The sequence below is a fragment of the Mycobacterium sp. 360MFTsu5.1 genome (assembly GCF_000383495.1).
GTDB classification, from domain to species: Bacteria; Actinomycetota; Actinomycetes; order Mycobacteriales; family Mycobacteriaceae; genus Mycobacterium; species Mycobacterium mucogenicum_B.
In genome coordinates, this window is the sequence record NZ_KB911466.1 from 395,237 (window position 1) to 452,907 (window position 57,671).

The window sequence follows — 57,671 nt, forward strand, 5'->3', positions numbered from 1 at the left end:
GCTCGCGCGGTTCCTGCCCGCCGATGTGCGGGTGCGCCAGATCGTCCGGGCCGCACCGGGTTTCGACGCCCGGTTCTCGGCGCTGCGGCGGCACTACGAATACCGGTTGTCGTTGGCGCCGTATGGCGTTGAGCCGCAACAGGCCCGGTTCATCACACCGTGGCCGCGGCCGCTGGATCTGGACGCCATGACGGCCGCCTCGCAGGAGTTGTTGGGGCTGCAGGATTTTGCCGCGTTCTGCCGCTTTCGTGAGGGCGCGACGACCATCCGGGATCTGCAGCGGCTGGACTGGCAGCGCTCGGGTGATCTGGTCACCGCCCACGTGGCGGCTGACGCCTTCTGCTGGAACATGGTGCGGTCGCTGGTCGGCGCGTTGCTCGCCGTGGGGGAGGGCCGTCGCGAACCCGGTTGGATCGCAGGCCTTTTGGCGGCCGACAGCCGGTCCAGCGAGTACGCCGCCGCCCCGGCGCGGGGCCTGACGCTGGTGTCGGTGGACTACCCGCCCGACGATCAGCTGGCGTCCCGGATCGCCGTCACCCGGGATCTGCGTACCCTCGATTAGCTCACGGTGCCGGCGGTGGGGGCGGGGCCAGGCGGGCGGCGACGAAATCGGCGGCCTGATTGACCATGCCGGACCCGATGTAGCCGTCCTGCAGGTGGTTCTGCCAGTCGCCCTGTAGTTGGGCGATGGTCTGCGGCAGTCCGTCCATGCAGACGGGATCGGCGCCGTTGCACTGGTCGATGGTGCGATCCAGGTAGATCGGGCTGATGTTGGAGCCGCCCATCCGGTGGGTGACGTTGCCGAACAGCGCCACCGCGGCGACATGGGAGTCCATCCCCGGCGGCAGCGGCCTGTTGAATCCCCAGCCCGGGTTGTCGGAGGTCAATGCCACGGCCGCCGATGCGGCGCCCAGCGAGTACCCGCCGATCACCAGCCGGGTGTCGGGGCACCGCCCCGCCATGTCCTGGATGCGCGAGCTGATGTCGTTGGCGCCCTGGGCGATTTCGACGTTGGCGGGATAGTTCACCGCGTAGACCCCGACATTCAGCGGTGTCTTGGCGCGCAGCGCGTCGACGAATGCGCCGCCCACGCGGCCGACGCCCGGTCGCTCGTTGCGGCCGCGCGCGAAGATCACCTCGACCTGCGGGCACGGGTCTGCCGCTGCGGCACCGATGACATCTGCGGGGGCTGCGACCGTCGCCGCCACCACCCCGGTGGCAACCGATGCTGCCGCGCCGGCCAGGGCGACGGCAGACCGGACGGACGTCATGACGGAGCGGGGGGTCATGGCTGGAGTCTAGCGGCGGATCACAGACGCGCAGCCACGAACTTCGCGGCCTGGTTCACCATGCCGGACTTGATGTAGCCCGGCGCGAGGTGATCCTGCCATTCCGAACGCCATTTGTAGGGGCTGCTCGGATTACAGACCGGGTCGTCGGAATGGCAGAGGTCGATGGTCCGATTCTGGTACGTCGGGCTCAGCGCGGAGATGGGCAGGGCCCAGTTGGAGCCATTGCCGAAGAGCGCCACGGCCGCGATGTGCTGATCGGCGCCACGGGGCAGGGGACTGTTGAAGGTGAACGCCGCAATGGGCACGGCGATAACCAGATCGGTGGCGGCGGCGCCCAATGAGTAACCGCCGAGCACGATTTTGGTCGATGGGCAGTTGCGGGCGAGCCATTGCACGCGCCGGCTCATGTCGTTGGCGGCTATGTCGACCTGGGTGTCCGCCGGGTAATTCACCGGGTACAGACCGATATTCGGGCCGCGGAGCTGGCGCAGCGCGGTGACGAAGGCGGCGCCAACCTGTCCGGGGCCGGGCGGCTCCATCCTGCCGCGGGCGAACACGACCTCTGCGGGAGCGCACGTGGCAGCGGCATTCGCCACCCCAATGTCAGTCAGTAGCACCGACATTGGGGCGGCGCCGACAGTCAGAGCGGTGATCAGCACACAGAGCGTCCGGCGGCCAATCACAAATCCGATGGTATCCCGACGAATTGACGGTCTCGTCGAGAAATGATGCCAGCCTTACAACAATCCGGCGACGAAGCCGGCGGCTTCGTTGGTCGGGCCGCCGGCATAGGTCTTGTGCGCGGGCACACTCTGACCGTCGGTCTGGCAGATCGGATCCCCCGCATTGCACAGGTCGATGACCTTGCCGCCCCACACCGGGCTCGCCGTCAACGGCAGACCCAACTTGGCGGACGGATTGCCGAACACCGCGATCGCCGCGACGTGGCCCGCGGCCTCCGGGGGCAGCGGGTTGTTGAAACCGATGCCCGGAACCGGGATGGCGCCGATGACGTCCATCACCGCGGCGCCCTGCGAATAGCCGCCGAGCACCTGCCGGGTGTTCGGGCAGTTCTCGGCCATCCACTGGATGTGGGCGCTGGCGTCGTTGGCACCGTCAGCGGCGGCCAGGAAGTCGTACGACGCCGGGTAGACGACGGCGTAGGCGCCGACCGAGCGCCCACCGACCTTGTTGCGCAACTGATTCACGAACGCCCCGCCGACCCGGCCCAGGCCGGGGTCTTCGGACGTGCCGCGGGCGAACGTCACCTCGATGTCGGGGCAGTTGGCAGCGGCGGCGGTGCCGACGGCACCCAATGAAGGCGGCGTCAGCACTGTGATGCCGGCCATGACTACGGTGGTTGCGGTGCCGGCGAAGGCCCGGCGCAGTGCACTGATGATCACACCGAATCCTAACCGCGAGGCCGGATGTGGTTCGGGTGACAGACGCTCAAGGGCTGGTCAGACGCGGGATGCGATGAACTGCGCGGCCTGCCCGATGTACTCGGACGACTCATAACGCGAGTGCGCGAACGGGTTTCGGCCGCGCGAGCAGATCGGGTCGCCCCACAGGCACAGATCGACCGAGCGGTTCGAGAACAGGCCCATGGAGTCCAGCGGATGACTGAATTTGGCTGAGGGGTTACCGAATACGGCGGCCGCCGCGACGCGGCTCGCGAGGTCGGCGGGCAGCGGCGGTGCCGAGCCGACATCGCCGACCCGGTCGCCGAGCGGCGGAACGCCGGCCAGCATGTCTACCACCGCGGCGCCCTGCGAGTACCCACCGAGCACGATCTTGGTGCTGGGGCACTGCTGCGCCATCAAGGCGATGCGGTTCTGCGCGTCCGTCGCGCCGTCCTGTGCGGTGAGGAAGTCGTAGGACGCCGGGTACTCGACGGCGTAGCCGGTGACGGTGCGGTTGCCGACCAGGGGCTGCAGCGCGTCGACCAGGACCGAGCCGACGCGGCCCATGCCGGGGTCGTCGTGCGTGCCGCGGGCGAAGATCACCTCGATGTTCGGGCAGGGGTCCGCCTGGGCGGGTGCCGACGGCAGCAGCGCGGTTCCGGAGATGACGGTGGCGGCGATTGCGGCCACTCGGACCGACATGCTGAGCAAGGTCACGCGGGCCATCTTCACATATGGGGCTCAGCTACGGCCAATTGTTTGACCTGCTGGCAAACCCTCCGGACTGTCGGGCCAATCGTCATGCCAGGTCGCTTCGCCGCGGTCGCCCTGGCGGGCAAGCGCCAGGCCGGCCAGCACCACCGCGCCACCCAGCAATTGGATGCCGGTGATGGCCTCACCCAGCAGTGCCCAGGCCGCCAGGACGGCGAACATCACCTCGGACAGGCCGACCAGTGAGGCGAACCGGGGCTGCAGGCGGGCGATGCCCATGATGCCGAAGGTGTAGGCCAGCGCGGTCGGCACGATGGCCAGGGCGATGACGGGGACCAGCCAGGACGTCGACAGGCCGGCCAGCGTGGTGGGGTGGCTGGTGAAGGTGAGCGGCATGACGCCCGACACACCCAGCAGTGCCACCGCCGCGGCGCCGACGATCAGGCCGCCGGTGGCCAGGGTGACGGAGTGCAGGCCGGTGCCGTCCGCGCTGGCCTTGTCCGACATGACGAAGTAGCAGGCGGCGCAGACCGCGGCGCCCATGCCCCACGCGATGCCGGCCAGGCTGATCTGGGCTGCGGTGTGGCTGCCAGGCCCGACCAGGCCGAGCACCAGCGTGATGCCGGCGATGGCGATCGCGACGCCGGCGAGCGTGAGGGTGCTGGGCCGGCGCCGGGTCGTGGCCCACACCCAGCCGACGACCAGCAGGGGCGCGGCGTACTCGAGCAGTAGCGCCACGCCGACCGGCAGGTACGTGACGGCGTTGAAGTAGCACAGCTGGGCGCCCGCGATCGGGATGGCGCCGTAGGCGATGACCGTCCCTTTGTGGCTCAGGGCTTCGCGTACCCAGCCCCGGCGCAGGATGGTCGCGACGACGGCCATGATGAGCGCGCCGCCGGTCAGTCGGGCGACCACCGCGGCGGTGGGGCTCCAGCCCGCTTCGATCAGGGACTTGCCCAGGCCGCCCGCCATCCCGAAGGTGAAGGCGGATGCGACGGCGAAGATCATGCCGGTCCGGAAGTGGCCGGCCGCGGTGCCGTTCGACAAAGTCACGGGCCACCTCCGATGATGTAATGAGTGAAGTTGGGATTGGTCATGACGCTACGGAGGGCGGGTGTAACGAGTCAAATGAATTTCAGTCATGACACGGAGCTCACGCTGCGCGCGGCGTGTGTGTTGATCAACAGCGACCGGGTCGACGGTGACCAACTGGCCGATCTGGCGGCCCTCGACGGGTATCTGAACGACTTCGGCTGGACGGGCCGGCGCGACCGGGACACCGCGGAGCTGGCCGCGGTGCAGGCCCTGCGCGAACGGCTCGGGTTGCTGTGGGCCGCGGCGGACGACGAGGAGGCGGTGGTCGGCCAGGTCAACGCCCTGCTCAGTGACACCCGCGCCAACCCCTGGCTGACGCGACACCCCGAGATGCCGGAATGGCACCTGCACCTGGCGGCCGACCAGGACCCGCTCGCCCAGCGCATGGGCGCCGAGATGGCGATGGCCCTGGCCGACCTGATCCGCGCCGGTGAACTGCGCCGGCTCAAGACGTGTGCGGCGTCGGACTGCACCGCGGTGCTGATCGACATGTCGCGCAACCGATCCCGCATCTTCTGCGACACCGGGAACTGCGGGAACCGCCAGCACGTCGCGGCGTACCGCGAACGCCGCGCCCGCGAGAACTGACATTCGGCGTCCGACGCGCCCGCGCCGGTTGCCGCAATGCATCGCGTGACAGGCCTGCGTCTCCTACCGTGATGTCCGACAGCGGATGCAGCGTTTGAGCGGAAGGACGGGCCATTGGCCGAATTCGTGGCGGCCATCGACCAGGGCACCACCAGCACCCGGGCGATGATCTTCGATCACTCAGGTCGCGAGGTCGGACGCCACCAGCTCGAGCACGAGCAGATCCTGCCGCGGGCCGGGTGGGTCGAGCACAATCCCGTCGAGATCTGGGAGCGCACCGGCTCGGTGCTGCAGACCGCGCTGAACAAGACCCGGCTGTCGGCGTCCGATCTGGTCGCGCTCGGTATCACCAACCAGCGTGAGACGACCATGGTGTGGAACAAGCACACCGGCCGCCCGTACTACCACGCGATCGTGTGGCAGGACACCCGCACCGACCGCATCGCCTCGGCCCTGGAACGCGACGGCCACGGCGACGTCATCCGCCGCAAGGCCGGCCTGCCGCCGGCGACCTACTTCTCCGGCGGCAAGATCCAATGGATCCTCGAGAACGTCGACGGCGTGCGGGAGGCCGCCGAACGCGGTGACGCGATCTTCGGCACGTGCGACACCTGGGTGCTGTGGAACCTGACCGGCGGCACGCGCGGCGGCGTGCACGTCACCGACGTCACCAACGCCAGCCGCACCATGCTGATGAACCTCGAGACCCTCGACTGGGACGACGAACTGTTGTCGTTCTTCGGGATTCCACGCCAGATGTTGCCGACCATCGCGTCGTCGTCGGTGTCGGAGCCCTACGGGCTGACCGCGGCCGACGGCCCGCTCGGTGCGCCGGTACCCGTCACCGGCATCCTCGGCGACCAGCAGGCCGCCATGGTCGGGCAGGTGTGTCTGTCGGCGGGCGAAGCCAAGAACACCTATGGCACAGGCAATTTCCTGCTGCTCAACACCGGCGAGAAGATCGTGCGCTCCGAGCACGGGCTGCTCACGACGGTGTGTTACCGGTTCGGTGACGCGAAACCTGTTTACGCCCTTGAGGGTTCGATTGCCGTCACCGGATCGGCCGTGCAGTGGCTGCGAGATCAGTTGGGCATCATCGCGGGGGCCTCCGACAGCGAGACGCTCGCCCGCCAGGTCGAGGACAACGGCGGCGTCTACTTCGTGCCGGCGTTCTCGGGACTCTTTGCGCCGTACTGGCGTTCGGACGCCCGCGGCGCGATCGTCGGCCTGTCGCGGTTCAACACCAACGCCCACATCGCCCGGGCCACACTCGAAGCCATCTGCTACCAGAGCCGCGACGTCGTCGACGCCATGGCCGCGGACTCCGGCGTCCACCTCGAGGTACTCAAGGTCGACGGCGGCATCACCGCCAACGAACTGTGCATGCAGATCCAGGCCGACGTGCTGGGCGTCGAAGTGGTGAAACCCGTTGTCGCCGAGACCACTGCGCTCGGCGCGGCCTACGCCGCCGGGCTCGGTGTCGGCTTCTGGTCGAACCCCGACGAGCTGCGCGCCAACTGGCAGGAGCACAAGCGCTGGGCGCCGTCGTGGGACGACGGCCAGCGCTCCACCGGGTACGCCGGCTGGCAGAAGGCCGTCGGCCGCACCCTGGACTGGGTCGACGTCTCCTAGGGATTTGTGCACGGTTTTCCGCGGTTGGCGCGGAAAATCGTGCACAAATCCCTGGCGAGAATTGGTGTCGGGGCATGCGTCTGCCCGCGGTTAGGCTGCTAGCCGGGGGATGGACATGGCTCGGGGGCAGGGCGCGCAACTGGAGGCCAGCGGCCGGCGCTTTCAGACGCGGCGGCTGATCCACGCACTGGTGCGTGGCGACGCGGTGATGGTCGACGAACCGGTTCGCGCGCAATCGATTTCGTACGCGGCGGGCTGGCTCGCCGGGCTGCTGGCGGTGGCGGTATGTGCGGTCCTCGCGATCGCGTCACCGGCGGGCCGGCTGGGGGACGCGCCGATCGTCATGGTCCGGGACACCGGCGCGCTGTACGTCCGGATCGGGTCGACGTGGCATCCCGCCCTGAATCTCGCGTCCGCGCGGCTCGTCGCCAAGTCCGCAGCCAATCCGGTAGCGGTCGACGCCGAGGCGATCGCGGGCGCGCCGCGCGGCCCGTTCGTCGGGATCCCAGGTGCGCCAGCACAATTGGGCCAGCCGCTCGAGGCGGCGTCGTGGCAGGTGTGTGACAGCGGACCGACGGTACTGATCGCCGGTACGGACACGATCGGACCTGACGGTGCGCGGCCCATCTTGGCGACGGCGGCGGGTGAGCACCTGGCCGCCACGTATCTGCTGTACGGCGGCAAGCGCGCCGCGGTGGACCTGCGTGACCTCGCGGTGGTCCGGGCGCTGCGGCTCGACGGCGTGACGCCCCGGCCGGTGTCGCGATCATTCCTCGACCTGCTGCCCGAGCTGCCCGCGATCACCGCGCCGTCGATTCCGGGGCTCGGGAGGACGGGGCCGGGCGGCTTCGTCGTCGGGCAGGTGCTGCGGGTGAGCCGCGCCGACGCTCCCGAACATCACGTGGTCCTCAGTGGCGGTCTGCAGCGCGTCGGCGACGTGGCGGCCGACGTCATCCGGTTCACCCATGCCGTGGCCGACGGCGACCTTCGCACCGTGCCGCCGGCGGCCATCGCCACCATTCCCGCGGTCCACGATCTTGCGGTGTCGACGTTTCCGGACCAGGCGAGCCCGCCACTGCCGAGCGAGGCCCCGGTCTGCGCCCGCTGGCGCGCCGACGGCGACCGCGCGGATACCTTTGTCGTGCAAGGGAAACTGGATGCGGCCGCGGCCGCGGTGGCGCTGGCGCAGGAGGACGGCGACGGTCCGAACATCGATGCCGTGGCATTACCGCCGGGCCGGTATGCGTACGTGCACGCCACCGGGGTGACCGGTGGATCGGTGACCGGACCGCTGTACCTGGTGACGGACAGTGGCGTGCGGTACGGCATCCACGGTGCCGAGACGGCGAAGTATCTCGGGGTGGAGGGTGCGCCGCTGCCCGCACCGTGGCCGCTGCTGGCCCGGTTGCCGGGCGGGCCCGAATTGAGTGTGGCGGCGGCCGAGGTGCTGCGCGACGGCCTGTCGCCGTAGCGCCGCGGCAGGTTTGCCATGGTGGCCTCGGGGGCATTCCGGGTGCCATGACCGACGTGCCGACTTTCGGGGTGGAGGAGGAGTTTCTCCTCGTCGATCACCGTGACGGTGCGCCCCTACCGCGCAACCAGGCGGTCGCGGAATATGCGGCCGCGCGCGGTGTCGACCTACAGCTCGAGTTGACCAGGTGCCAGGTCGAGACCACCACCGCGGTGATGACCACCAGCGGCGATCTGCGTGCGGAACTGACCCGGCTGCGTCGCGTCGCCACCGAGTCGGCGGAAGCGCAGCGGGCGCGGCTGCTGGCCGTCGCGCTACCGCCGACGGTGCCGCACGCGTTCCCGGTGACAACCAAAGAGCGGTATGCCCGCATCGCCGATCGGTTCGGCATGATCGCTCATGAACAGGGCATCTGCGGGTGTCACGTGCACGTCGAGGTGCCCAGTCGGGCGGCGGCCGTCGACGTCAGTAACCGGCTTCGGCCCTATCTGCACCTGCTCCTCGCGCTGAGCGCGAACTCCGCGATCTACCGCAACACCGACAGCGGTTACGCCAGCTTCCGGGGCGTGCTGTGGACCCGCTGGCCGAGCGCCGGACCGCCACCATACTTCGACTCGGTCGAGGACTACGACGCCGTCACCAACACCCTGACGCGGGCCGGTGCGGTGCTCGACGACGGCATGCTCTATTGGGATGTGCGGCCGTCTGCCAATTTCCCGACCGTCGAGGTGCGCGTGGCCGATGTGCCGGCAACAGTGGCCGAGACCGTGTTACTGGCCACGCTCATCCGGGCCGCGGTGATGACGGCGCTGGACGCGGGCGAGCGCGGGGAACCGGTGCCACGCCTTGCTGATTGGACGCTGCGGGCCGCGCACTGGAAGGCGGCGCATGACGGCCTCGACGGCGAGGCGATCGACTTGGCGGGCGACTGCTCGATGGCGCCGGCCCGGGTTCTGCTCGCCGGATTCATCGAGCACCTCCGCCCGGCCCTCGAAGCGCTGGGTGACTACGACATGGGCCGCGACGAGTTGGCCCGCATCGCCGAGCAGGGCAACGGGGCCATGCGGCAGCGTCGGGCCTGGCGACGCCGCAAAGATGTCGCCGATGTCATGTCCGAATTGGCCACGGCGACAACGACGTTCGATCCGCTAGCCCCGTGACCGTCGACTGAGCTTCGCGGTGCGTGCGTCCCCGTCGTGCGGGGCGGGAATTGCCTTGGCGCGGCTGGCCTTAACCGTCAACCAGACTGCTGAAATGAGAAAGTAGATCGCGCCCATCGCCGCGTATCCGGCAAGGGTCTTGGCCGACTCGATGGTCGGCGTGTGGGCCTGGGTGATGAACAGGCCCCCGACGAGCGCCGATTGGCCGCCGCTGAGTGCCATCGCCCATTGCGCGCCGACCTTCCAACGTCGAATGGCGGTGATGAGTTGCAACAGACCGGCAAGGGTGGCCCACGCGCCGAAGACGGCGAGTACCCACGTCGTACCTGCGAGCAGGGCGTAGGCAGCCACGATGGTGACGATCAGACTGACCGCAACGTTGATCAACTGGCTGCGGTTTTGCGCCGGTCCACCGCTTCGCGCGGCATCCCAGAAATTCGCGGCGGCGTCCCATAGCGGATAGAGGATGAGCCACCCCGAGGCCAGCGTAAGGCTGTGCTGCGCGAGCGTTAGCGCGACGGCAACCCACGCGAACGAGGCGGCCGCGCGAACGAAGTAATAGGTCCTCAACCACTGCTCGCGGTTGGGCTCAGACAGGCTTGCTTGCTGAATCGACATGATTGTGTCCTCTCGATGGGTGCGGACGAGCATCCCGACGCCGGGGCAATCCACTGCACCGCAATGGATTTGGCGCGGGCATCTTGGGATTCAGATGATCCGCGGTGGAGCGTTGGGAATGGATAGCTGCGACGAATCGGCTTCGGCGGGGTGCGGCGCGTTGCTTGCCGGCGGCTGATGGCGCTTCGGCGGCCTGTTCGTTGCCGGCAATGACGCCGTGGTCACAAAGTTGCCGCCGGTGCGGTGCCCGAAGCGTCGAGTCGGTTGACCAGAGGGGTTGTGACGGTAGCGAACATCTTGGCATCGCCGTAGGCGCGGGCGGACAGCATCGCGCCGTGCACCGTGGCCATGAACATCTCCGCGTCGACGCGGGGACTTGTCTCGATTCGAATCAGTTTCTGCTCGGCGCCGCGTTCGAGAACCGACGTCAGCCACGCCGACAGTGCGCGAAAGTGAGCGGCCACCTCGTTGGCGACTTGTTCTGGGAGGGAAGGAAGTTCGGCGGCCAGAAGGGCGCAGACACAAAACGGATGCGTCGCGTCGGCGATGCAGGTACGCCAGTAATCGACATAGCTGCGGAGCCTGCCGACGGGATCGTCGACGTGGCGTTCTATCTCGGCCAGTCCGGAGAGGGCCTCCTGTCGGTAACGGCTCACCACTGCGCAGACCAGATCGGCCTTGGTGGCGAAGTGGTGGTGAATGCTCGGCTTGCGGATGCCGATTTCGTTCGCGATATCGGCGTAGCTGAATCCGTTGTATCCCCCAGCGATGATGAAACGTCTTGCATGAGCAAGGATTTCGTCTGCCGTCGATGGAGATTGTGCCACGATTCGCAGCCTACCTTCTAGTAGGTAGGCAGTCAAACTTGAAGCGGATGACGGTGGTGGATTGCCCTAACCGGCGCCGCCGCTGCCCCGAAAATCTGTTGGCTTCGCCATTGCGCGTGTGGATGCTGTGTCGAGTGGAAGCACTCGCTCATTGGCCGTCGTTGAACGATCAGGTCGCGCTGGCCAACGAACTGTACAGCTCACCCGTAGGCGAACAGAAGGTCGCCGACTGGCTCGCTGAGCAGGTCCGCCTGGTCCACGATGTCGACTTCGCCCAGGACTTCGCCGCACATGTCCAGCTACCGGGCATCGGGCCACTGGAGTACGCCCACCGCCACGTTCGCACCACTCTCGGCGAGCTGCTCGGCGGGATCCGGTTCTACTCACGCAACATCGCCCGCCCGTTCGTCGACGTCCTCGCCCACAGCTTCGACGACCTCGACGCCCTCGCCGACTGCGTACTGGGCGAATGGTCAGTCTTCAGCCCACGCTACCTGCGCCTACGTACCGCGCCCGGGCTCCTCACCGGTAGACCAGGGGTCATCCTCGACGAGACGATTCACCTCGCCCGATACCGGGACATGCCCCCTGCCGACGGCCGCGTCGTCCTCGACCGTTTCGAGGATCCCGAGGACGCCATCGCGCTCGTCGAAGCTCGCTATGCCGCTGTGGCCGCCACGGACCCGACTCTGGCCAACAACCTGTCCATCGCAACACCAGATGAGCTGCGGTACTGGCACCGTAGCGATCAGCTCCGCGCCGTGCGCCGTCAGGACACAACGATCGGTGTCCTCGCCATCGCGCCCGGCGCGATCGGGTGGATCACTGGTGAGGAAATCAACGAGGAAGTCATCAGCGATGCTCACGCAGGCCACCGGTACGCGGCCTCAGCGCAAAGCGCCTGGGCTCACTGCGTTGCCACGGATACCGACCAGCTGCTGATCGGCACCATCGACCGCCATAACCACGCCTCACGTGCGACCGCTCGACGGGCCGGCCGACCGAGGGCCCTCGACGACGTCTTCATAGCGATTGCAAAGTGACAGAATTTTGAGAATTCCTATCCTTCTAATCGAGCGGCCCGCCGGGCCAGCACACGCCGAGTATCGCCGACCCGATCGAAAGCGGCGATGATGTCGTAGTCCACGATTCGTGGCGTTCGCCTTCGCGTTTCAGACGGCCACCTCGTTGAGCTTGCCGGTCGCCACGTCGAAGATGAAGCCCCGCAACGATTCGTGTTTGGTCACGAACGGGTTGGCCTCGATGCGGCGCAGCGACTGGCGCACGTCCTCAGCGATGTCAGAAAAGGCTTCGGCGGCCCATGCGGGTTTCAGGCCGGTTTCGTCCTGTATGGCCTTCTTGAAGTCGTCATCGGTGAAAGTCAGCATGCCGCAGTCCGTGTGATGAATCAGGATGATCTCTCTGGTGCCCAGCAGCCGTTGGCTGATCGCCAGAGAACGGATTTCGTCGTCGGTGATGACGCCGCCAGCGTTGCGGATGACGTGCGCCTCACCCTCTCTGACTCCCAGGATGCGGTACACGTCCAGTCGGGCGTCCATGCAGGCGACGACCGCGACGTGCTTGCTCGGGGGTAGAGGCAGCGGGCCGGTGAAGGACTCGGCGTACGCCTGATTGTTGGCGAGGTATTCGTCGGTGACGGTCACGCGCAGATTCTCCTGTTCGCGTTGCTGACGGCTTGCCTTCGCAGTTGAGCGTATTGACAGTCCCGACGGGGTGGGAGGATCGAAATCAGTCTGATCCTGACGATTAGGACTCTTGGGGTCCGCGCCATTTGCGGGCGGTGCCCCTCCTCGCTGGACGGCGGGATGGCGTGTCCTGGACGCGAGACCGGCACAATTTTAGTTGCATCGCCTAAGATTTCGGAGTGCCCGATATGGATCGCCGTAGCGTCATGATGATGGCCGGGCTGGGCGTGGCTGCGGCCGTGCTGCCCCCGGCCAAGGCCGGAGCCCAGCCGAACGCGGTGTCGCCGGGCCCTGGATTCGCCCCCGCCGCACCTGCAGGGTCGGCCGGCGCGCCGGCGATGCTGTTCCAAGACGAATTCAACGGCCCCGCGGGCGCGCCGCCGGATCCGGCGTGGTGGTTCATCGTGCCCGAGCGTGAGGTCATCCGGAATCCTGTCGAGTGGGATCAGCCGTACAACATGGGCCGATACGTGACCGACCAGGAGCACGTGTTCCAGGACGGCAAGGGCAACTTGGTCATCCGAGCGACCCGAGGCCCCGGTGCGAACATTCAGGAGCGTTATGCCAGCGCCAAGATCGTCGGTAACTGGCGCGGTGGCATCGGCACGACGTGGGAGGCTCGGGTCAAGCTGAATTGCCTGACCGACGGTGCCTGGCCCGCTTTCTGGCTGCTCAACGACGATCCGGCTCGCGGTGGCGAGGTCGATCTGGTGGAGTGGTACGGCAACCGGGATTGGCCATCGGGGACCACCGTGCACGCCCGGTTGGACGGGACGTCGTTCGCCACTGACCCGCACCCGTTCGACAGCGGTTGGCATACCTATCGAATGACCTGGCAGCCCAGCGGAATGTACTTCTGGAAGGACTACGCGCCGGGCATGGAGCCGTTCTGGTCGGTGCCGGCCAATTCGCTGGACGATTGGCCGTTCAACGATCCGGGTTACACCCTGGTCCCGGTGTTCAACCTCGCGGTGGGTGGCTCGGGCGGCCGCGAACCAGGTGGCGGCCAATACCCGGCCGAGATGCTGATCGACTGGATTCGCGTCTTCTGATCAATCGGCCGGCGTCCGCGGGCTGGCTCAGTTCTGCAAAGCGTCACAGCTGACCGCGGTACACCTATCGCTGGCTTCTCTGGAGGCTTGGGCGAGCATCGCGCATTTCGAACTACCAGCGCAGCATCGGCATGGGGTGCAGCGGGTGCTTCAGGGTCCAGCTTGCGGCGGTCCGAACAAGCAGTGCCTGAAAGCCGAGATACGGGAATGCTTGCACGACTTGGGCGATGTCGGCGCGGGGCACTCCGCTGCGGATGAGTCCGCGTGATAGGTCGATGCGATCCGCGACGCGAAAAGTCTCGGTCCACCGGTCCTCGCAGGGACGCAGCTTGTGATGCCACTCGACCATCTGTCGGGCGCGCTCGACGTTGTCGACGCCGTAGGCCGATGCCAACTCATCGACGTACTGAAGTGACGGTTCGATGTAGTCCCAGCCGGTGGTCCAGACGCCGATGTCGTGCAGGGCCCACGCCAGTGCGACATCGTCGGGAATCACGTTCAACTGCAACAGTATTCGCTGGTAGTTGAGGCAGCGATAGACGTGGTTGCGGTACCGCTGCGCGTCGGGTCCCAGGAACTCGTGAAAGCGGGCCAGCACGTCGTCGGTGACGGCGTGCGCGTCGATCAATTGGGTCATTGGTGGTCTCATCGGGTCGTGGCGAGCGTCCTACATTCGAAGCTCTTTGCGAACAGGGGTGTCTCGACGGTGTTGTGCCGGGCGATCGATGCCTGACTTCCGGTAGCGGCCTGATCGGCTGGGATGCCGTGGTGCTGAAGAAACTCAAGATACTCGGTGGTGGGCAGGACGAGGTCCTTGTTGGTCAGGGTGAGTTCCCGCGTGACCGTCGGCGCCCGGTCACGGCGATAGCTGCCACCGCGATGCAGATGGCGGTGCCGAGGAAGGCGATGCGCCGCGACGGTCGGTGGTCGGGACCGGGCGCGTGCGTTGTCTGCGCGGTCGACAGCCGCGCGGGGGAGGGTGTCGGGACACCGCTGCTCACCGCAGCCAGTGGGTCGACGACGCCACGCCCGATCTGGGGGTTCCAGCCGTCGGCCGGGTGGCGCGCGGTGTCTTCGATGCGGGCCATCACCTGGCGGGCGGACAATTGCGGCAGTCGCGAACGCACCAGTGCGACAACACCACTGACGACGGGTGCGGCGTAGCTGCTGCCCGACAGCGGGCGCCCGTCGGGCCGGCTGTCGACCAGTCCGTCGCCCTGCGCGCTCAGTGACACCACCGACTCGCCGGGCGCGGCGACGTCGACCCAGGGTCCGGCCAGGCTGAATGGCGACGGCGTCCCGTTCGGGCTGACCGATCCGACGGTGAGCACGTAGTCGTCGTACCAGCCCGGGCTGACGACGGTGTGCACCGTGTCCCAGTCCGGCGTGCCCGGCCGTTTGGGATCGGACGGCGGATTCTGTCCCGCGCAGTCACCGCTCGTGTTGCCCGCCGCCGCGACCACCACGACATTGCGGACATCGACCGCATAGGCCAGGGCGGCGCCCAACGACCGGTCATCGAGCGGGTCCGCGGCGGGCATGCAGGCGACCGACGAGATGTTGATGACAGTGGCGCCCGCGTCGGCGGCCGAGCGCACCGCACGGGCGAGCGTCTCGACATCACCCACCCCTGATATCTCATGATCTTCGGTCAGCCGGAACTTGTTGCTGGACTGTCGAATCGCCAGGATCGTGGCGTCGGGTGCCGCACCGCTGAAGGTCCCGTTGTCCGGGGCAACGGCGCCGATCAGTCCGGCGATCGCCGTACCGTGGCCGTCGCAGTCCTGCGTACCGTCTCCAGACGAGACGTAGTCACCGCCGGCGACCAGGCGGGGGAGCAGTCGGTGCCGGGCCACGCCGGTGTCGATCACCGCCACCAGCTGTCCGCTGCCGCGGGAAAGCGGCCACACCGCAGCAAGATTCAGCATGTCCAAAGGGTGCGCGGGACGAGCTTCGGCCGGTTTCGCCGTCGCACACCGGTCCGATTGTTCGGTCCTACCGGGCGGCGCCGGGGCCGCGGGTCCGGGAAGTTGGCTGTGATCAACCGGTTTGGGCGCGATGGCATGTGCGCACGGAGCGGCCGACGCGATGGTGATCGTCAAGGCGACAGCGACGACCCGTCGCAGAGTGCTCACAGGCCACGCGCCAGGCGGAAAACATCTGCGGCCCAGAATGCGCATGCCGGCACGGCGACCAGTGCCACGTATTCGAGATGTACAAAGCTTCGGCCCACCGTGGCACTCACCCGTCCGATCCGCTGAGCGCCCAGCACCACCGCGATGACGCCGCCGCCGAGCCAGGCGGCCCAGCCGGGGAATGCCATCGCGGTGACGACCAAAGCCGCAGTGGTACAGACCATTCCCGCGACCATGACCGCCCACCGCCGTGCCGGATGCCGATAGGACGGTGCCCGCAGCGCAATCGCGGCCGTCGCCACCCAGATGAACACCACCGTCGCGGTCCGGGACTCATGGAAGGCGCCCACTGCAACCACGACGGCGCCGGCCGACGCGGCAGCGGCCGCGCCCACGACCATCGCCGTGAGCACCCGCTGCGCCAGCTCGATCCGTTGCGGATCGCCGTCGGTGACCGTCGCCGAGCGCGGCGTGAGTCCGGCGACGGTGACGGCACATCGCGGCGCGGCCGACAGCACCACCAATGCCGCCACCGTGGTGGCGACCCCGGCATTGGCCAGCGGCACCGACCACGTGCTCGCCGCAACGGTCGCCACCATCGTCGGCATCGTAAAGGCCACGGCCGCAACGGATACGGGAAGCACACCGATCCGTAGCAGAACGAGGGCCACCGCGAACGCCGTCGCCGATCCGAGCAGGACGTTGGGCGCCGCCAGGCCACCCGGTACGGCCGAGAAACCCGCCGCGAAAGCGAGCACGACGGCGGCGGCCGGCCACGCCGCCCGGCCGGACCGCCACGACATCGCCACTGCGGCCAGCGCACCACCGCAACCGACAGTGGCTGCCGTGAAGTGGTCGCCGCGCGCAGCAGACCAGAGCAGCAGCACGGACGCGGCGGTCACCGCCCACAGACAGAGCACGGGCCCGACCAGATGGCCGGTGGCATCGTGAGGCGCCTGGTCGGCGGCCATGGTCGCCGTGTGCCTCCGCAGCGTGCCGAACTCCGGCACCGTGCTTCGCCGCAGCTCCAGGATGTCACCGTCGTGAACTCCGTTTTGCCGCAACGACAATGACTCGTCGATCGGATCCCCGGCGGCCCGGCTCAGGTGCCAGCTCACGCCTTCCGGCGCGCGCGGATGTGCCAGCGCCACGATGTCAGGGAGCAACGCGTCCACAGCGGCGCCCGCAGGCAGCACCAGATCGGTGGTGTCGCTGGTGCGTTCACCGTCGGTCCGTACGGATAGCCGACACATTGCTTCAGACATCGCGCCCCCCGGATCGACATGCCGATCTCACCGTAACCGTGCATCGGGTCCCTACCCGACACGAAAATCGATGGAACCGAACGGCGTCGGGGTACGTCTGATAGTTCGATGGAATTCACCAGAGTCGCACGATCTCCCGTAGTCCCATTGGATGCGGAAGACATCGAGGTCCGGACACCACCACAGGTGCCGCGATTGTCGTCGGGCAATGTCGTCACCCGCGTCGCACCCGTGCTCATGCTGTTGGCGATGGCCGGCATGATGGTGTTCTACTTCCGTTCGGGTTCGGCCACCGGCCGGAATCCGATGTTCCTACTGTTTCCGGCGATGATGGTGCTGTCGCTGGTCGGCAGCACTGTCCTCGGATCGCGCGGTGCGCGCCGGGCAGGTGAGATCGACGCAGATCGGCGTGAGTACCTGGTGTATCTCGACGCGATCGGTGAGTGCGCGGAGCGAACCGCAGCCGAGCAGCATCGGGTACTACATCAGAACCACCCGCCGCCGGACACGCTGTGGACGCTCGCCGGCTCCGAACGGATGTGGCAACGCCGTTGGAACGAAGACGATTTCACCGAAATCCGCGTCGGGATCGGGGAACGCCCACTAAACACCAGACTCGTTCCGGTACCCGCCACCGGCGACGGGACGACGGATCCGCTGACCGCCTCGGCGCTCGATCGGCTGCTACGAACCGCCGCGACCGTGCCCGATGTCCCGGTGACGGTCGTCGTCAATCGGCTGCGGCGGATCGACGTCGGCGGCGATGATCCACGGGGACAGGCGCGCGCAATGGTGTGCCAGCTGGCCATGTGGCATGGACCCGACCAGCTGAAGATCGCCGCGGTCGCCGGATCAGTCGAGTGGGACTGGCTGAAATGGCTACCGCACCACTATCGCTCGGGCGTGCTCGGCGGGCAGCCGCTGCGGTTTACGGACCTCGGTGCCGTCACTGCCATCGCCGGGTGTCATCTGGTGGTGCTGGTCGACAGTCCGGCGGCCGCCGTCTTCGTGGACACCGACGCGGTGACACTGCTGGTGCTCGGCGCGCCGGGTACGGCGTCGACGCTTCCGCCCTGCTCGACCGCCGACGTGCTCACGGCCGCACAAGCAGAGACCTGCGGACGACGTGTGGCGCGCTACCGCCTGGCCGTCGGTGCGGACAACGCACGCCGACACCATGATCGGACGACGTTCGTCGGCGCGGACGTGGCGGGGGACGGGTGGCCGATTCGTCCGGCCCGGCATCGGCTGCGGGTGCCGATCGGTACCGACGACACCGGTGCGACGGTCGAGCTCGACCTCAAGGAACCGGCCGAGCACGGCATGGGTCCGCACGGCTTGTGCATCGGCGCAACAGGTTCCGGCAAATCCGAGTTCCTGCGCACCCTGACGCTGGGTCTGATCAGCACCCACTCGCCGGACGAGCTGAATCTGATCCTCGTCGACTTCAAAGGCGGTGCAACGTTTCTCGGCTTCGAACAGGCCAACCACGTCGCGGCCGTCATCACCAACTTGGCGCAGGAAGCACATCTGGTCGCCCGGATGCACGACGCCCTCGCCGGCGAGCTGACACGGCGCCAAGGACTGTTGCGGGCGGCCGGGAACCTATCCGGAATCGGCGACCACCGGCGGGCACGCGCGGCGGGCGCCGACCTGCCACCGCTGCCTGCCCTGTTCATCGTGGTCGATGAGTTCTCCGAATTGCTCAGCCAGCATCCGGATTTCGCGGAGCTGTTCGTCGCCATCGGCCGCCTCGGTCGATCACTGGGCGTTCATCTCCTGCTGGCCAGCCAGCGTCTCGACGAGGGTCGCCTGCGCGGACTGGACACCCACCTCTCATACCGAGTCTGCCTCAAGACGTTCTCGGCGGCGGAGTCGCGGGCCGTCATCGGGGTCACCGACGCACACGAGCTGCCCGGAACGCCGGGTGCGGGGTTGCTGCGTACCGCAGACGGAAAGCTGGTGCGATTTCACACTGCATTCGTCTCGGGGCCGGTCCCACAGAGCCACGACGAACGCCCGGTTCCGCGCCTGTTCACCGTCGAGGCCCCGGTGGTCACGCCTCACCCGCCGGCCGGGCCGACGCTGATGGAGACGACCTTGCGCCGGCTGACCGGTCGCGGCGCGAAAGCTCATCCGGTCTGGCTGCCGCCCCTCACGAATTCGCCCGCATTGTCCGATCTGCTGGCGGCCGGCACCGACGGCGGTCCGCTGCGGGTCCCGATCGGATTGGTGGACAACCCGTTTCAGCAGCGCCGCGAGCCTCTCGTTGCCGACCTCAGCGGGTCCGGTGGGCACGTGGCCATCGTCGGCGGCCCACGCTCGGGGAAATCTGTTGCGCTGCAGACGTTGCTACTGGGCCTCGCTGTGACCACGCCTGCCGACGGCCTCAGCGTCTACGGCCTCGATCTGGGCGACGGTGCGCTGACGGCGTTGCGACAGCACCCGCACGTCGGCACCGTCGCCGGCCGGAATGATCCGGAGTTGTTGCGGCGCATCGTTTCCCAGCTGGCCTCGCTGTGCCGCCGGCGCCAGGACTTCCGGCAGCAGCACGGCCCCGAAGCGCCCTTTCCGGACAATTACGGTGAGGTGGTCCTGGCCGTCGACGGTTGGGCCACGCTGCGTCGGGAATTCGATGCGCTGGAGGAGCCCATCACCGCCATGGCCGCGCAGGGCCTGTCGGTCGGGATCCACGTCGTGCTGACCGCGAATCGGTGGGCAGAACTGCGGCCGATGCTGAAAGACCACATCGGCACCCGGGTCGAATTGCGGCTCGGTGACCCGAGCGAGTCCGAAATGGACCGCCGCCGTGCCCATCTGCTCACCACCTGCCCGCCGGGCCGGGGCCTCACCAGAGACGGCAAGGAGTTCGTGGTCGCGCGGCCCGAGCTCGACCGGATCGCCGGCCATCAGTCCCCGGCGCCCCAGATCGAATTGCTTCCGCAACGCGTGGAATACGCCGCGCTCGCGGCCACCGCCGAACGCCCGCCGCGGTACGTCATCGGCGTATCCGAAGAAGACCTGCAACCGTTCGCCCTGGACATGAGCGCCGATCCGTACCTGATCCTGATGGGCGACACGGCGTGCGGCAAGACCTCGGCGTTGCGGACGCTGTGTCGCGCGATCGTCGACCAGACCGATCCCGCGTGGGCCCAGCTGCTGATCGTCGATTTCCGGCGATCGTTGTTGGGGGTGGTGGAATCGCCGCACCTGTGCGGCTATGCGATGTCGGCCGTGACGACCGCCGCAGAGCTCGACGCGGCGCTCTCCATGCTGGCCGCGCGGCTGCCGGGCCCTGGCATCACTCAGCAGCAGTTGCGGGACCGGTCCTGGTGGTCCGGCCCCGAAATCCACGTCGTGGTCGACGATTACGACCTGGTCATGGGAGCCGCGGGAAATCCGTTGGGCCCCTTGCTCGACCTGTTGCCGCACGCCGCGGACATCGGGCTCCACGTCGTGGTCGCCCGCCGCTCCGGTGGTGCCGCACGCGCGATGTTCGACCCGCTGCTGTCGCGCATGCGGGACCTGGGCGCGACGGGCATCGTCATGAGCACCAGCCCGGAAGAAGGGCCGCTGCTGGGCGCGGCACGGCCGATGACGCTGCCGCCCGGCCGGGCCGTGGTGGTGCGGCGCGGACAACCTGACCAGCTGATCCAGATCGGCTGGACCGAGCCGCCATGACGGTTGTGGTGGTTGGACCGAACACGATCCGCGGGCCGGGAGACGTCGACGTCGACCTGGTCTCGTCCGCATTGGAGTGCGTCGACGAACCGCTGGGCCTGCTGCGTGCGGCGGTCCTTCCCGCCCAACGCATCTGGCGCGACGTCATGGCGGCGGCGGCTGGCACCGCGTCGGCCATCACGGTGGTCTGCCCGACGTGGTGGTCGCCGGCGAGGATCGAGCGAGTTCGGACGGCGGTCCCCACCAGCGTTTCTCACGTCGTCATAGCGCGCAGAACCGATGCCCTCCGAGCGGCCGGCGGCGAACCCGATTGCGCGGTCGTCGAACTGGGGGAGGACATCGTGACGATTTCCCGTCCCGGGGCGGCCGCGTCCGTCGCACGACGCACCGACAGCGCCACCGCCGAGGCCGTCATCGCGCGAACCACGTGGCACGGCCACGTCGTGATCGACGCGCCCATCGGCGTTCCCGGCGCCGCGCCCCTGGCCGCCGAAATGCAAGCACTGCTGCAGGATCAGGGCGTCCCGGCACAGATTCTGAGTTGCGACGATCTGCTCGACCAGGCCGACGAGGACAGCACCCGCAGCGCCGCAGCGACCCGTTCCCCGCGGGCGCGCATCGCGACTGCCTTCGCCGCGGCCGTCGCGGTCATCGGCGCTGGGGCAGTGGGCCTGTCCAACAGAGACGCCCCAGCGCCGCCCGTCGCCGCGGTCGCAGACCCGGAGTTCACGTGGCTCGTGGAAGGCCGGGTGGCGGTGCAGATCCCCGTGCGCTGGACGGTCGACCGGGCGCTTGCGGGCGCGGGATCGGCTCGGCTGCAGATCATTTCGCCCGATGACCACGGTCAGGTCATCCACCTCACGCAATCGGTCGTGCCGCGGGAGCAGACGCTCGACGTGGCGGCAAGGTCGCTGCGGGAGGCGTCGACGAAGCTGCCCGACGGCGTCATCGTGGATTTCGAGGAGGCCGGTGTCAGTGCCGGGCGCGCGGCCGTGCGGTACCGCGAGGTGCGCAGCGGGCGGACGGTCGAGTGGTCGGTGCTGCTCGACGGACCGGTCCGGATCGCCGTGGGGTGCCAGGGCGCGGCCGTCCAACCGGCCTGTGACACCGCGATCCGCTCGGCCCGTCGGACTGACTGAAAAAACTTGCACCGCAAGGGAACCGAATACCCGTGGGAAACGTCTGAACTATCAAACCCAATCGAGAGGAAATCATGACAGCTCCGGAAAGTGGCGCTCTGACTACAGATTTCGATCTGATGACGGGGATCGCCGGCAAGGTCGAGGTCCGCAACGAGGAGATTCGGGCCATGCTCGGAAACTTCATCGGTCAGATGACGGCCATCCCGCCGACGGTGTGGGGCGGTGCCGCGGCGACCCGATTCCAGGACGTGGTGAACCGGTGGAACGGCGAATCGATGAAGCTGCACGCGTCACTGCAACGCATCGCCGAAACCATCCGCTCGAACGCGGCGGTGCTGAGTCAGGCGGCCGATTCCCATGCCCAGCGCATCGGCGCCACCGGTCACGCGATCTGACGGGACAAGGCATATGCAACCGGCACTGTCGTACCACTTCGGCGAGATCGAATTCACCGTCCGCCAACAAATCCATGCCACATCGGCGCGGATGAACACGTCGCTGGAAGAGCTCCGGCACCTCGTCGCACCACTTCAGCAGACGTGGACCCGCGAGGCGGCCGAAGCCTTCCAGGCCGAGCAGGCCCGCTGGAACCAGTCGGCGGCCGCCCTCAACGACATCCTGCACAGCCTCGGCAATGCCGTCCGTGACGGCGCCGATGACATCGCCGCGACCGATCGGCGCGCGGCGGGCGACTGGGTCTTCTAGCCCACCCAAGCCCTGTGTGGTCCTGCCCCCGGAGGAGAGCCGGGGGCGGGACCACACAGTCATGGCCGCGCTCGGGACCCAACGTGTGTCCTGGAACACCCAGGTCGGCTACCCTGGCGGCCACGCAGGTGTGTATCCGACCTGCGAGGAGTGTGAGTGTCGTGGGAACCAGCCGCACCGAGGGGTCGCCGGCCGGCTCCACGCTGCGCGCAGTACACCAGCGGTTCGTCACCGGCGAGATCGACGCCCAGCACCTGGACCCCGCCGCCGTCCGTCCCGTCATCGCCGACAGCTGGCGCCGCAGCCTGGCCACGGGCGTGGACCCCGACCTCGGCGGTGCGCAGTTCACGCCCGTCGTGCCCAAGACCCTGGACCAGCTGCGCGCCGAACAACCCATCGCGGCCGCCTTGCCGGTGATCCGGAAACTGCTGGTCGAGGACGCCAAGGACAGCGGTGTCATGGTGGCGGTGGCCGCCGCCGACGGCACCCTGCTGTGGGTCGAGGGCGACAAGACGGCCCTGAGCCGGGGCGAGGCCATGAACTTCGTGGCCGGCGCCAACTGGAGCGAGCGCAGCGCCGGCACCAACGCTCCGGGCACCGCGCTGGCGCTGGACCGGGAACTGCAGATCCACGGCTCGGAACACTTCGCCCGCCTGGTGCAGCCCTGGACCTGCACGGCGGTGCCGGTGCACGACCCGACGACGGGCGAGCTCATCGGCTGCGTCGACCTCACCGGTGACAGCCAGATTGCCTCGGCCCAGACCCTGGGCCTGGTGCGCGCGACGGTGATGGCCATCGAGAACCACCTGGCGCTGCAGCGGCTGCTGCAGCCCACGCCGAGTCCGGTGACCATGGCTCGCCTGACGGTGCTGGGCGGTGACCGTCCGCGCTGGGTCGCCACCGGCGACGACGGACAACCGCGCCAGCACACCCTGAGCGGCCGGCACGCCGACATCCTGGTTCTGCTGAGCCGTCATCCCGAGGGTCTGAGCGCCGACCATCTCGCAATGTTGTTGGACGACAACGATCTTGACTCGGTCACCATCCGCGTCGAGATGTCCCGCCTGCGCCGGGTCATCGGCGCCCAGTACGTGGCGTCGCGGCCCTACCGGCTGCTCACCCCGATCGACAGCGACGTCGCCGACGTCTTCGCCGCGCTGCACCGCGGTGATGTCGACGCCGCGCTGTCCCACTACTCGGGTGCGCTGCTGCCGCAATCGGTGTCACCGGCGATCGCCCGGTTGCGCACCGAGCTGGGGGAGAGCCTGCGGACCGCGGTGCTGTCGGCGTCCGCGGCCGGACACGTCGGCCTGTTGCGCCGGTGGCTGGCGCTGCCCGACGGCCGCGACGACCGGCACGGCTGGCAATTGCTGCGCAACCACCCATCCGCGGACGCCGTCGTGCGGGCGCAGGCGGTCGGGCACCTGGCGGGATTGGACGCCGACCTCGGCTGACGGGCTCCGGTTCCATCGCGTTCAACGATGCAACTGTGTTGCAACCCACTTCTGCGTACCGTTAGTGACCAGCAGCACATCTGTGTTTTGTCACCCACTGGAGGAGTGAACCCATGACTGTTTACGCGCGTCCCGGTGCCGAGGGTTCGGTGATGACCTACCCGGCCCGCTACGACAACTTCATCGGCGGCGAGTGGGTGGCACCCGCTGCCGGTCGCTACTTCGAGAACCGTACCCCGGTCACGGGTGAGGTGTTCATCGAGATTGCCCGCTCGGACGAATCCGACATCGAGAAGGCGCTGGACGCCGCGCACGCCGCCGCGCCCGCGTGGGGCAAGACCTCGCCGGCCGCCCGCGCCCGGGTGCTCAACCTCATCGCCGACCGCATGGAGCAGAACCTCGAGGCCATCGCCGTCGCCGAGTCCTGGGACAACGGCAAGCCGGTCCGCGAGACCCTGAACGCCGACATCCCGTTGGCCGTCGATCACTTCCGCTACTTCGCGGGCGTGCTGCGGGCCCAGGAAGGCTCGATCTCCGAGATCGACGACGACACCGTCGCCTACCACTTCCACGAGCCGCTCGGCGTCGTCGGCCAGATCATCCCCTGGAACTTCCCGATCCTGATGGCCGTCTGGAAGCTGGCCCCCGCGCTGGCCGCCGGCAACGCGATCGTGCTCAAGCCCGCCGAGCAGACCCCGGCGTCGATCATGTACCTGTTCTCGCTCATCGGCGACCTGCTGCCGGCGGGTGTTGTCAACGTGGTCAACGGTTTTGGCGTCGAGGCCGGCAAGCCGCTCGCGTCGAGCAATCGCATCGCCAAGATCGCCTTCACCGGTGAAACCACCACGGGCCGGCTGATCATGCAGTACGCAAGCCAGAACCTGATCCCGGTCACCCTGGAGCTGGGCGGCAAGAGCCCGAACATCTTCTTCAACGACATCATGGCCGCCAACGACGACTTCCAGGACAAGGCGCTCGAAGGCTTCACCATGTTCGCGCTGAACCAGGGCGAGGTCTGCACCTGCCCGTCGCGCAGCCTGATCCAGGCCGACATCTTCGACGAGTTCCTGGCGCTGGCCGCCATCCGCACCAAGGCCGTCCGCCAGGGCGACCCGCTGGACACCGAGACCATGATCGGCGCGCAGGCCTCCAACGACCAGCTGGAGAAGATCCTGTCCTACATCGAGATCGGCAAGTCCGAAGGGGCACAGCTGATCACCGGTGGCGAGCGGGCCGAGCTGGGTGGCGACCTCAACGGCGGCTACTACGTGACGCCGACGGTGTTCTCCGGCCACAACGGCATGCGCATCTTCCAGGAGGAGATCTTCGGGCCGGTGCTGTCGGTGACGTCGTTCAAGGACTACGACGACGCCATCTCGATCGCCAACAACACCCTGTACGGCCTCGGCGCCGGCGTGTGGTCGCGCAACGGCAACGTCGCCTACCGGGCGGGCCGCGACATCAAGGCCGGCCGCGTGTGGACCAACTGCTACCACATGTACCCCGCGCACGCCGCGTTCGGCGGTTACAAGCAGTCCGGAATCGGCCGCGAGAACCACAAGATGATGCTGGACCACTACCAGCAGACGAAGAACCTGCTCGTCTCGTACTCGACGAAGGCCCAGGGGTTCTTCTGACGAGCGCTCGCGCGAGGAAACGAGCACTCTGATGAGCGAGCGCGCAAGGAAACGAAGCGCGTAGCTCCCACGAACCGCGAGCGCCCGCGTACCCCCCGAATGCGCGGGCGCTCGCTTCCTTTCTCGGTCGACGCTTTCCAAAAGCGTTCGGCGACACAATGATCAAGGCCGGCACCAGAAGACTCCTGGGGGCAGGCCAATTCGGCATCCGCCATCCCTCTTTCAGGAGTTCGCAGTGTCCATCACCAACCCACCCAGTGAGCACTCCGCTCGCGGTGTCGAAGAGCACGTCGAGAGCAACGAATACCTCGCGAAACGTCAGCTGAAGAAGGGCACGGCGGGCTGGCTGCTGCTCGCCGGACTCGGCGTCAGCTACGTGGTGTCCGGGGACTACTCCGGCTGGAATTTCGGTCTGGCACACGGCGGTTTCGGTGGCCTCGCCATCGCCGCCGTGATCATCGCCGGCATGTACCTGGCCCTGGTGCTGGGCATGGCCGAGCTGTCCTCGGCGCTGCCGGCCGCCGGCGGCGGTTACACCTTCGCCCGTCGTGCCCTGGGCCCGTGGGGCGGTTTCGCCACCGGCACCGCGATCCTCATCGAGTACTCGATCGCCCCCGCCGCGATCGCGACGTTCATCGGCGCCTACGTGGAATCGTTGGGACTCTTCGGGATTCACAACGGCTGGTGGGTGTATCTGGCGGCCTACGCGTTCTTCATCGGCATCCACCTGTCCGGTGTCGGTGAGGCGCTCAAGGTGATGTTCGTGATCACCGCCATCGCGCTGCTGGGCCTGGTGATCTTCGCGGTCTGTGCCATCGGGCAGTTCGACGTCTCCAACCTGACCACCATCGCGGTCGACGTCAACGCGGCCGGGGCTTCGGCGATCCTGCCGCACGGCTACCTCGGCATCTGGGCCGCCATCCCGTTCGCCATCTGGTTCTTCCTGGCGATCGAAGGCGTGCCGCTGGCCGCCGAGGAAACCGCGAACCCGGAGAAGAACGTGCCGCGCGGCATCATCGCGGCGATGACGGTCCTGCTGGTCACCTGCGCCGTCGTGCTGGTGCTCACCACGGGTGTCGGTGGCGCGCAACAGATGTCGGCCTCGGGCAACCCGCTCGTCGAGGCGCTCGGTTCGGGCGTCGGCGCCAAGCTGGTCAACTACATCGGCCTGGCCGGACTGATCGCGAGCTTCTTCTCGATCATCTACGCCTACTCGCGTCAGCTCTTCGCCCTGTCCCGGGCGGGCTACCTGCCGACCCAGCTGTCGGTGACCAACTCCCGCAAGGCGCCGACACTGGCGCTCATCGTCCCCGGCGTCATCGGCTTCCTGCTGTCGCTGACCGGCAAGGGCGACCTGCTGCTGAACATGGCGGTCTTCGGTGCGGCCGTGAGCTACGTCCTGATGATGGTCAGCCACATCGTGCTGCGCCGCCGCGAGCCGAACATGCCGCGGCCGTACCGCACCCCGGGCGGCATCGCCACCACCGGCTTCGCGCTCGTCATCGCCGTCGTCGCGGTCATCGCCACCTTCCTGGTCGACCCCAAGGCCGTGGGCCTGTGCCTGCTGGTGTTCTGCGCCTTCATGCTCTACTTCGCGGTCTACAGCCGGCACCATTTGGTGGCAAACTCTCCTGATGAAGAGTTCGCGATGCTCGCAGAAGCCGAGGACGAGCTGAAATGAAGTACCACCAGCGGATTTCGGGGGTGAACCACACCTTCGACGGGCTTGTGGATTTGATGGCCAAGGCCACGCCGCTGCGCTCCGGTGATGAACTCGCCGGGTGCGCGGCCCACAACGACGCCGAGCGGGCTGCCGCGGCGTGGGCACTGGCCGACCTTCCGCTGGACACCTTCCTCAATGAAGCGGTGGTGCCGTACGAGACCGACGAGGTCACCCGGCTCATCATGGATTCCCATGACCAGCAAGCGTTTTCGGAAGTCTCCCACCTGACGGTGGGAGGTTTCCGGGACTGGCTGCTGGACGCGGTGGCCGGCGACGACGCCGCCGCGAAGATCGCTGCCGTCGCCCCCGGCATCACGCCGGAGATGGCGGCCGCGGTCTCGAAGATCATGCGGAACCAGGACCTGATCGCCGTCACCGCGGCCACCCAGGTGCACGCGGCCTTCCGCAGCACCATCGGGTTGCCGGGCACCCTGGCCACCCGGCTGCAGCCCAACCACCCGACCGACGATCCGCGCGGCATCGCCGCCGCCGTGCTCGACGGACTGCTGATGGGATGCGGCGACGCGGTCATCGGCATCAACCCGGCCACCGACTCGCCGCAGGCCACCGCCGACCTGCTGCACCTGCTCGACAACATCCGCAGCCGCTACGACATCCCGGCGCAGTCCTGCGTGCTGTCGCACATCACCACCACGATCGGTCTCATCGAGGCCGGCGCTCCGGTGGACCTGGTGTTCCAGTCCGTGGCGGGTACCGAGGGCGCCAACAAGGCCTTCGGTGTCGACATGGCGCTGCTGCGCGAAGGCAACGAGGCCGGCCGCTCCCTGAACCGCGGGACCGTCGGCAACAACGTCATGTACCTGGAGACCGGGCAGGGCTCGGCGCTCAGTTCGGGCGCGCACCTCGGCACCGATGGGCGGCCCGTCGATCAGCAGACGCTGGAGACCCGCGCCTACGGCGTCGCCCGCGCGCTGGACCCGCTGCTGGTCAACACCGTCGTCGGCTTCATCGGACCGGAGTACCTCTACGACGGCCGGCAGATCATCCGGGCCGGGCTCGAGGACCACTTCTGCGGCAAGCTGCTCGGGCTGCCGATGGGCGTCGACGTCTGCTACACCAACCACGCCGAAGCCGACCAGAACGACATGGACACCCTGCTCACGCTGCTGGCCGCGGCGGGTTGTGCCTTCGTCATCACGGTGCCCGGCGCCGACGACGTCATGCTCGGCTACCAGAGCCTGTCGTTCCACGACGTGGTGGCGGTCCGCCGGACACTCGGTTTGAAGCCGGCTCCGGAGTTCGACGCCTGGCTCAAGAAGGTCGGTATGACCGACGATTCCGGCAAGCTGACCAAGTTCGATCTGCAGCGCTCGGCGCTGCGGGCGCTCACCGCGGCGGGATGACGATGACCGAAGATCTCGCAATCCAGGAGTTCTGGGACGAGCTCCGCAAGACCACTCAGGCCCGCATCGGACTGGGCCGCGCCGGCAATGCGCTGCCCACCCGGGAGGTCCTCGAGCTGGCCGCGGCGCACGCCGCCGCCCGCGACGCCGTCCACGAGCCCCTCGACGTCGAGTCCCTCGCGGCCCGCGTCCGGGAGATCGGCATCGGCGAACCGGCGGTGGTGCGCAGCCAGGCCGAGTCCCGCAGCGAGTACCTGCGCCGCCCCGATCTGGGCCGGCTGCCGGCCACGCCCATGGATGTTCCGGAAACCCCGGCCGACATCGGCTTCGTCCTGGCCGACGGGCTCTCGCCCTACGCGCTGGCCAAGCACGGTCCGGCGCTGCTCGCCGAGCTGGTGGCGCGGCTGGGCGACCAGTACACCCTGGCTCCGCCGGTAATCGCCACGCAGGCCCGCGTGGCCCTCGGCGACCACGTCGGCGCGGCGCAAAAGGTGCGGACCCTGCTGGTGATCATCGGGGAGCGGCCGGGCCTGTCGGTGGCCGACAGCCTGGGTATCTACCTGACGCATCTGCCGATGCCGGGCCGCACCGACGCCGACCGCAACTGCATCTCGAACATCCACCCGCCCGAGGGACTCGGCTATGCCGAGGCCGCGCGCGTCGCGGCGGGGCTGGTGTCCGGTGCCCGCGCCCTGGGCCGCTCGGGCGTCGACCTCAAGGACACCTCCCGCGACACCTCGCTCGAAGCGCCGGGCGCCGCCGAACTGACGTGACACTCACCTGACACCAGGAGAACCGTGACCCGCATGACCCGACTGGCCTCCGCCGCTGCGCTGGCCGGCCTCCTCGCCATGTCCGGCTGTAGCAGCCACGACAGCACCCCGGCGGCACAGTCGCCCACCACCAGCGCGGCGTCGTGCCGGACGCTGGCGCAGAACTCGGCCTGGTACGGCGACAACCGCGACCGGATCGACGCCATGCTCACCAAGCTGGGCACGTGCGGCGCCGCTGGTTCGGTGACCGCGGGGGCGCCACTGGCGCTGTTCGACTGGGACAACACCATCGTCAAGAACGACATCGGCGACGCCACCTTCTTCTGGATGGTGCGCAACGGCAAGCTCCGCGCACCGGCCGACGGCAACTGGGCGTCCACCAGCATGTTCCTGACGCCGCCGGCCGTCGCGGCACTGGCCCGCGCCTGCGCCGCGGCCAAGCCGGGGCAGCCGATGCCGACAGACACCGACACCGCGTGCGCCGACGAGCTCGTGTCGGTCTACACCGATGCCAAGACCAAGGCCGGGGAGCCCGCCTTCGCCGGGTTCAACGCGCGCCGCATGGAACCGGCGTACGCCTGGGCCGCGCAGATGCAGGCCGGCTGGCGCGAAGCCGAGGTGATCGAGTTCGCGAAGACGGCCCGCAAGGAGAACCTCGATGCCCCGGCGGGCACCGAGCAGAAGGTCGGCAGCGGTATGCAGACTGGTTGGGTGCGCTACTACCCGCAGATGCGCGACCTGGTGGAAACCTTGCACGCCAACGGTTTCGACGTGCGGATCATCTCGGCCTCGGCCGAACCGGTGGCCCGGGTGTGGGCGGAAGAACTCAACATCCCGGCCGACCACGTCATGGGCGTGCGGACCGAACGCGACGGCGATGTGCTGACGTCGCGCCTGGTGCCGTGCGGCGGCGAGCCCGCCATCACCTACATCGAGGGCAAACGCTGCCGGGTCAACGAAGAGGTGTTCGGCGTGACCGGCCCCGCCGCTTTCACCCAACAGCCCGAGCCCAAGCGTGCGGCCTTCGCCGCCGGTGACTCCGACACCGACGTCACGTTCCTCACCGACGCCACCGCGCTGCGGCTGGTGCTCAACCGCAACAAGACCGAGCTGATGTGCACGGCCTATGACAACGCGGGCGGCAACTGGCTGGTGAACCCGATGTTCATCGATCCCAAGAAACAGGCCGAACCGTACGCCTGCGCCACCAAGGGCCACATCGAGCCGACGGGCGCCAAGGCGCCGTTGCACCGGGCGGACGGCAGCGTCGTGCCCGACCAGCAGGACCGGGTGTACTGACCCGAGGTCGCCGAACGTGAGGAAGATGGCGAGGAATCTCGATTTCTTCGCCATCTTCTTCACATTCGAGGCGCTCACCCGCGTTTTGACCTGCGGTGACGCACCCGGGTAAGCTCCCACGTTGGTGCGCTGCAGGCCGTCAGGCCAATGCTTCCCGGGTCACCGTCGGTCGCCGGGAATTCGCAGGTCGCGTACTTGACCGGCACCCGGATAGCACCGGGACTCAACCCGAGAAGAAGAGGTATAGCTGTGCCTACGTTCACGCCGAAGGCGGGTGACACCACGCGTCAGTGGTACGTCATCGACGCCCAAGACGTGGTACTCGGCCGGCTCGCCGTGGAAGCAGCCAAGCTGCTCCGCGGCAAGCACAAGCCGACGTTCACGCCCAACTCCGATGAGGGTGACTTCGTCATCATCATCAACGCCGAGAAGATTGCCCTGTCGGGCAAGAAGCTCACCGACAAGTTTGCTTACCGTCACTCGGGTTTCCCGGGCGGTCTGAGCAAGCGCTCCATCGGCGAACAGCTGGTGAAGCACCCGACCCGCACCGTTGAGAACGCGATCGTCGGCATGCTCCCGCACAACAAGCTGTCCCGCCAGGTGCAGAAGAAGCTGAAGGTGTACGCGGGTCCCGATCATCCGCACGCCGCGCAGCAGCCGATTCCTTACGAGATCAAGCAGGTGGCCCAGTGACTGAAGTCGACGTGACTGAAGTGACCGAGTTCGAGGTGACCGAAGAAGCGGCACCGCGCGAGCCCGTGTACATCGACCGTCCGATCCAGACCGTTGGCCGCCGCAAGGAAGCCGTCGTCCGCGTTCGCCTGGTGCCCGGCACCGGCAAGTTCAACCTGGACGGCCGCAGCCTGGAGGACTACTTCCCGAACAAGGTGCACCAGCAGCTGATCAAGGCCCCGCTGGTGACCGTCGACCGCGTCGACACGGTGGACATCTACGCCCACCTCGACGGTGGCGGCCCCTCGGGTCAGGCCGGCGCGCTGCGTCTGGCCATCGCCCGTGCGCTGATCCTGGTTCAGCCCGAGGATCGTCCGGCACTCAAGAAGGCCGGGTTCCTGACCCGTGACCCGCGTGCCATCGAGCGCAAGAAGTACGGCCTCAAGAAGGCCCGCAAGGCGCCTCAGTACAGCAAGCGCTGATCGTTTCTGCTCGTGGGCGGGCGTGTCGCAGTCTAGACACGCCCGCCTTCGGCGTTTCATGGGGTCATCTGAAGGACGAAAGAAGGTTCATGAGTCGGCTGTTCGGCACCGATGGCGTCCGTGGCGTCGCAAACCGTGATCTGACCGCGGAGTTGGCGTTGGCGCTGGGTTCAGCTGCCGCCCGCCGGCTCTGCTCGACCTCCGGCGCCGGCCGTTGCGTCGCAGTCGTCGGACGAGATCCCCGGGCCAGTGGCGAGATGCTGGAGGCCGCGGTCATCGCCGGCATCACGAGCGAGGGCGTCGACGTGCTGCGGGTCGGCGTGCTGCCGACCCCCGCGGTGGCCTATCTGACCGCCTCGTATGACGCGCAGCTCGGCGTGATGATCTCCGCCTCGCACAACCCCATGCCGGACAACGGCATCAAGATTTTCGGTACCGGCGGGCACAAGCTCGATGACGACACCGAGGACCGCATCGCCGAACTGGTGGCCGCCGGTCCGGGTACCCGGCCGACGGGCGCCGGCATCGGCCGCGTGCTCGACGCCGCAGACGCACTGGACCGCTACCTCACCCACGCCGCCAAGGCCGCGGTCGCGCCGCTGGCCGGACTGACGGTCGTCGTCGACTGCGCGAACGGCGCCGCCTCGGCGGCCGCCCCGCAGGCATATCGAGCGGCCGGAGCCACAGTTATAGCGATCAACGCCGAGCCGACGGGCCTCAACATCAACGACGGCTGCGGCTCCACCCACATGGCGCAGCTGCAGCAGGCCGTCATCGACCACGGCGCCGACCTGGGCCTGGCCCACGACGGCGACGCCGACCGCTGTCTGGCCGTCGACGCGTCGGGCGCCCTCGTCGACGGTGACGCGATCATGGTGGTGCTGGCGCTGGCCATGCGCGACGCCGGCGAGCTGGTCTCGAACACCTTGGTGGCGACCGTGATGAGCAACCTCGGCCTGCACCTGGCGATGCGCGAGGCCGGCATCGAGGTGCGCACGACGGGCGTGGGGGACCGGTACGTGCTCGAAGAGCTGCGCGCGGGACGGTTCTCGCTCGGCGGCGAGCAGTCCGGCCACATCGTGATGCCCGAGCTGGGCACCACGGGCGACGGCATCGTCACCGGACTGCGGCTCATGTCGCGCATGGCGCAGACCGGGTCGAACCTGGCGCAGCTGTGTGCGCCCATGAAGACGTTGCCGCAGGTGCTGATCAACGTCGAGGTGGCCGACAAGGCCACGGTGGCCCAGGCGCCGGCGGTGCAGACCGCGGTCGCGGAAGCCGAGGCCGAACTCGGTGACACCGGCCGAATCCTGTTGCGTCCCTCCGGAACCGAACAGGTGGTCCGGGTCATGGTGGAGGCCGCAGACGAGGACACCGCGCGCATGGTCGCGTTCCGTGTCGCCGAATCCGTCAGCGAGCAGCCCTGAGGGGTTGCGGCCGTAGGGTTTACCCGGTGCGCGGCATGTGGTCTCGATAGTCGACGGCCTGGTGTACGAGCGTCAGATCGGCGTCATCGAGCGGGAACTGGTGTGAGCGGACGGCGTCGAGGACGGCGTCGAACCGGCGCATCACCCGGGGTGTGGTGATCCCGAACTGCGCCAGGGACGCGTCGTTGGACGGTTCCGCACCCGACGCGCAGCCCAGCACAAAGGTGAGGATGCCGCGGTCGTACCAATCAAGGTGCATCGTTGTCTCCCTCTCCTGCAACAGCATTCAGCATTCGACGTAGTTCACCGGCACGTTGACCGCGAGGCCGCCCATGGAGGTCTCCTTGTATTTGGAGTGCATGTCGGCGCCGGTGGTCCGCATGGTCTCGATGACCTGATCCAGCGAGACGTAGTGCGCTCCGTCGCCGCGCAGTGCCATCCGGGCCGCGTTGATGGCCTTGCCGGCCGAGATCGCGTTGCGCTCGATGCACGGAACCTGGACGAGCCCCTGGATGGGATCACAGGTGAGTCCGAGGCTGTGCTCCATCGCGATCTCGGCGGCGTTCTCGACCTGTTCCGGTGTGCCACCGAGGATTTCGGCCAGTGCGCCGGCCGCCATCGATGCCGCCGACCCGACCTCGCCCTGGCAGCCGACCTCCGCGCCGGAAATGGACGCGCGCTCCTTGTAGAGGGAACCGATGGCGCCCGCGGTCAGCAGGAACCGCACCGCGGTGCCGTCGGGATCGCGGCGGCCGGCCCGGGTGTAGTGCACGGCGTAGTGCATCACCGCGGGCACGATGCCGGCGGCGCCGTTGGTGGGCGCGGTGACGACCCGGCCGCCGGACGCGTTCTCCTCGTTGACAGCCAGCGCGACGAGATTCACCCAGTCCTCGGCGAATTCGGGCTGCTTGTTCCAGTCCTCGGCATTGAGGCGCTCGAACCAGTCCCGGGCGCGGCGGCGCACGCGCATGGGCCCGGGGAGGTAGCCGTCGCGCGCGATGCCGCGCACTTCGCACTCGACCATCACGTCGCGGATGTGCAGCAGCCGGGCGCGGACCTCGTCGGCAGTACGGATCTCGCATTCGACGGCAAGCATGAGATCGCTGATGCGGCAGTCGCGTTGGCGGCAGAGTTCCAGCATCTCCTTGGCGGAGTGGAACGACAGCGCCCGGGTCGTGGCGGTCGGGGTGGCGGGTTGCAGGCTTTCGGCCTCGGTGACGACGAACCCGCCGCCGATGGAGAAGTAGGTCTGCAGGTGCAACTCGGCCCCGTGCGCATCGAGTGCGGTCAGCGTCATGCCATTGGGGTGGAACGGCAGGACCGTCAACGGGCGCAGGACCATATCGGCCTCGGTGAGCGCGATCGGGCGTAGCCCGCCGAGCATGATGTGGCCGCAGGCCCGCATCTCCTCGACGCGCCGTTCCATGACATCGGTCCGGATCTCCTCGGGGCGGTTGCCTTCGAGGCCGAGCAGGATGGCCGTCATGGTGCCGTGGCCGGCGCCGGTGGCGGCCAGTGACCCGTAGAGGTCGACCCGGACGTCCGCGACCCCGGTGGCGCCGCCGAAGGCGTCGAGGGTGTGCAGATCGTCGACGAATCGGGCGGCGGCCCGCATCGGTCCGACGGTGTGTGAGCTCGACGGACCGATGCCGACGGAGAAGAGGTCGAACACGCTGATGGTCACCGGAAGCTCCCCTTTCGATGTCCGTAGACGGGCTGATAGACGAGTGATATATTAGTTACGCCACATACGGTAGATCAGCATTTGTACCTGGTCAAGCGGTACTTATGGGGTCGTAAACGGTGTGTGAACCACGTCCGAACCATCGGAAAGAAACGGACTCGCCCATGGCGCATCAGCTCATCGATCCGCTCCTGCAGCCCTTCCGGCTGAAGAACATGACCCTGCGCAATCGCGTGGTGAGCACATCGCACGAGCCGTCCTATACCGAAGATGGCATGCCCAAGCGCCGCTATCGGCTGTATCACGAGGAGAAGGCCAAGGGTGGCATCTCGCTGACCATGATGGGCGGCTCCGCGGTCGTCGCGCCCGACAGCCCTTCTGCCTTCGGCAACCTGCACGTCTACAAGGACGAGATCGTGCCGTGGCTCAGCGAGCTGGCCTACGGCGTCCACGAACACGGCGCCGCCGTCATGTGCCAGATCACCCACCTGGGCCGGCGCACCAGCAACTACGACGGCGACTGGCTGCCGGTGGTGTACCCGTCCGCCATCCGCGAACCCGCCCATCGGTCCTTCCCCAAGGTGGCCGAGGGGTGGGACATGGACCGCATCGTCAAGGCCTACGCCGACGCCACCGAGCGGTGCCGCGCGGCCGGCCTCGACGGCATCGAACTCGAGGCCTACACCCATCTGCTCGACGCGTTCTGGTCGCCGCTGACCAACCACCGCGACGACGAGTACGGCATGGGCAGCATGGAGGACCGACTTCGGTTCCCGCTCAGGGTGATCCGGGCGGTGCGCGAGGCCGCCGGACCGGACTTCGCGGTCGGCATCCGGATGTCACTCGACGAGGACCTGCCCGGCGGGCTGCAGTACGAGGACGGCATCGAGATCGCCAAACGCCTCGTGCCCGAGGGCATCGACTTCATCAGCGTGATCAAGGGCTACATGGCCAGTGACGAGGCGCTGTCGCGCGTCATCCCGCCGATGGGGACCCCGGTCGCCCCGCACCTGTCGTTCGCCGGGCAGGTCAAGAAGGAACTCGGCATCCCCGTCATGCATGCCTCCCGCATCAACGATGTCGCCACCGCCCGGCACGCGATCCGCGACGGCCTGCTCGACCTCGTCGGTATGACACGTGCGCACATCGCCGACCCGCACATCGTCGCGAAAATCCAAGCGGGCGAGGAGGATCGGATTCGCCCCTGTGTCGGCGCGACCTACTGCCTCGACGAGATCTACCAGAACCGCGACGCCAAGTGCGTGCACAATCCCTCCACCGGTCGCGAAGACCGGCTGCCGCATCGCGTCGACAAGGCGTCCGGGCCCGCGCGGACGGCGGTGGTCATCGGGGCCGGGCCGGCCGGGTTGGAAGCCGCCCGCGTGCTCGGCGAGCGCGGTCACCGCGTCGTGGTCTTCGAGGCCTCCGACCTGCCCGGCGGGCAGGTGCGAATCGCGTCGTCGTCACCGCGCCGGCGCGATCTCATCAGCATCATTGAGTGGCGGCTGGACGAGTGCAAGCTGCTCGGGGTCGACATCCGCACCAACCGGTACGTCGACGTCGACGAGGTGCTGGCCGAGAACCCCGACATCGTCGTGGTCGCGACCGGCGGCGTGCCGAACACCGAATTCCTCACCGAGGGCGCCAATCTCGTCACCGATGGCTGGGACGTGTTGTGCGGCGCGGTGCATCCGCGCGGCGAGGTCATGCTGTACGACGACAACGGCGGCCACCCTGGACTGGATGCCGCCGAGGTGCTGGCCCGGACCGGCGTCGACCTCGAGTTCGTCACCCCCGAGCGGACTTTGGCGCCCGACGTCGGCGGCGTGAACTACCCCGGCTACTTCAAGGTGTTCGCCGAGCACGACGTGCGGGTGACACTCAACGAGCGCCTGACCGGGGTGCGCCGCAAGGACGGCCGGCTCGAAGTGGACCTGTACAACGAATACGCGCATGCCACGCGGCAGCGCATGGTCGACCACGTCGTCGTCGAACATGGCACGCTGCCGTCCGACGAGTTGTACTTCGGCCTGGTCCCCGGTTCCACCAACCTGGGCGAGGTCGACCAGCAGGCGCTGCTCAACCTGCAGCCGCAGACCGTCATGCGCAACGCCGACGGCGGCTACCAGCTGTTCCGGATCGGTGACGCCGTCGCCAGTCGCAACATCCACGCCGCGATCTACGACGCGTTCCGGCTCTGCCTCGTTCTCTGATCTAAACCGTCCCCTGAAACGTCCCTGACAAACAAGGAGTATCTCTATGCCGCAACAAGTTCGGGGTGTCATCGCCCGCGCCAAGGGGGCCCCGGTCGAGGTCACCACCATCGTGATCCCGGACCCCGGCCCCGGTGAAGTGGTGGTGAACATCCAGGCGTGCGGCGTCTGCCACACCGACCTGACCTACCGCGAGGGCGGCATCAACGACGAGTATCCGTTCCTGCTCGGCCACGAGGCCGCCGGCATCGTCGAAGAGGTCGGCCCGGGTGTCGAATCGGTGGCGGTCGGCGACTTCGTGATCCTCAACTGGCGCGCGGTGTGCGGCCAGTGCCGGGCCTGCAAGCGCGGCCGTCCGCAGTACTGCTTCGACACGTTCAATGCCACCCAGAAGATGACGCTCGAGGATGGCACCGAGCTGACCCCGGCGCTGGGCATCGGGGCGTTCGCCGACAAGACGCTGGTCCACGCGGGGCAGTGCACCAAGGTCGACGCCAACGCTGACCCCGCCGTGGTCGGCCTGCTGGGCTGCGGCGTGATGGCCGGGCTCGGCGCGGCCGTCAACACCGGCAACGTCTCCCGGGGCGACTCCGTGGCCGTGATCGGCTGCGGTGGCGTCGGCGACGCCGCCATCATGGGCTCCCGGCTCGCCGGCGCGGGCAAGATCATCGCGGTCGACCGGGATCCGCGAAAGCTGGAGTGGGCCAAGGAACTCGGCGCCACCCACACCATCAACGCCGCCGAAGTGGACACCGTCGAGGCGGTGCAGGAGCTCACCGGCGGGTTCGGCGCCGATGTCGTGATCGACGCCGTCGGACGCCCGGAAACCTGGAAGCAGGCGTTCTACGCTCGCGACCTCGCCGGCACCGTCGTCCTCGTCGGCGTGCCCACCCCGGACATGACGCTGGAGATGCCACTGGTCGACTTCTTCTCCCGCGGCGGAGCACTGAAGTCCTCCTGGTACGGCGACTGCCTGCCCGAGCGCGACTTCCCGATGCTGGTCGATCTCTACCAGCAGGGCCGAATCCCGTTGGAGCGCTTCGTCTCCGAGCGGATCAAGCTCGACGAGGTCGAGGACGCCTTCCACACCATGCACGCCGGCAACGTGCTGCGTTCGGTGGTGGTGCTGTGAGCGGGCAGCTCCGCATCGACCGCGTCGTCACCTCCGGGACCTTCAGCCTCGACGGCGGGACGTGGAACGTCGACAACAACGTGTGGGTGATCGGCGATGACTCGGAGGTCGTCATCGTCGACGCCGCCCACACCGCGCCCCAGATCGTCGACGCCGTCGCCGGCCGCAACGTGGTGGCGGTCGTCGTCACCCACGGGCACAACGACCACGTGACCGTCGCCCCGGAGCTGGCGTACGAGCTGCACGCGCCGATCCTGCTGCACCCCGGCGACGACATGCTCTGGCAGGCAAGCCATCCCGACGAGAAGTACTGGAATCTGGACGCCGGCCAGCGGATCGGTGTCGCGGGTACCGAGATCGAGGTCATTCACACGCCCGGGCACTCGCCTGGCTCGGTGTGCCTGTACCTGCCGGAGGCCGGTGCGCTGTTCTCCGGGGACACGCTGTTCAACGGCGGGCCCGGTGCCACCGGGCGGTCCTACAGTGACTTCCCGACGATCATCGACTCCATCCGGGATTCGATCCTGACACTGCCGGAGGAAACCCGGGTGCACACCGGCCACGGCGACCACACCACGGTGGGTGCCGAGGCCCCGCATCTGGCGGAGTGGATCGCCCGCGGCCACTGACTGTTTGGCGCCGAAAATGAGCTTGTGTTCGAAGAATCTCACGATCTTCGAACACAAGCCAACTTTCGATGCGGCGCCGTGGTTACAGGGTCAGGGACACCGGAATTGACTCTGCGGCAGCGGTGCTCGTTACTCGGCTTTGTGTGCCGTGGTTGCAGGGTGAATGGGCGGTCCTGGTTGACTCTGCGGCCAGGGCCGTAGTTACTCGACATTTGTCGCCCGCAGCGCAGGATCAATGCGCATCCTTTGCACTGCTGCCGCTGAATACGCCGAAAGTGGGCTTGTGATCGATCACAAGCCCACTTTCGGCGCTCTGCCTTACTCGAATTCCTCCACCGCATCGATCAACCAGTCGGCGAGGTAGCCGGCGAACGACGAGCGGACGATGATCCGGTAGTCGGTTCCCCTGTCGTCCAACGGAATCAGCACGACGGCGGCCAACGCCAGCATCGTCTGAGCCGCAGCGCCCGGGCCGAACACCCGCGGGTGCAGGTCCAGCGAGCAGCCCTTGGCCAGCACGTCGCGGGCGTGTGCCCCACGCAGCCGCACCATGGTGCGCTGTGCCGACACGTCGACGGCAGCACCGCCGGCCGCGGCGACCGCGTCGTGCAGCTCGGCCTCGAGTGCCTCACCGCCGCGCTGCGTCGAGGTCACCAGCCACTCCTCGGGTCCGAACCAGATCACCGTCGAATCGGGACCGGTGACACAGGCACCCGGCGTGGTCGGCAACGCGGCCAGGCCGAGGACACCGGCAGCTGCGGCGCCGCCGGCTCCGGCCGGGTCGACCCACAGATCGACCATCGTGGTGAACGGCTCCTCGGTGAGGAGTGCAGCCGGTGCGGTCGCCGCGAACTGGGCGGCCCAACCCTGCAATGGGCTACGGCGAGTGAGGGTTTCAGCCATCGCGGCGTGCTCCTTCGGGATCGACGAGGACGGAACCGGTGACCTCGACGGCCACCAGGGCACCGTCCACCGGAACGGTGAGGGTGTCTCCGATACGGGCGTGTCCGCCCTTGACCAACGCCAGGGCGAACGGGCGCCCCAGCTCGGCGCTGCGGTAGCTCGACGTGACATGGCCGAGCATGGGAACCGGTGGTGGCGGCAACGTGCCGTCGGCCGGGGTCTCGATGATCTGGGCGCCTTCGGGCAGCACGGTCCGCGCATCGACCGGCAGGAGTCCGACGAACTGCTTGCGCAGCGGATTGAGGTTCTCGGCGCGCGTGAACGAGCGCTTGCCGACGAAGTCGGGCTTCTTCTTCGAGACCACCCAGTTCATCCCGAGGTCCTGTGGCGTGACGGTGCCGTCGGTGTCCTGCCCGATGATCGGGTAGCCCTTCTCGGCGCGCAGCACGTGCATGGTCTCGGTGCCGTACGGCGTGATGCCGAAGGGTTCGCCGGCCTCGATCAGCCTCTCCCACACCGCCGTTGCGTACCAGCCCATGACGTTGACCTCGTACGCCAGCTCGCCCGAGAAGCTGACCCGGCCGATCCGGACGTGCACGCCGTCGAGCTGGGTGTCGCGCCAGGCCATGAACGGGAAAGCCTCATTGCTGACGTCGACGCCCGGGAACACCGCGCCGATGACGTCCCGCGAGCGCGGGCCGACCACCGGGAAGGTGTGCCACTGCTCGGTGACGGAGGTGAGGCGCACACGCAGGTGCGGCCACTCCGTCTGCAGCCATTCCTCCATCCAGTCCAGGATGCGGGCGGCGCCGCCCGTGGTCGTGAAGACCTGGAAGCGATCGTCGGCCAGCCGCATCACGGTGCCGTCGTCGATCACCATGCCGTCGACGCCGCACATCACGCCGTACCGCAGCATGCCGACCTTGAGCGTGCTCATCAGGTTCGTGTAGAGCAGGTCGAGGAAGGCGCCGGCATCGGGCCCCTGGACGTCGATCTTGCCCAGCGTCGAGCCGTCGAGGATGCCGACACCCGTTCGGGCAGCTGCGCATTCGCGCAACACCGCGGTCTCCATGTCTTCGCCGGGCAGCGGGTAGTAGCGCGGACGCTTCCACTGGCCGACGTCCTCGAACACCGCGCCGCGGGCGACGTGCCAATCATGCACTGCGGTAACGCGTTCCGGGTCGAACATCCGGCCACGGCTGCGGCCGGCCAGGGCAGCGAACGCGACCGGCGTGTACGGCGGCCGGAACGTGGTGACGCCGAGATCCGCCACGGGGACACCGAGCAGTTCGGCGGTGATGCCCGAGGCGACGACGCCGGACGTCTTGCCCTGATCGTGCGCGGTGCCGATGGTGGTGTAGCGCTTGATGTGTTCCATCGAGCGCATGCCCGCGCCGACCGCGCGAACGAGGTCCGCCACCGTCGCGTCCCGCTGGACATCGACGAACTGCGTCGCACCGTCGGCATCGGGAACCCGCCACAGCACGGCGGGTGCGCCCGTGGCCCGGATCGAATCCGACTCTCCGGCAAGCGGTTCGGTCGCGGGGGTGAAACCGAGACCGGCGAGGGCGCGAGTGGCGGCGGCGCGACCGTCGCGCAGGCAACCGGGCAGGCTGAACGTGCCTGCGGCCGAGCCGGCGACACTCACTTCGTCGAGCTCGGCACCCGGAACGAACGCGCCGAGGGCGGCGTCGTAGCGCAACTGCCCGCGCACCTGACTGAACAGGTGGACCGCGGGGTTCCAGCCGCCGCTGATCAGCAGCACGTCGCATGCCAGTTCGTCGGACGTGCCGTCCGCTCCGGTGACGATGGCGGCGCTGACCCGGTTCTCACCGCGGCTGCCACTGACGACCGATCCGGTGCGCAGTTCGATGCCACGGGAATCACAGGCGGCGCGCAGATCTGTGGCGACCCCGTCCCGGGCATCGACGATCGCGCTGATCGCCACGCCGGCGTCGTGCAGATCCAGCGCGGCCTGGTAGGCGCTGTCGTTGGTGGTGAACACGACGGCCCGCTCGCCGACCTTGACGCCGTAGCGGTGCAGGAAGGTACGAGCGCCGGCCGCGAGCATGATGCCGGGCCGATCGTTGTCGGTGAACACCACCGGCCGCTCGTGTGCGCCGGCGGCGACGATGACGTGCCGGGCGCGGATCCGCCAGACGCGCTGCCGGCTCACCGCTGCCGGAGCAGCGGCCCCGAGGTGATCGGTACGCCGTTGCAGCGCAAGGACGAAGCCGTCGTCGTAGTGGCCGAATGCCGTGGTGCGCTGCAGGTGCAGCACGTCGGGGTAGGTGGCGAGTTCGGCGACCGCGTCGGCAACCCACTGCAGTGCCGGACGGCCGGAGATGGTGTCGGTGCTGCCCAACAGGGCGCCGCCGGCCTCGCTCTGTTCGTCGATCAGCACGACGCGGGCACCGGCGCGGGCGGCCGTCAGCGCGGCCGCGAGTCCGGCCGGGCCGGCCCCGGCCACCAGGACGTCGGCGTGCACGTGGGTCGAGTCGTAGCGCGCGGTGTCGGCGACGTCCGCGAGCCGGCCCTGTCCCGGGAGGCCGCGTGCGACGAGCCCGTCGTACAGCTCGACGGTGGTGGCCAGCAGCATGGGCTCGGGGAAGGGGTACTCGATCTGGACGAGGCCGCCGGTGTCCTCGGCCCACGCCGAGGTGAAACCGCGGGGCCGGCCCATCTTGATGCTGGAGGTGACGTGATGTACGCCATTGGCCAGCAGCGCCGACGCCAGCGTGTCGCCGGCGTGGCCGGTGTACTCCTGGCCGTTGAAAGTGAAGGTGTGCACCGTATCCCGGTCGATACGGCCACCGGCTTCGGTGCGCAGTGCGGTGCTCATCAGATTGTCGGCCTCTGCTCGTCGAGTCGGTAGACGCGGTCGAATCGGTAGGTGGCGGTGTCGCGGATGGCGTTGAACCAGCGGCGGCAGCCGGCACTGTGGGTCCAGCGTTCGGCGAACAGTCCCTTGGGGTTGGCGCGGAAGAACACGTAGTGCGCCCACTGTTCGTCGGTCAGTGCGTGCGGGTCCTCGGGGTACGCGACGTGCGCCTGGCCGCCGTAGTGGAACTCGGTTTCCTCACGTGGCCCGCACCACGGGCAGTCGATGAGTTGCATTGGGGCTCCTGGGTTCTAGTGCGCCACGCCGGCGGCGCCGTGTTCGTCGACGAGGGCTCCGGTGACGAACCGGTCGAGGCTGAAGGGGGCGACGTACTCGTGTTCGCGGCCGGTGGCGATGGTGTCGGCGAGGCACCAGCCGATGCCGGGCGTCACCTTGAAACCGCCTGTGCCCCAACCCGCGTTGAGGTACAGGTTGTCGTAGCCGACGCGGCCGACGATCGGTGACGCGTCGGGGCAGACGTCGACGATGCCCGCCCAGGTACGCAGCAGGTGCGCGCGGGCGAAGACCGGGAACAGCTCCACCGCGGCGGCCATCTGGCGTTCGATGATGTGGAACGCGCCGCGCTGGCCGTAGCCGTTGTAGGAGTCGACGCCGGCGCCCATCACGAGTTCGCCCTTGTGGGCCTGAGATACGTACACGTGCACCGCGTTCGACATCACGATGGTGGGATGCACCGGCTCGAGCAGTTCGGACACCAGCGCCTGCAGCGGGTGGCTCTGCAGCGGCGTGCGGATGCCGAGCATGTCGGTCAGCGTCGACGTGTGACCGGCCGCGCACAGCGCGACCTGGCCGGCCCCGATGTCGCCGCGCGTGGTGCGCACCCCGGTGACGCGGTCGCCGTCGGTGACGAATCCGGTGACCTCGCAGTTCTGGATGATGTCGATGCCGGCCTCGTCGGCGCGGCGCGCGAAGCCCCAGGCGACGTAGTCGTGCTTGGCGATGCCGGCCCGGGGCTGATAGGTGGCACCCAGCACCGGATAGCGAATGTCACTGGAAATGTTGACGATCGGGCACAGGTCCTTGACCTCTTTGGGTTCCACCCACTCGGCGTCGATGCCGTTGAGTTTGTTGGCCTCGACGCGCCGCACACTGTCGCGGACGTCCTGCAGGCTGTGCGCCAGGTTGAGTACACCGCGCTGGCTGAACAGGATCGGGTAGTCCAGGTCCTCTTCCAGTCCCTCCCACAGTTTGAGGGCGTGCTCGTAGATCCGGGCGCTCTCGTCCCACAGGTAGTTGGAGCGGATCAGCGTGGTGTTGCGGGCCATGTTGCCGCCGGCCAGCCAGCCGCGTTCCAGCACCGCGACATTCGTGATGCCGTGGTTCTTGGCCAGGTAGTGCGCGGTCGCCAGGCCGTGCCCGCCGCCGCCGACGATGACGACGTCGTACGACTTCTTGGGTTCCGGTGTGCGCCAGAGGAATTCCGGGTGGTCGGGCAAGTGCGCGCCCGGTGGGGTCGTCGGTGCGGTCACAGCGGGGCCTCCGTGAGGTCGGGGTACAGCGGGAAGCGGTCGGCCAGCACGTCCACTCGGGCGCGCAGCGCGGCCAGGGCCGCGTCGTCGGCGTCGGGGCGCAGCGCATGGCTGATGACGTCGGCGACTTCGCGGAAGCTGTCCAGATCGAAGCCGCGAGTCGCCAGCGCCGCGGTCCCGATGCGCACGCCCGAGCTGACCATGGGCGGACGCGGGTCGAACGGAACGGCGTTGCGGTTCACGGTGATTCCCACGCGGTGCAGCCGGTCCTCGGCCTGTTTGCCGTCCAGTTCGGACTCCCGCAGGTCGACCAGCACCAGGTGGACGTCGGTGCCACCGGAGACCACGTTGATGCCCGCCGCGCGGGAATCCTCTTGCAGCAGGCGCTCGGCCAGGATCGCCGCGCCGTCCAGGGTGCGCTGCTGCCGCTCGCGGAATTCCGGCGCGGCCGCGAGTTTGAACGACACGGCTTTGGCGGCGATGACGTGCTCGAGCGGCCCGCCCTGCTGACCGGGGAACACCGACGAGTTGAACTTCTTGGCCAGGGCTTCGTCGTTGGTGAGGATGATGCCACCGCGGGGGCCGCCCAGCGTCTTGTGCGTGGTCGAGGTGACGACGTGCGCGTGCGGCACCGGCGACGGGTGCAGTCCGGCCGCGACCAGGCCCGCGAAGTGAGCCATGTCGACCATCAGGTACGCGCCGACTTCGTCTGCGATGCGCCGGAATTCGGCGAAATCGAGCTGCCGGGGATAGGCGGACCAGCCGGCCAGGATCAGCTTCGGCCGACGCTCGAGGGCGATGCGTTCGACCTCGGCCATGTCGACCCGGTGGTCGCTTTCCCCGACGTGGTAGGCGGCGACGTCGTACAGCTTGCCGGAGAAGTTGAGCTTCATGCCGTGCGTGAGGTGGCCGCCGTGCGCCAGGTCGAGACCGAGGATGGTGTCGCCGGGGGACAGCAGCGCCGACATGGCCGCGGCGTTGGCCTGCGCGCCCGAATGTGGTTGCACGTTGGCGTATTCGGCGCCGAAGAGGCTCTTGACGCGGTCGATGGCGAGTTGTTCGGTGACGTCGACGAATTCGCAGCCGCCGTAGTACCGGCGGCCCGGGTAGCCCTCGGCGTACTTGTTGGTCAGCACCGAGCCCTGCGCCTGCATCACGGCGACGGGCGCGAAGTTCTCGCTGGCGATCATCTCCAGCGTGCTCTGTTGCCGGTGCAACTCGGCGGAGATGGCCCGGTACACATCCGGATCCAGCTCGGCGAGGCTCGCGCTCAGCGTGGGGTTGGTGGCTGTCGGTGCGGTGTCGAGGGTCATGTACACCTTTCTGACATTGCAGTGTGTGCTGGACTAATATATCAGCTGTCGGTTAGATTAAGATCAGCTCGTGGCCGCGTCAAGAGCTGGGCCGCAGACACTTTTGGAGGATTGGCGATGACCCTGACAGAGTTGTCGTTCGGCGATCTCGACAGCACTCAACCCGACACCAGGACGGCCACCACCGAGACCAACGCGGACCGCGCCTACGACATCGTGCGCGAACGCCTGGTGATGCTGGACATCCGGCCGGGGGAGCCCATCAACGACGACCACCTCGCGGCTGACCTCGGCTTCGGCCGCACTCCCGTGCGGGAGGCCCTCAAACGTCTCGAGCGTGACCGCCTCGTCGTCGCCTACCCGCGGCGGGGCACGTTCGCCACGGCCGTCGACATGACGGACCTGGCCGACATCTCGGAGATTCGCAAGCTGCTCGAACCGACGGCGGCCGCGCGCGCCGCGCGCGTCGCGACGCCCGAGACCCGTGCGCGGCTGACGGCGCTTGCGCGGGCGATCGCCGGGATCGAGGACACCGACGATCCCCGCGAGGTGCTGCGGCACGACGTCCATGTGCACCGCGAGATCTACCGGGCCTCGGGCAACCCACACCTGGAACAGATCCTCGTCAGTCTCGACGCGCATGCCACCCGGATCTGGTGCTTGTTCCTGGACCGGCTGCCGGGCGTCGCCGGCCACGTCCGTGAGCACATCGAGCTGCTGGAGGCCATCGTCGCGGGCGACGAGGCAACGGCTTCCGCCCTGACGCTGGCCCACGTCTGCAGCTTCGAGGCGGCCATTCGCGCGTTGCTGTGACGCCGCCGTCACGCCTTGCCGACGGGCCGCGATCGGGAGGGCCGGACGACCGCACGTTCTGATATATCATTGCCCTGACCAGATCAGATCAGTTGCCGGACGATGAAGTCGGTGACGTCGGGAAGGCGGGGCGGGCGTGAGCGTTGCCGGTGTGGAACAGCTCGATGACGTTGTCTCCGAGGAGATGTCGTTCGCCGACCGGGCGTACCTGGTGATCCGCGACAAGCTCATCATGCTGGACATCCGTCCCAACGAGGCCATCGTGGAGAACGAGCTGGCCGCGGAACTCGAGCTGGGCCGTACTCCCGTCCGCGAGGCCCTCAAGCGCCTGGAAGCGGATCGGCTGGTCGTCTCGTTCCCGCGCCGCGGCACTTTTGCCACGGGTGTCGATGTCGCCGACCTTCGGCACATCTCGCAGATTCGGGTGAATCTGGAGCCCGTCGCCGCGCGCACGGCCGCTGAGAACGCCTCGGCCGACGTGCGGGCCGGCCTGCTCGCGCTCGCCGACCAAACCGAAGCGCTCGATGTGCAGAGCATCCACCGCGACGAGCTCATGCGGTGGGACCTGCGCGCACACCGCGCGATCTACCGGGCTGCCGGCAACCCCCATCTCGAGGACGTGCTGGTCCGCTACGACAATCTCGCGACCCGGATCTTCTGCCTGTTCCTCGATCGGTTGCCGACCGTGGCCCGCCACGTGGGTGAGCACGCCGAGCTGTTGCGGACCATCGCCGGCGGCGACGGCGACGCCGCCGCGCAGATCGCGCTCGACCACGTCACCGGATTCGAGAAGGCGATCCGCGCAATCGTCTGACGCGCCTGACGAACGCGACCACGCGCATCACGATGTGGTTATCGTTGCGTAATGAGCAACAACGGCGTTGATTCCGGCAACGGCGGCGTGCAGTCCGTCGACCGCGCGCTCGCGGTCTTGGATCTCCTCGCGCGCCGGGGCGAAGCCGGAGTCACCGAGCTGGCGTCGGACATCGGGGTGCACAAATCCACGGTCTCCCGGCTGCTGGCGGCGCTCGAGGACCGGGAACTCGTCGAGCAGGCTTTCGAGCGCGGCAAGTATCGCCTCGGCTTCGGCATCCTGCGGTTGGCCAACGCGGTGTCGGGCCGGCTCGACGTCACGCGGCAGGGCCGGGAGATCTGCGAGCGCCTGGCCGCCGAGGTCGGTGAGACCGTCAACATCGCCGTGCTGCGGGCGGAGTACGCGGTGAACGTGGACCAGGCGCGCGGGCCCTCGGCGGTCAGTACGCACAACTGGGTAGGGGAGCTCACCCCGTTGCACGCGACGTCGAGCGGAAAGGTATTGCTGGCCTTCATGGCTGCCGATGCCCGCCGGGACCTGTTGGAGGTCGCCGGCCTGCAGCGCTTCACCGAGCACACCATCACGTCGGTCGAGCGACTGGAAGCGCAGTTGCAGGACGTGCCCCGCAATGGATACGTGGTGACGTCGGAGGAGCTCGAGCACGGGCTCAACGCGGTTGCCGCGCCGATTCGCGATCACCTCGGTGCGGTGATCGCCGCGCTGAGCGTCTCCGGCCCGGCCTATCGGCTCACCGTGGAGCGGGTCCGGGAGATCGCGCCGACGGTGGTCGCTGCGGCCGACGACGTGAGCCGCCGCATGGGCTATCGGCGCTGACCGCTCGGGTCAGCCGCCTTCCCATTTCGGGAAATTTGTCGATTCGGTCTGCATATCAGATCACTGCGATCTAATATATCAACTGTTCGCCACCGGTGATTCCCGTGCCCGGTGGCGAACCTCAAGTCGACGGCCACGCAGCGCAGACGGTGCGGATGGCGTCGGCGGTGGCCCGGCCCAGGAGCGCGACATGACACCGCAAAACCAAGGATCGCTGGAAGCCGAGATCAAGGCGAAGCTGCAGGAGACCTTCCCTGGCCCCGGCATCCCGATCCCCGATGGTCTCGACGACGACGAGCTCGACGTGCCGATGTGCGCCCGCCGCGCGGTCACCGACAAGGTCGTGTTCGGGACCAGCGCCGCGCTCGTCGTCGCGATCCTGGTCTGGGGCCTGGGCTGGCCGGCGTCGTTCCAGTCCCGGATGTCGGTGATCCTGAACTGGGTCGTGACCAACCTCGGCTGGCTCTTCATCACCTCCGCGACGTGTTTCGTGCTCTTCGCGGTGTGGCTGGCGATGAGCCGGTACGGCCGGATACCGCTCGGGCAGGACGGCGAGAAACCCGAGTTCAACACCGTCAGCTGGATCGCCATGATGTTCAGCGCGGGCATGGGGATCGGCCTGATCTTCTGGGGCGTCACCGAACCGCTGACGCATTTCGTGAAACCGCCGCCGGGGCTGGCCGACTCCAAGGCCGGCACCGCATTGGCGACCGCGCTGTTCCACTGGGGCTTTCACCCCTGGTCGATGTACGCCGTCGTCGGATTGTCCATCGCGTACGGCAGCTATCGGCTAGGTCGCCGGCAGCTCATCAGTTCGTCGTTCATCTCGTTGCTCGGCCGGGGGCGGGTCGAGGGGCCCATCGGCAAGCTCATCGACATCCTCGCGATCTTCGCGACGATGTTCGGCACCGCGGCGTCACTGGGCCTGGGCGCGCTGCAGATCGGGTCCGGCATCGAGGTGATCGGCTGGGTCGAGAAAGCCGGGACCCTGCTGTTGGTCGCTGTCGTCGCGATCCTCACGCTGGCGTTCGTCGCCTCGGCGGTGTCCGGCGTTTCGCGCGGTATCCAATGGCTGTCGAACATCAACATGGTGCTCGCGCTCGTGTTGGCGGTCTTCGTCTTCGTGCTCGGGCCGACGGTGCTGATCCTGAACCTGTTGCCGACGACGCTCGGTGACTACGCCGCCAACCTGGCCTCCATGTCGGCGCGATCGGCCGCGGCGGGTCCCGACACCGAGAAGTGGTTGTCGTCGTGGACCATCTTCTACTGGGCGTGGTGGATCTCCTGGACCCCCTTCGTCGGCATGTTCCTGGCCCGGATCAGTCGCGGCCGCACCATCAAGCAGTTCGTCGTCGGCGTCATCCTGGTGCCCACGACGGTGAGCCTCATCTGGTTCGTCATCTTCGGCGGCGCCGGCATCGGTCAGCAGCGCGACGGCATCGACATCTTCGGGAAGGGCGAACCGGAGTCGACGTTGTTCGGCATGCTCGACCATCTGCCGTGGGCCGGCATCTCGTCGCTGTTGGTCATGGCGCTCGTGGCGATCTTCTTCGTCTCGGGTGCGGATGCCGCGTCGATGGTGATGGGCACGCTGTCACAGGGTGGGTCGCTCTTCCCGTCTCGGTGGGCGGTCGCGTTCTGGGGGCTCAGTACGGGTGCTGTCGCCGTACTGATGCTCTGGGCCGGCGGCAACGATGCGCTCAACGGGCTGCAGACGATGACGATCATCGTCGCCGCGCCGTTCGTCGTCGTGATGATCGGCATGTGTGTGTCGCTGTATCTCGACGTGACGCGGGACCCCATGGTTGCGCATCTGCGCAACAAGGCGCCGGCTCGGCGCAAATCTGATTGACCTGGGCTTTCAGGCCGATCGCGGCAGTTGTTCCAGCTGTGTAAACGGTGCGTTCGTGCCCTTGACACGGGCCTGTGACTGCGGCCACACTGTTGCATAATTCGAATCACGTTGCGTAATACGCGTCAAACTCTCCGAGAGGGCACACCCGATGCTTGAGATTTGTCCGCTCTCCGAACTCCCGCCCGGCGAGGCCCGGCGAGTGGAGACCGACCCGCCCATCGCGGTCTTCCACACCGAGAACGGCGAGGTGTTCGCCATCGACGACACCTGTTCGCACCAGGACGCGTCCCTGGCCGACGGCTGGCTGGAGGGGTGCGATGTCGAGTGCCCGCTGCACGCCTCGCGGTTCAACCTCCGCACCGGCGCGGTCGACGCGCCGCCGGCCAAGCTGCCGGTGCGCACGCACACGGTCGTGATATCCGACGGCGTCATCCACGTCGAACTGAGCACCGAGAAACCCAACCTGCCGCCCGACATCCGGGCTCGACTGGGCGCGGGTCAGTAATGAAGCACGTCGCGATCGTGGGAGCGTCGCTCGCGGGCCTGTCCGCGGCCCGGGCGCTGCGAGCACAGGGCTTCGACGGGCGGCTGACGGTCATCGGCGACGAGGCGCAGCGGCCCTACGACCGCCCGCCGCTGTCGAAGGAGTTCCTCTGCGGCACCGTCTCCGAAGCCGATCTCGCGCTGGAATCCGACGACGACGATCTGCAGGCGGACTGGCGACTGGGCGTCGCCGCGGCCAAGCTCGACAGCCGTAGTGGCGCAATCGAACTCGCGGACGGGACGCGCATCGACGCCGACGGAGTGGTGATCGCGACCGGCTCCCGCGCCCGCCGCTGGCCCGGCTGCGAGGGCATGGCCGGCGTGCACGTCATCCGCACCATCGACGACGCCGTAGCGCTGCGTGCCGAACTGGTGCCGGGCGCTCGGCTGGTCGTCATCGGCGCCGGGTTCATCGGGGCCGAAGTCGCGTCGACGGCCCGCAAGCTGGGCCTGGACGTCACTGTCGTCGAAGCCGCCCCGACGCCGCTGCAGATGCAGCTCGGCGGGTGGCTCGGCGGTGTGGTCGCCGGCGCCCATGCCGCCAACGGAACGAGGCTCATCTGCGGGGTGGGCGTGGTCGGTCTCGTCGGGCAGGAGCGCGCACTGCGCACGCCGGGCGGCGTGCGGCGGGTGGCCGGTGTCGACCTCACCGACGGCCGCCATCTGCCGGCCGACGTCGTCGTGGTGGGTATCGGCGGCGTGCCCAACATCGACTGGTTGCAGGGCAGTGGACTGGCGCTCGGCAACGGCGTGCTGTGCGGCACCCATGGGCAGACGGCCCTCCCGAACGTCGTCGCCGTCGGGGACTGCGCGGCATGGCTCGACGCCGCCACCGACACCCACCACCGGGTCGAACACTGGACCGGCGCATTGGAGCGCCCCGCCATGGCGGTCGCCGCACTGCTGGCGGGCGGTCTGCGGCAGGAGTCGACGGTGAAGCCGCCGTATTTCTGGTCCGACCAATACGGCTCCCGCATTCAGTTCGCCGGCGTCGCCCGTCCCGATGACGAGATCACCATCGAGGAGGGCAGCTGCGAGGAGCGTTGCCTGCTGGCCACCTATCGGCGCGACGGCCGTCTGGTGGCGGTCCTCGGTATCGACCAGCCCCGGCTCTTCACCCGGTGGCGCCGCCAGCTGGTCCCGACGCCCACCGCGGTCTAGGCCGAAGTTCTTGCACCCCAATAAAACTCACGACATGACATCGCAAAGGAGTTCGATGACCGCCACCGTGCCGAGCCTGCCGGAAAGCCTCATTTCCACTCTGGCAGGGCATTACTACACCGATCCGGAGGTCTTCGCCCTCGAGCAGGAGAAGATCTTCGAGACCATGTGGTTCTGCGTTGCGCGCGCCGCGGATCTGGACAAACCGGGGGCATTCAAGACCGTCCAGGTCGGTCGCGAAAGCGTTCTGGTGACCAGGTCACGCAAAGGTGACATCAACGCGTTCTTCAACCTGTGCCGGCACCGCGGCGCACGGCTGTGCACCGAGGACAGCGGCGAGGTCAAGCGTGCGTTCCAATGTCCTTATCACGCATGGACTTACGATCTCGACGGCAAGCTCGTCGCGGCGCCGAACCTGACCAAGATGCCCGATATCGACCGCGTCGAATACGGCCTGCGCAAGATTGCCGTCCGGGAGTGGCTCGGCTACGTCTGGGTATGCCTGGCCGACGAGCCGCCGTCGTTCGAGGACACCGTCATGCAGGACATCGTCGCCCGGCTCGGTGACGTCGAATCGATAGACCACTACACGGTGGCCGATCTGAGCCTCGGTCGCCGCATCGTCTACGACGTCAAGGCGAACTGGAAGCTCATCATCGAGAACTTCATGGAGTGCTACCACTGCGCCACCATCCACCCCGAACTGACCGAGGTGCTGCCGGAGTTCGCCGACGGCTACGCCGCCCAGTACTACGTCGGCCACGGCGCGGAGTTCGGCGAAGACGTCGCGGGCTTCACCATCGATGGCTCAGAGGGTTTCGAGCACATCCCCGGCGTCACCGCGGACCAGGACCGGCGTTACTACGCGATCACGGTACGTCCGCAGGTGTTCGTCAACCTGGTGCCCGACCACGTCATCATCCATCGGATGTTCCCGATGGCGGCCGACCACACCATTGTCGAATGCGACTGGCTGTACCTGCCCGGCGTGGTCGAATCCGGGCGCGACGTGAGCAAGTCGGTGGAGCTGTTCCACCGGGTCAACCAGCAGGACTTCGACGCGTGCGAGCGCTGCCAGCCCGCCATGAGTTCCCGCGTCTACCGCGACGGCGGGGTGTTGGTGCCCAGCGAACACCACCTCGGCGACTTCCATGACTGGTTACGCAACAAGCTCGCCGACTGATGTGGGCATTCGGCTCCCGGCAACCGGCCGGGCGTCGAATACTCGCGGAGTCGGCGCGGTGTCCCGGTCCGCCGGGCCGGCTGGAGAGGCGGCCTTGGTGGATCGGGACACCACCACAACTGGTGATGCAGTTCGGGACGTTTGGTGATGGTTAGTCGAGGAGGCAACGTGGACGGTGTACCTGATCTGCTGATCGGATCGCAGTGGCGGCATGCCGCCGACGGCGGTGTCCGGGAGATCATCAATCCCGCAACGGGCAAGGTTTTCGCCACGGTGGACGAGGCCACGCACGACGACGCGCTGGCGGCTGTCGCCGCGGCCCGCGCCGCCTTCGACGCCGGTGACTGGCCGGCCACACCGGTCGCCGAGCGGGCCGCGCTGCTCGAGCGCATCGCCGACCTGCTGGCCCGCGACAAGGAGTCGCTGGCGGCACTGGAGACCGCCGACACCGGAAAAACCTTGGCGGAGAGCCGGATCGACATCGACGACGTGATCTCGGTTTTCCGCTACTACGCGCGGCTGGTGGCGACGCAGTCGGACCGACTGGTCGACGTGGGTGCCCCGAACGTCATCAGCCGGGTGGTGCACGAGCCCATCGGGGTGTGCGTACTGATCGCCCCATGGAACTACCCGCTCCTGCAGATCTCCTGGAAGATCGCGCCGGCCCTGGCGGCCGGTTGCACCATGGTGGCCAAACCCAGTGAGGTGACACCGCTTTCGACCATCGCCTTCGTCCGGCTGGCCCAGGAGGCGGGAGTGCCGGCGGGCGTGCTCAACCTGATCCAGGGCAGTGGGGCCGCCGTGGGTGCGGCACTGACCGACAACCCCGACGTCGACCTCATCTCGTTCACCGGTGGGCTGAGCACCGGCCAGCACATCGCCAGGACCGCTGCTGAGCACGTGACCAAGGTGGCGCTGGAACTCGGCGGGAAGAACCCGCACATCGTGTTCGCCGACGCAGACTGGGAAAGCTCGGTGGACCAGGTCCTCACCGGCGTGTTCCTGCACTCGGGTCAGGTCTGTTCGTCAGGTACGCGGGTGATCGTCGAGGAGTCGATCGCCGACGATTTCGTCGCTCAGCTCGCCGAGCGCGCCGAGAAGATCCGGATGGGCGACGGTACCGACCCGCGTAGCGAGACCGGCCCGCTGGTGTCCAAGCAGCAGCTCGACAAGATCGAATCTTTTGTGGCCCTGGGTATTTCCGAGGGTGCGAAGCTCATCACCGGTGGTACCCGGCCCAGCGATCCGGCGCTGGCGGACGGCTACTTCTTCCTGCCGACGATCTTCGACCGTTGCGACCGCTCGATGCGGATCGTCACGGAGGAGACCTTCGGGCCGATCATGACAGTGGAGCGGTTCACAGACGAGGCCGAGGCGATCATGCTCGGCAACGACACGCAGTACGGTCTCGCGGCGGGAGTGCGAACTTCCGATCCAGCGCGGGGCGAACGTGTGGTGCGCGCATTGCGGCACGGCACGGTGTGGTTGAACGACTTCGGCTACTACACCGCGGCAGCGGAGTGGGGCGGTTTCGGGAAGTCGGGCAACGGCCGCGAGCTCGGTCCCTCGGGTCTCGCGGAATATCAAGAGCTCAAACATATCTGGCACAACACCGCGCCAACGCCGGCCGGCTGGTTTGACGCCACCGAAGGCTAGGGACACAACTTCATGACTCAGAACCTCACTGATACGGACAGCGGCGGACTCGAGGATTTCGGCTACAAGGAATCGCTGGACCGCAGCATCGGAAAATTCGCGAGCTTCGCGGCCGGGGTCAGCTATATCTCGATCCTGACCGGTACCTTCCAGCTGTTCTACGTCGGCTACGGCAACGGCGGGCCGGCGTATCTCTGGTCCTGGCCGATGGTATTCATCGGGCAGATGGCGGTGGCGCTGTGTTTCATGGAACTCGCCGCCAAGTATCCGGTCGCGGGTTCCGTCTACAACTGGTCGAAGAAGCTGGGCAGCCGCATCGTCGGCTGGAGTTCGGGGTGGCTGATGCTCACGGCCTCCATCGTCACGCTGTCGGCGGTGGTGTTGGCCCTACAGCTGAACCTGCCACGGCTCTGGAAGGGTTTCCAGGTGATCGGTGACGGCACCGGTCAGTACGATTTCGCCGCCAACGCCATCCTGCTCGGCACCGTCCTCATCGTGTTCACCACCGTCGTCAATGCCTTCGGCGTGCGACTGATGGCGATGATCAACAGCGCCGGTGTCTTCATCGAACTCATTGCGGCCGTGCTCATTGCGGTCATCCTGCTGTTCAACATCAAGCGCGGGCCGAGTGTCTTCTTCGACACCCAGGGCCACGGCGCGGGACTGCCCGGCGGATATTTCGGTGCGTTCCTGGTGGCATCGGTGGCATCGCTGTACGTGATGTATGGCTTCGACACGGCAAGCTCGCTCGGCGAGGAAACGGTCGAACCGCGGCGCACCGCGCCCAAGGCCATCCTGCGCGCCATCCTGGCGTCGTTCGTCATCGGCGGCGCCATCCTGGCGGGCGCCATCATGGCCACGCCGGACCTCAAGGACCCGGCGCTGGGCAGCCCCGACGGCAGCCTGCAGTCCATCGTCGAGAAGGTGATGTGGGGCCCGTTGGGCACCATCTTCCTGATCTGCATCGTGGTCGCGGTGACGGTGTGCTCGCTGGCCGTGCACACCGCGGCGATCCGGTTGACGTTCGCGATGGCCCGCGACAACGCGCTGCCGTTCGGCGAGAAGCTCGCCAAGGTGCACCCCAAGACCCAGGCGCCCGTCGTGCCTGCCGTCGTGATCGGCATCATCGCGGCGCTGATCCTCGTGATCAACCTCGGACAGCCAAAGGTTTTCACGGTGCTGACCTCGATCGCGATCATCATGATCTACCTGGCCTACCTGATGGTCACCGGCCCGCTGCTCAAGAAGCGCCTGCGGGGGGAGTGGCCGCCGAAAGACCTCGCTGAGGGCGGCTACTTCACCATGGGCAAGTGGGGCCTGCCGGTCAACATCTTCGCGGTGCTGTGGGGCGTCGGGATGGCCATCAACCTGGCCTGGCCGCGCGTCGCCATCTACGGTGACCCGTGGTACAACACCTGGGGCGCGTTCGTCTACATCGGCGTCATCCTCGGGCTCGGCCTACTCTGGTATTTCGTCAAGGGCCGCAACCACATTGGCACGCTGGCCTCCCATGCGGCGGACAGCGAGAAATGATCCGGGCCGGCAGAACCTTGGCTGCGGCAGCCATCCTGCTCGGTGGCGTGGTCGCGGGGTGCGGCTCGGGTGACCGGCAGGCGGAATCCACACCCCCTTCGAAGGCGACTGCAGCGCAATCGAATTGCCGTCAGCTCGACGCATCGCTGAGCTGGCACGAAGGGGTGCGGGAGTTTCTGCAGAAGGCCATCGACGCCAACAGCACCTGCGCCGTACGCGACCGGGCGCGCAAGGTGGCGATCTTCGACTGGGACAACACCGTCGTCAAGAACGACATCGGGTACGGCACCAACTTCTACATGCTGGCCCATGACCTGATTCTGCAACCGCCGAACCAGGACTGGCACCAGACCAGTCGATACCTGACCGATGCCGCTGCCACCGCGCTACGGGTCGCCTGCGGCACCGACGTCCCGGCAGGCAAGCCGTTGCCGACGAGTACCAACACCAGATGCGCCGATGAGATTCTTTCGGTCCTCGAGGACGAAACCACCAGCGGTGAGCCCGCTTTCGCTGGCTTCGACGAACGGCGGATGACGGGTGCGTACGCCTGGGGCGCGGCACTGTCCGCCGGCTACAGCAACGATGAACTCGGCGGTTTCGCGCAGAAGATGAAGGAGCAGAACCTCAATGCGCCCGAGGGTGCCACCCAGAAGATCGGCACCAAGGATGTCGACGGCTACATCCGCGTCTATCCGCAGATCAAAGATCTGATCGGCACACTGCAGGCGAACGGCATCGACACGTGGGTGGTTTCGGCGTCACCGGAACCGATCGTGAAGGTCTGGGCACCAGAGGTGGGGATCGACGCCGCCCACGTCGTCGGCGTGCGCAGCGTGTACGACGCGGCAGGCAAGCAGACCGCGCATCTGGTGGGATGCGGTGGCGTGCCCGACGGCGACGATTCGGTGATCACCTACATCGACGGCAAGCGCTGCTGGGCCAACCAGGCCATCTTCGGCGTTTCCGGGCCGGCGGCCTTCGATCAGCTCCCGGCTGACCGGCGGCAGGTGCTCGCGGCAGGCGATTCGGTCACTGACGTGACGTTCGTGGGCGATGCCACCGCGGCGTCATTGGTCATCAACCGGAACAAGCCCGAACTGATGTGCCGGGCCTACAACGGATTGTTCAGCCGCGGGGGCACCTGGGCCGTCAACGCGATGTTCATCGCTCCGCTGCCCCAGCACGCGCCGTATCAGTGTGCGAGCGCCTACACCAACGCCGACGGATCCAAGGGGCCGGTGCTCGGTCCCGGCGGCGCACCCGTACCCGATCAGGTCGACAGCGTCTATTAGCCCGATTCGTCGTCTGCCATAACACTTTTCAAGGAGATTGCACAATGTCCGATCAGACCTACGACTATGTGATCGCCGGGGGCGGCACCGCCGGCTGTGTTCTCGCGGCGCGGCTGTCCGAGGACCCGAACGTCACCGTCTGTCTGGTGGAGGCCGGGCCGTCGGATGTGGGTGACCGCAACATCCTCGAGTTGTCGGAGTGGATGCACCTGCTGGATTCCGGCTACGACTGGGATTACCCGGTGGAGCCGCAGGAGAAGGGCAACAGCTTCATGCGGCACGCGCGGGCGAAGGTGCTCGGTGGGTGTTCGTCGCACAATTCCTGTATCGCGTTCTGGCCGCTCGCGCAGGGCCTGCGGGACTGGGTGGCCATGGGCGCGACCGGGTGGGGCCCGGAGGACGTGCTGCCGTTCACCGCCAAGGTC

Annotated in this window: 52 protein-coding genes (2 of these 52 running past the window's edge); 34 read left to right on the forward strand and 18 right to left on the reverse strand. The window is 67.9% G+C overall.

Features of this window, described 5'->3' with window-relative positions; all coding sequences use genetic code 11:
• Positions 1-562, forward strand: the 3' portion of a protein-coding gene (truA, locus tag H289_RS0114235; protein ID WP_036420507.1) for a tRNA pseudouridine(38-40) synthase TruA. Its footprint begins 335 nt before the window's first position; only the last 562 of its 897 coding nucleotides appear in the window; the start codon falls outside the window, past its left edge; its stop codon occupies positions 560-562.
• 1 nt (position 563) lies between these two features.
• On the opposite strand, the gene H289_RS0114240 is transcribed toward truA, so the two are convergent.
• The 5 genes from H289_RS0114240 to H289_RS0114260 form a co-directional block, all read right to left on the reverse strand.
• Positions 564-1,289, reverse strand: a complete 726-nt coding sequence (locus H289_RS0114240) for a cutinase family protein (RefSeq protein WP_036420510.1) — start codon at positions 1,287-1,289, stop codon at positions 564-566.
• Between the two features lie 20 nt (positions 1,290-1,309).
• Positions 1,310-1,915: a cutinase family protein gene (locus H289_RS0114245; protein ID WP_051128497.1), complete on the reverse strand. Its 606-nt coding sequence runs from the start codon at positions 1,913-1,915 to the stop codon at positions 1,310-1,312.
• 114 nt (positions 1,916-2,029) lie between these two features.
• Entirely contained in the window at positions 2,030-2,641 is a 612-nt protein-coding gene (locus H289_RS0114250; protein WP_051128498.1) for a cutinase family protein, read from the reverse strand.
• A 111-nt stretch (positions 2,642-2,752) separates the two neighbouring features.
• Positions 2,753-3,421, reverse strand: a complete 669-nt coding sequence (locus tag H289_RS0114255; protein WP_029105230.1) for a cutinase family protein — start codon at positions 3,419-3,421, stop codon at positions 2,753-2,755.
• 15 nt (positions 3,422-3,436) lie between these two features.
• Complete coding sequence (locus H289_RS0114260) at positions 3,437-4,414, reverse strand: EamA family transporter (RefSeq protein ID WP_051128499.1); 978 nt, start codon at positions 4,412-4,414, stop codon at positions 3,437-3,439.
• Between the two features lie 120 nt (positions 4,415-4,534).
• On the opposite strand from H289_RS0114260, the gene H289_RS0114265 reads away from it, so the two are divergent.
• The 4 genes from H289_RS0114265 (at position 4,535) to H289_RS0114280 (ending at position 9,352) form a co-directional block, all read left to right on the forward strand.
• Entirely contained in the window at positions 4,535-5,089 is a 555-nt protein-coding gene (locus H289_RS0114265; protein WP_020101471.1) for a CGNR zinc finger domain-containing protein, read from the forward strand.
• A gap of 114 nt (positions 5,090-5,203) precedes the next feature.
• Positions 5,204-6,721, forward strand: coding sequence for a glycerol kinase GlpK (gene glpK, locus H289_RS0114270; RefSeq protein ID WP_020101472.1), 1,518 nt, complete (start codon positions 5,204-5,206; stop codon positions 6,719-6,721).
• Positions 6,722-6,836: 115 nt separating this feature from the next.
• Complete coding sequence (gene eccB, locus H289_RS0114275) at positions 6,837-8,192, forward strand: type VII secretion protein EccB (protein ID WP_029105231.1); 1,356 nt, start codon at positions 6,837-6,839, stop codon at positions 8,190-8,192.
• A 47-nt stretch (positions 8,193-8,239) separates the two neighbouring features.
• Entirely contained in the window at positions 8,240-9,352 is a 1,113-nt protein-coding gene (locus H289_RS0114280) for a glutamate--cysteine ligase 2 (RefSeq protein ID WP_020101474.1), read from the forward strand.
• Here H289_RS0114280 and H289_RS30535 read toward each other — a convergent pair.
• Complete coding sequence (locus H289_RS30535; protein ID WP_196810035.1) at positions 9,341-9,970, reverse strand: DUF308 domain-containing protein; 630 nt, start codon at positions 9,968-9,970, stop codon at positions 9,341-9,343. The two genes, H289_RS0114280 and H289_RS30535, sit on opposite strands and share 12 nt — an antisense overlap.
• A 221-nt stretch (positions 9,971-10,191) precedes the next feature.
• Positions 10,192-10,797 (reverse strand): TetR/AcrR family transcriptional regulator, encoded by a 606-nt coding sequence (locus tag H289_RS0114290; RefSeq protein WP_020101476.1) that lies wholly within the window; start codon positions 10,795-10,797, stop codon positions 10,192-10,194.
• Between the two features lie 134 nt (positions 10,798-10,931).
• On the opposite strand from H289_RS0114290, the gene H289_RS0114295 reads away from it, so the two are divergent.
• The gene (locus H289_RS0114295; RefSeq protein ID WP_020101477.1) at positions 10,932-11,840 is read left to right on the forward strand and encodes a hypothetical protein; all 909 of its coding nucleotides are present in this window, start codon (positions 10,932-10,934) and stop codon (positions 11,838-11,840) included.
• Positions 11,841-11,969: 129 nt separating this feature from the next.
• Here H289_RS0114295 and H289_RS0114300 read toward each other — a convergent pair whose 3' ends face one another.
• Positions 11,970-12,461, reverse strand: a complete 492-nt coding sequence (locus H289_RS0114300; protein ID WP_020101478.1) for a beta-class carbonic anhydrase — start codon at positions 12,459-12,461, stop codon at positions 11,970-11,972.
• A gap of 230 nt (positions 12,462-12,691) precedes the next feature.
• On the opposite strand from H289_RS0114300, the gene H289_RS0114305 reads away from it, so the two are divergent.
• Entirely contained in the window at positions 12,692-13,555 is an 864-nt protein-coding gene (locus H289_RS0114305) for a glycoside hydrolase family 16 protein (protein ID WP_020101479.1), read from the forward strand.
• 112 nt (positions 13,556-13,667) lie between these two features.
• Here the strand turns inward: H289_RS0114305 and H289_RS0114310 are convergent, their stop codons facing one another.
• The 3 genes from H289_RS0114310 to eccD form a co-directional block, all read right to left on the reverse strand.
• Positions 13,668-14,192, reverse strand: coding sequence for a hypothetical protein (locus H289_RS0114310; RefSeq protein ID WP_020101480.1), 525 nt, complete (start codon positions 14,190-14,192; stop codon positions 13,668-13,670).
• Between the two features lie 184 nt (positions 14,193-14,376).
• Positions 14,377-15,735, reverse strand: coding sequence for a type VII secretion-associated serine protease mycosin (gene mycP, locus H289_RS0114315; RefSeq protein ID WP_051128483.1), 1,359 nt, complete (start codon positions 15,733-15,735; stop codon positions 14,377-14,379).
• Positions 15,687-16,955 (reverse strand): type VII secretion integral membrane protein EccD, encoded by a 1,269-nt coding sequence (gene eccD / locus H289_RS0114320; protein ID WP_081633411.1) that lies wholly within the window; start codon positions 16,953-16,955, stop codon positions 15,687-15,689. The genes mycP and eccD overlap by 49 nt, the downstream gene beginning before the upstream one ends.
• 108 nt (positions 16,956-17,063) lie before the next feature.
• Between eccD and eccCb the strand changes: the two genes are divergently transcribed.
• The 13 genes from eccCb to glmM all read left to right on the forward strand — a co-directional run bounded on the left by eccCb (position 17,064) and on the right by glmM (position 33,314).
• On the forward strand, positions 17,064-20,636 hold the full coding sequence (gene eccCb / locus H289_RS0114325; protein ID WP_029105233.1) for a type VII secretion protein EccCb: 3,573 nt from the start codon (positions 17,064-17,066) through the stop codon (positions 20,634-20,636).
• The gene (locus H289_RS0114330; protein WP_020101484.1) at positions 20,633-21,775 is read left to right on the forward strand and encodes a type VII secretion-associated protein; all 1,143 of its coding nucleotides are present in this window, start codon (positions 20,633-20,635) and stop codon (positions 21,773-21,775) included. The genes eccCb and H289_RS0114330 overlap by 4 nt, the downstream gene beginning before the upstream one ends.
• A gap of 74 nt (positions 21,776-21,849) precedes the next feature.
• Positions 21,850-22,173, forward strand: a complete 324-nt coding sequence (locus H289_RS0114335; RefSeq protein ID WP_029105234.1) for a WXG100 family type VII secretion target — start codon at positions 21,850-21,852, stop codon at positions 22,171-22,173.
• A gap of 13 nt (positions 22,174-22,186) precedes the next feature.
• The gene (locus tag H289_RS0114340; RefSeq protein WP_020101486.1) at positions 22,187-22,483 is read left to right on the forward strand and encodes a WXG100 family type VII secretion target; all 297 of its coding nucleotides are present in this window, start codon (positions 22,187-22,189) and stop codon (positions 22,481-22,483) included.
• A 161-nt stretch (positions 22,484-22,644) separates the two neighbouring features.
• The gene (locus H289_RS0114345) at positions 22,645-23,937 is read left to right on the forward strand and encodes a GAF domain-containing protein (RefSeq protein WP_020101487.1); all 1,293 of its coding nucleotides are present in this window, start codon (positions 22,645-22,647) and stop codon (positions 23,935-23,937) included.
• A gap of 113 nt (positions 23,938-24,050) precedes the next feature.
• Positions 24,051-25,574, forward strand: a complete 1,524-nt coding sequence (gene adh / locus H289_RS0114350; protein WP_020101488.1) for an aldehyde dehydrogenase — start codon at positions 24,051-24,053, stop codon at positions 25,572-25,574.
• Positions 25,575-25,809: 235 nt separating this feature from the next.
• The gene (gene eat / locus H289_RS0114355) at positions 25,810-27,255 is read left to right on the forward strand and encodes an ethanolamine permease (RefSeq protein WP_020101489.1); all 1,446 of its coding nucleotides are present in this window, start codon (positions 25,810-25,812) and stop codon (positions 27,253-27,255) included.
• Positions 27,252-28,661, forward strand: coding sequence for an ethanolamine ammonia-lyase subunit EutB (locus tag H289_RS0114360; protein WP_020101490.1), 1,410 nt, complete (start codon positions 27,252-27,254; stop codon positions 28,659-28,661). Before eat ends, H289_RS0114360 begins: the two co-directional genes overlap by 4 nt.
• Positions 28,658-29,434: an ethanolamine ammonia-lyase subunit EutC gene (eutC, locus tag H289_RS0114365; RefSeq protein ID WP_020101491.1), complete on the forward strand. Its 777-nt coding sequence runs from the start codon at positions 28,658-28,660 to the stop codon at positions 29,432-29,434. The genes H289_RS0114360 and eutC overlap by 4 nt, the downstream gene beginning before the upstream one ends.
• Before the next feature lie 33 nt (positions 29,435-29,467).
• Positions 29,468-30,733, forward strand: coding sequence for an HAD family hydrolase (locus H289_RS0114370; protein WP_036420576.1), 1,266 nt, complete (start codon positions 29,468-29,470; stop codon positions 30,731-30,733).
• A gap of 249 nt (positions 30,734-30,982) precedes the next feature.
• A complete protein-coding gene (rplM, locus tag H289_RS0114380; protein WP_020101494.1) occupies positions 30,983-31,426 on the forward strand; it encodes a 50S ribosomal protein L13 in 444 nt (147 codons plus the stop codon).
• A gap of 20 nt (positions 31,427-31,446) precedes the next feature.
• A complete protein-coding gene (gene rpsI / locus H289_RS0114385) occupies positions 31,447-31,887 on the forward strand; it encodes a 30S ribosomal protein S9 (RefSeq protein ID WP_502685705.1) in 441 nt (146 codons plus the stop codon).
• An 89-nt stretch (positions 31,888-31,976) separates the two neighbouring features.
• Positions 31,977-33,314 (forward strand): phosphoglucosamine mutase, encoded by a 1,338-nt coding sequence (gene glmM / locus H289_RS0114390; RefSeq protein ID WP_020101496.1) that lies wholly within the window; start codon positions 31,977-31,979, stop codon positions 33,312-33,314.
• Positions 33,315-33,333: 19 nt separating this feature from the next.
• On the opposite strand, the gene H289_RS0114395 is transcribed toward glmM, so the two are convergent.
• On the reverse strand, positions 33,334-33,573 hold the full coding sequence (locus H289_RS0114395) for a hypothetical protein (RefSeq protein WP_020101497.1): 240 nt from the start codon (positions 33,571-33,573) through the stop codon (positions 33,334-33,336).
• A gap of 27 nt (positions 33,574-33,600) precedes the next feature.
• A complete protein-coding gene (locus H289_RS0114400; RefSeq protein ID WP_020101498.1) occupies positions 33,601-34,998 on the reverse strand; it encodes an L-serine ammonia-lyase in 1,398 nt (465 codons plus the stop codon).
• A gap of 164 nt (positions 34,999-35,162) precedes the next feature.
• Between H289_RS0114400 and H289_RS0114405 the strand changes: the two genes are divergently transcribed.
• From H289_RS0114405 to H289_RS0114415, 3 genes are read left to right on the forward strand one after another with little or no spacing between them, the layout of a single operon-like run.
• Positions 35,163-37,211 carry an NADH:flavin oxidoreductase gene (locus H289_RS0114405; RefSeq protein WP_020101499.1) on the forward strand — a complete coding sequence of 683 codons (2,049 nt, stop codon included), beginning with the start codon at positions 35,163-35,165 and terminating at the stop codon, positions 37,209-37,211.
• Positions 37,212-37,257: 46 nt separating this feature from the next.
• Positions 37,258-38,343: an S-(hydroxymethyl)mycothiol dehydrogenase gene (locus H289_RS0114410; RefSeq protein ID WP_020101500.1), complete on the forward strand. Its 1,086-nt coding sequence runs from the start codon at positions 37,258-37,260 to the stop codon at positions 38,341-38,343.
• Complete coding sequence (locus H289_RS0114415) at positions 38,340-38,972, forward strand: MBL fold metallo-hydrolase (RefSeq protein ID WP_020101501.1); 633 nt, start codon at positions 38,340-38,342, stop codon at positions 38,970-38,972. Before H289_RS0114410 ends, H289_RS0114415 begins: the two co-directional genes overlap by 4 nt.
• Before the next feature lie 318 nt (positions 38,973-39,290).
• Here H289_RS0114415 and H289_RS0114420 read toward each other — a convergent pair whose 3' ends face one another.
• From H289_RS0114420 to glyA, 5 genes are read right to left on the reverse strand one after another with little or no spacing between them, the layout of a single operon-like run.
• Complete coding sequence (locus tag H289_RS0114420) at positions 39,291-39,875, reverse strand: sarcosine oxidase subunit gamma (protein ID WP_029105237.1); 585 nt, start codon at positions 39,873-39,875, stop codon at positions 39,291-39,293.
• The gene (locus tag H289_RS0114425; RefSeq protein WP_020101503.1) at positions 39,868-42,717 is read right to left on the reverse strand and encodes a 2Fe-2S iron-sulfur cluster-binding protein; all 2,850 of its coding nucleotides are present in this window, start codon (positions 42,715-42,717) and stop codon (positions 39,868-39,870) included. Before H289_RS0114425 ends, H289_RS0114420 begins: the two co-directional genes overlap by 8 nt.
• Positions 42,717-42,992, reverse strand: a complete 276-nt coding sequence (locus H289_RS0114430; protein ID WP_020101504.1) for a sarcosine oxidase subunit delta — start codon at positions 42,990-42,992, stop codon at positions 42,717-42,719. The genes H289_RS0114425 and H289_RS0114430 overlap by 1 nt, the downstream gene beginning before the upstream one ends.
• A 15-nt stretch (positions 42,993-43,007) precedes the next feature.
• Positions 43,008-44,246, reverse strand: a complete 1,239-nt coding sequence (locus tag H289_RS0114435) for a sarcosine oxidase subunit beta family protein (protein ID WP_020101505.1) — start codon at positions 44,244-44,246, stop codon at positions 43,008-43,010.
• Positions 44,243-45,559 carry a serine hydroxymethyltransferase gene (gene glyA / locus H289_RS0114440; protein ID WP_029105238.1) on the reverse strand — a complete coding sequence of 439 codons (1,317 nt, stop codon included), beginning with the start codon at positions 45,557-45,559 and terminating at the stop codon, positions 44,243-44,245. Before glyA ends, H289_RS0114435 begins: the two co-directional genes overlap by 4 nt.
• 117 nt (positions 45,560-45,676) lie before the next feature.
• On the opposite strand from glyA, the gene H289_RS0114445 reads away from it, so the two are divergent.
• The 11 genes from H289_RS0114445 to H289_RS0114495 all read left to right on the forward strand — a co-directional run.
• On the forward strand, positions 45,677-46,372 hold the full coding sequence (locus H289_RS0114445) for a GntR family transcriptional regulator (protein ID WP_020101507.1): 696 nt from the start codon (positions 45,677-45,679) through the stop codon (positions 46,370-46,372).
• Between the two features lie 184 nt (positions 46,373-46,556).
• The gene (locus tag H289_RS0114450; RefSeq protein WP_051128500.1) at positions 46,557-47,186 is read left to right on the forward strand and encodes a GntR family transcriptional regulator; all 630 of its coding nucleotides are present in this window, start codon (positions 46,557-46,559) and stop codon (positions 47,184-47,186) included.
• Positions 47,187-47,237: 51 nt separating this feature from the next.
• Positions 47,238-48,020 carry an IclR family transcriptional regulator gene (locus H289_RS0114455; RefSeq protein ID WP_020101509.1) on the forward strand — a complete coding sequence of 261 codons (783 nt, stop codon included), beginning with the start codon at positions 47,238-47,240 and terminating at the stop codon, positions 48,018-48,020.
• 310 nt (positions 48,021-48,330) lie between these two features.
• Positions 48,331-49,872 carry a BCCT family transporter gene (locus H289_RS0114460; RefSeq protein WP_051128501.1) on the forward strand — a complete coding sequence of 514 codons (1,542 nt, stop codon included), beginning with the start codon at positions 48,331-48,333 and terminating at the stop codon, positions 49,870-49,872.
• Positions 49,873-50,023: 151 nt separating this feature from the next.
• Positions 50,024-50,380: a bifunctional 3-phenylpropionate/cinnamic acid dioxygenase ferredoxin subunit gene (locus H289_RS0114465; RefSeq protein ID WP_029105239.1), complete on the forward strand. Its 357-nt coding sequence runs from the start codon at positions 50,024-50,026 to the stop codon at positions 50,378-50,380.
• Entirely contained in the window at positions 50,380-51,579 is a 1,200-nt protein-coding gene (locus H289_RS0114470) for an NAD(P)/FAD-dependent oxidoreductase (protein WP_020101512.1), read from the forward strand. Before H289_RS0114465 ends, H289_RS0114470 begins: the two co-directional genes overlap by 1 nt.
• Before the next feature lie 55 nt (positions 51,580-51,634).
• The gene (locus tag H289_RS0114475; protein WP_020101513.1) at positions 51,635-52,762 is read left to right on the forward strand and encodes an aromatic ring-hydroxylating oxygenase subunit alpha; all 1,128 of its coding nucleotides are present in this window, start codon (positions 51,635-51,637) and stop codon (positions 52,760-52,762) included.
• A 168-nt stretch (positions 52,763-52,930) separates the two neighbouring features.
• Positions 52,931-54,418 carry an aldehyde dehydrogenase family protein gene (locus tag H289_RS0114480; RefSeq protein ID WP_020101514.1) on the forward strand — a complete coding sequence of 496 codons (1,488 nt, stop codon included), beginning with the start codon at positions 52,931-52,933 and terminating at the stop codon, positions 54,416-54,418.
• 12 nt (positions 54,419-54,430) lie between these two features.
• Complete coding sequence (locus H289_RS0114485; protein WP_020101515.1) at positions 54,431-55,951, forward strand: APC family permease; 1,521 nt, start codon at positions 54,431-54,433, stop codon at positions 55,949-55,951.
• Positions 55,948-57,246: a haloacid dehalogenase-like hydrolase gene (locus H289_RS0114490; RefSeq protein WP_020101516.1), complete on the forward strand. Its 1,299-nt coding sequence runs from the start codon at positions 55,948-55,950 to the stop codon at positions 57,244-57,246. The genes H289_RS0114485 and H289_RS0114490 overlap by 4 nt, the downstream gene beginning before the upstream one ends.
• Before the next feature lie 44 nt (positions 57,247-57,290).
• Positions 57,291-57,671 carry the beginning of a GMC family oxidoreductase gene (locus H289_RS0114495; protein ID WP_020101517.1) on the forward strand. Its footprint extends 1,206 nt past the window's final position, so the window shows 381 of its 1,587 coding nt (coding positions 1-381); its start codon is at positions 57,291-57,293; the stop codon falls past the right edge of the window.

What these genes read in the sequence shown, in the direction of transcription:
- H289_RS0114240 (WP_036420510.1), bottom strand. Translation starts at nt 1,289, where the DNA reads ATGACCCCCCGCTCCGTCATGACGTCCGTCCGGTCTGCCGTCGCCCTG.
- H289_RS0114245 (WP_051128497.1), bottom strand. Translation starts at nt 1,915, where the DNA reads ATGTCGGTGCTACTGACTGACATTGGGGTGGCGAATGCCGCTGCCACG.
- H289_RS0114250 (WP_051128498.1), bottom strand. Translation starts at nt 2,641, where the DNA reads ATGGCCGGCATCACAGTGCTGACGCCGCCTTCATTGGGTGCCGTCGGC.
- H289_RS0114255 (WP_029105230.1), bottom strand. Translation starts at nt 3,421, where the DNA reads ATGGCCCGCGTGACCTTGCTCAGCATGTCGGTCCGAGTGGCCGCAATC.
- H289_RS0114260 (WP_051128499.1), bottom strand. Translation starts at nt 4,414, where the DNA reads ATGATCTTCGCCGTCGCATCCGCCTTCACCTTCGGGATGGCGGGCGGC.
- H289_RS0114265 (WP_020101471.1), top strand. Translation starts at nt 4,535, where the DNA reads ATGAATTTCAGTCATGACACGGAGCTCACGCTGCGCGCGGCGTGTGTG.
- eccB (WP_029105231.1), top strand. Translation starts at nt 6,837, where the DNA reads ATGGCTCGGGGGCAGGGCGCGCAACTGGAGGCCAGCGGCCGGCGCTTT.
- H289_RS0114280 (WP_020101474.1), top strand. Translation starts at nt 8,240, where the DNA reads ATGACCGACGTGCCGACTTTCGGGGTGGAGGAGGAGTTTCTCCTCGTC.
- H289_RS30535 (WP_196810035.1), bottom strand. Translation starts at nt 9,970, where the DNA reads ATGTCGATTCAGCAAGCAAGCCTGTCTGAGCCCAACCGCGAGCAGTGG.
- H289_RS0114305 (WP_020101479.1), top strand. Translation starts at nt 12,692, where the DNA reads ATGGATCGCCGTAGCGTCATGATGATGGCCGGGCTGGGCGTGGCTGCG.
- H289_RS0114310 (WP_020101480.1), bottom strand. Translation starts at nt 14,192, where the DNA reads ATGACCCAATTGATCGACGCGCACGCCGTCACCGACGACGTGCTGGCC.
- mycP (WP_051128483.1), bottom strand. Translation starts at nt 15,735, where the DNA reads ATGCGCATTCTGGGCCGCAGATGTTTTCCGCCTGGCGCGTGGCCTGTG.
- eccD (WP_081633411.1), bottom strand. Translation starts at nt 16,955, where the DNA reads ATGTCTGAAGCAATGTGTCGGCTATCCGTACGGACCGACGGTGAACGC.
- eccCb (WP_029105233.1), top strand. Translation starts at nt 17,064, where the DNA reads ATGGAATTCACCAGAGTCGCACGATCTCCCGTAGTCCCATTGGATGCG.
- H289_RS0114330 (WP_020101484.1), top strand. Translation starts at nt 20,633, where the DNA reads ATGACGGTTGTGGTGGTTGGACCGAACACGATCCGCGGGCCGGGAGAC.
- H289_RS0114335 (WP_029105234.1), top strand. Translation starts at nt 21,850, where the DNA reads ATGACAGCTCCGGAAAGTGGCGCTCTGACTACAGATTTCGATCTGATG.
- H289_RS0114340 (WP_020101486.1), top strand. Translation starts at nt 22,187, where the DNA reads ATGCAACCGGCACTGTCGTACCACTTCGGCGAGATCGAATTCACCGTC.
- adh (WP_020101488.1), top strand. Translation starts at nt 24,051, where the DNA reads ATGACTGTTTACGCGCGTCCCGGTGCCGAGGGTTCGGTGATGACCTAC.
- H289_RS0114360 (WP_020101490.1), top strand. Translation starts at nt 27,252, where the DNA reads ATGAAGTACCACCAGCGGATTTCGGGGGTGAACCACACCTTCGACGGG.
- eutC (WP_020101491.1), top strand. Translation starts at nt 28,658, where the DNA reads ATGACGATGACCGAAGATCTCGCAATCCAGGAGTTCTGGGACGAGCTC.
- H289_RS0114370 (WP_036420576.1), top strand. Translation starts at nt 29,468, where the DNA reads ATGACCCGACTGGCCTCCGCCGCTGCGCTGGCCGGCCTCCTCGCCATG.
- glmM (WP_020101496.1), top strand. Translation starts at nt 31,977, where the DNA reads ATGAGTCGGCTGTTCGGCACCGATGGCGTCCGTGGCGTCGCAAACCGT.
- H289_RS0114395 (WP_020101497.1), bottom strand. Translation starts at nt 33,573, where the DNA reads ATGCACCTTGATTGGTACGACCGCGGCATCCTCACCTTTGTGCTGGGC.
- H289_RS0114405 (WP_020101499.1), top strand. Translation starts at nt 35,163, where the DNA reads ATGGCGCATCAGCTCATCGATCCGCTCCTGCAGCCCTTCCGGCTGAAG.
- H289_RS0114410 (WP_020101500.1), top strand. Translation starts at nt 37,258, where the DNA reads ATGCCGCAACAAGTTCGGGGTGTCATCGCCCGCGCCAAGGGGGCCCCG.
- H289_RS0114420 (WP_029105237.1), bottom strand. Translation starts at nt 39,875, where the DNA reads ATGGCTGAAACCCTCACTCGCCGTAGCCCATTGCAGGGTTGGGCCGCC.
- H289_RS0114425 (WP_020101503.1), bottom strand. Translation starts at nt 42,717, where the DNA reads ATGAGCACCGCACTGCGCACCGAAGCCGGTGGCCGTATCGACCGGGAT.
- H289_RS0114430 (WP_020101504.1), bottom strand. Translation starts at nt 42,992, where the DNA reads ATGCAACTCATCGACTGCCCGTGGTGCGGGCCACGTGAGGAAACCGAG.
- glyA (WP_029105238.1), bottom strand. Translation starts at nt 45,559, where the DNA reads ATGACCCTCGACACCGCACCGACAGCCACCAACCCCACGCTGAGCGCG.
- H289_RS0114445 (WP_020101507.1), top strand. Translation starts at nt 45,677, where the DNA reads ATGACCCTGACAGAGTTGTCGTTCGGCGATCTCGACAGCACTCAACCC.
- H289_RS0114450 (WP_051128500.1), top strand. Translation starts at nt 46,557, where the DNA reads ATGTCGTTCGCCGACCGGGCGTACCTGGTGATCCGCGACAAGCTCATC.
- H289_RS0114455 (WP_020101509.1), top strand. Translation starts at nt 47,238, where the DNA reads ATGAGCAACAACGGCGTTGATTCCGGCAACGGCGGCGTGCAGTCCGTC.
- H289_RS0114460 (WP_051128501.1), top strand. Translation starts at nt 48,331, where the DNA reads ATGTGCGCCCGCCGCGCGGTCACCGACAAGGTCGTGTTCGGGACCAGC.
- H289_RS0114465 (WP_029105239.1), top strand. Translation starts at nt 50,024, where the DNA reads ATGCTTGAGATTTGTCCGCTCTCCGAACTCCCGCCCGGCGAGGCCCGG.
- H289_RS0114470 (WP_020101512.1), top strand. Translation starts at nt 50,380, where the DNA reads ATGAAGCACGTCGCGATCGTGGGAGCGTCGCTCGCGGGCCTGTCCGCG.
- H289_RS0114475 (WP_020101513.1), top strand. Translation starts at nt 51,635, where the DNA reads ATGACCGCCACCGTGCCGAGCCTGCCGGAAAGCCTCATTTCCACTCTG.
- H289_RS0114485 (WP_020101515.1), top strand. Translation starts at nt 54,431, where the DNA reads ATGACTCAGAACCTCACTGATACGGACAGCGGCGGACTCGAGGATTTC.
- H289_RS0114490 (WP_020101516.1), top strand. Translation starts at nt 55,948, where the DNA reads ATGATCCGGGCCGGCAGAACCTTGGCTGCGGCAGCCATCCTGCTCGGT.